We start from the raw sequence: 53,585 nt of genomic DNA, 5'->3' as shown, positions 1-53,585 counted from the left end.
GTTCCAGTACCATTCGCACAGCCCGCTCACGAACTTCCGGCGAGTACCTCGGGGACTTCTTCTTCGTGTTTTCCATAGCTCCATTTTCTCAAGAAGTGGAGTCTCCGGAAAACCCGGGGCGCTTCAGAAGCCACACCTCTCCTCGTCTGAACGTGCGCATATCTGGCAATACGCAGCGCCAAATTGAACTCGGTTTACACCTTTTCCCAAGGCGGCGTAACGCAATTCGCGATCAAAGCAGGCGCCACCTTCCAGGCGCGCGAGCACCTCCTGACGGCGCTTGAGTGGCATCATGAGATGCATCTGAGCGGGAATAGGGGTGTGTTCTTCCACGATATCGACGACGGACCCAAGCACACCGGCGGTTTCCAATGCGAGTTTTGCGAGATTACCCGTTGGGGCGCCTGCTCGAGGCCGACTAACGCCAAGCGCTTTGCGCATGAACGGAGCAGCCGCCCGCCCTAGTCTGAGCAAGGCGGTCCGCCTGACGTAGCCAGCGACCGACTCCGACTCCATGATGCTAGGTATTGTCATGGTTCGCAGCCTCCCAGAGCGTTACACATTCATTCAACTCAGCGGCACTCGGCCAAATCACTTTCAGTCATCCGATAGCATTCAGCGCCCAATACCTCACTCACCGCAGACGAACAACGGCCACATCCTAGAGTCAACGACACTCTATGAATGGTACAGGCAGCGACGGCGACATGATCCCACATGCGCCAGTGTTGGAAGCCACACCTCTCCTCGTCTGAACGTGCGCACATCTGGCAATGCGCAGCGCCAAATTGACCTCTGTTTGCACCCTCTCTCAAGGCGGCGCAACGCAATTCGCGATCAAAGCAGGCCCCACCTTCCAGACGCGCGAGCACCTCCTGACGGCGCTTGAGTGGCATCATGAGATGCATCTGAGCGGGAATAGGGGTGTGTCTTTCCACGATATCGACGACGGACCCAAGCACACAAGCGGTTTCCATTGCGAGTTCTACGAGATTACCCGTTGAGGCGCCTACCTGAGGCCAACTTACGCCAAGCGCTTTGCGCTTGAACGGAGCAGCCTCCAGCCCTGGTCTGAGCAAGGTGCTGCGCCTGACGTAGCCGGCGACCGACTCCGACTCCATGATGCTAGGTATTGTCATGCTTCGCAGTCTCCCAGCGCATTACACATCTACTCGACTCGGCGGCACCCGGCTAGATCACTTTCAGTCATCCGATAGCATTCAGCACCCAATGCCCCACCCACGGCTGACGACAGTTACCAGTACGGTATCATCCGTTGCTCGGACAATGTCAAAATTGGGACCGAGCTCAATATTGTTGGCGACAGGCACGAGCCAAGGCGGCGTAGTCCGCTGAGGAGGACGCGAGAGTCTCGCATTGGTTCGTACCGCACCTTCGATCCACGAAAATCCGCGCCGGAGCACGGATGAAATGTCGTGTGGACAACAATACTCACCGTGCCGCGATCCTTGTTGCTCGGCATTCCGCTTCTGTAGCCGGCGGAATAATCGGCTGTTGAGTTTCCTTACCCTCTTATTCCTCCGCACTGCTTTCCGCCGCGTTTCGAACATATGGATCGTGTTCTCGCGATGGGTCACGATTTAAGTAATCGATCAGTCTATGGAGTTGCGCACGCACACGCCAAATCGATGACCGATTGGTCCTTTTCTCGGCTTCGTAATTATTTAGTTGTGCGCACCATGAAGAATAAAATTCTGCAGCCGCTATTTGGCCGGCTTTGCCTATCCCGGTCTGAAATCGAAAATCTGCTTTGAAGGGGACTTCAATAGGCCATAGCAAGGGGTTTGCTGCGCGACTTACTTGGGCCCGTCGTGTCTGCCATGACAGGAGAGCGCACGCACGGTCCGCTATGGCATGCTCAGCAATGGGCAATCGAAGCTCGGTGGGCGTGCGCGACCGGCGCTCGAGACGGGCCAACCGATGCCCCGTCTGGTTCGGTGCCCTCTGCCCTGCAAGCAATTGAATTGAATCCCAGGACGGAGCAATGTCGACCTCCGTCGCCATATTACCAAGTGATCTCAACTTATTCGCGCGGCTCTCGCCCAGCCTCTCGTACGTCACATCACCTCGAACCCACTCGGCTTCCGCGTCTCTAGCTGTGACATGCTGCTCCATGCGAGTCAAACTCTTTTCTCCGCGATTTTGTGTGTCCACACGGCTGTAATTTGTATTGTGCAAGTTTTCCCTGACGTTGCTCACCGGGGCGGAGCCACTGTGCGTCGCTCCCGCGTCTTCGAGTGCCCCGTCCAACGCCTTCAACGTCAATGCTAATACTTCCGCAGATTCAGCGATGTCGACGTCGCGGACCCGCTTTAGGTTGACATACAGCTGGGCGGCGGTTGCCTCAGTCAAGAGTGACATGTCATTGCTCCTTCGTGCGCGATGAAAAGCGGTTCAACAAACGCAACTAGCTAAGTTCAATCTGATTCGATCGTGACGTGCGCCAATCTCACAAAGCACGTGCCCGCTAGCCACCCGCTCTAATGCGGGAGGCCTTCTCCTCGAGCTGAAGAGCGAGTCGGAAAAAGCTCATTCAATCTCGACTCGCATGTCGCGGGGTCATGACATACCAATGCACGGGCACCAGCTGTTATCTATTCGCCGCCCGCCAAACATGGCTGACGTCCAAAACTGCTTGTCTCAGACATTGAAAACATCGCTGCAGGTTCCTCTTTCTCGACGTGCGGCAATCCGATCGGTTTTGAAAGTTTTTTGTTGCTTCAACCTGTCAAATCCATTCGCTTACCCGCCCTGTAACGTCGTATTGCCTGTATGCGGTGACAGCTCGCTGTTATCATTGGCTCCGAGCGTGGCTGACAAAGCGCGTGCGCTGAGTCCCTCGCCGTGATTAGCCCTGAGCTTCCAGCTCGCGTATAGTGAGCTCCCCGCTTTCAAGCGATAGCCGCTTCGGCTTTCGCTCTCAAGTCCGGCCGTCGACGTCTCTGACGACGGTAAGGCAAGTAGACTCCCGTTCCACTTTGAAGGAAAGCGCGCCTCGGAGAGAATTCTTCCCGCGCCGGCCACGCTCTGTGGTTTTTCTACACGCCGGGAGCCGTCGTGTCCCTGTCATTCGGGGTCGGGATCTCAAATGACTTCTGCTCATAAATAGATACTACTGGCCATGTGATGATGACGGACTCGGCGGGGCGCGCGTGCTCCGGGGCACGTCCCCACAACGTGACTGCGGGCCGCCTCTAAAAATTTACGAAAGCTCCCGAACTCGCACATCTGAGGTGCACGTAGCCACGAAAAGAACCTGGCAGCACAAAAGTTTTGCGCGACGCCGCGGCGTCCATGGGTCGAAGAAACCCTGTCTCGATAACGCGACTATTTCACAAACATTCCCCCATAATTAAAGGGCTTTTTATTCATTTACAAATAATTTCGCGGCACAAATTTCACGCAATTTTATATAACAACGTTTGTTGCGGATTTATTTTTTGAAATTTTAGGTAAACTTTTGATTTTATAATTGACGAAAAAAAGTCAGTTAAAAAAGCTAGCTTATTGCAATACGCTGCATTCAGATTTTAGAGAATTTTCAATGCGATATCCGGTTTTCTGTTTGCAGGGCTAGCCACACACTGTCCTGTTCGGTTCACTCTGCTGCTGCTCGGGGCGACGAAATCCGACAACGGCGTCAGTCAATAAGTTACCCAGCGGTCATGCGCACCAGTTCACCTGCTCGAACGCGCAGGTTGATTTCACTAGCTTGTTGGGCTCATGGTGCAAAAAAACACCTTTTTCGCAACGGCCTTCAAAGTGCGTCTTGGCCGCGTGAACAGCACCTTCGAATAGAAAAGCCGCGTCGTTCGGTAGCGCCGAGAAGCTGTGTTTGCTAGATGAACTCGCCTCCACGCTGCCTCTGCCTCTCCAAATGAAGACGAAAGAGATAACCATCAGCAACTGCGCTGACATGAAAAAAACCATAGTCCTGACACGGAATTTCCCATCGGGCTCTCCAATAGGCCGTCTGCTGCAAGTCGCCGGCAAGTGTCGGGAGCGGGCCGGCGGCTTGTACGCGGAACATCATCCACTCTCCATGCATCCTGAAGCTCGCGCGACCGCGCAGGCCCGACAGACTGGCCGGGCGGGAAGCCGTGCTCCCTGTGTCTGAACAAGCTCAGCACTGGTATGCGAGCCCGCGTGCAGCGAGCGGTCAGGTTCCTGTTACAGGCGAGGGCTGCGGATCCCGAATCGCTCGGCTGACTGCGAACCTTAACGATGCCAGGCCATTCGGGCACGGTGGGCGAGGAGATCGAGGCGCCCCGTCGGGTTGCTGGCAATCGCGCAGCGAAACTGATCAGACGTTGTCGCTTTCGGACTGGCCAGGATCACCGTAGGGCTTGTATTTGTAGTATTGCGGTCATGGCACACGCCGACACAGTCTGAATCACTGTCTCGCACTGCAGTGACGCGACGGCGCCCTACTTCAACAAGATGGCACATTTCGAGAACATTGACCCTGGTACCACAATCAAGATCGAAGAAGTCAACTGGGACACGCTCCAACAAAAGCTCCAGACAGACATCATGGGCGGCGCGAACTCGGACCTGGCAATTGTCGCTACCCCTTGGTTGCTGGATTCGTTCAAGACGACGTCGCTGAACCGCTTGATGGCTGCTGCCTGAGCCGTTCGTTGCTTTCTATGCCACGACGGGCGACTCCGGCAACCTGATCGGCAGCCGGCGCTACAGCAACACGATCAAATATGTCTCAACCACCGTCTCAGGATTCAATGCGGAAGCGATGTATTTGTTTAGCGACGCCGCCGACAAATTCTCGCTGAACCGCCCTTCGACGACCCGATCACAGAATATGCTCGTGGTTGGCATGCGCATAAGTTCCAACCTGCCCCGAACACGTTTAATGTGTTCATATTACGCGCATACGACGACAGGCCGCGTCAGATTAGAAAGGCTGCACAGTCTGTCGCAGAATCTTTACGAATCATATGTCCGTAGCTACGTACGTCCGATAACGTGACTTCGCGTTAACACGCGCACATGGCTGCACTACCGATTGTTCAACTTTTGAGGCCCGTCAGCTCTCCTCCCGAGAGCCGCCACTCCAACAACAATCGTTTGCCCACCTCGAGCACGAGCATTATCCAGTATTCTTTGCCCCGTCAGGAATGCAGTCCGACGTAACCCATTCCATACGAAACACTGCCGATCCCAAAGCTGAATGGTCCACCGGACACCAATACGCATGCCGGCAACTTCCTGGATAATCCGGCAACCTCTTCCAGCAGGAGACAACAATTGTCCCGAGAATCAGCCCCTCTTCACTCGATGAAAGCGCTCGAGCTACGGCAGCTCCGTTATTTCTCGATCCTCGCACGCGAACTACATTTCGGCCGGGCAGCCGAGCTCGCCTATGTGACCCAGCCGGCCTTGAGCCAACAAATCGCCAAACTGGAAGAACTGGTCGGTACCCAGCTACTCGTCCGCGGGCCACGCGGCGTTACGCTCACGCCAGCCGGGGAAGCACTGCGAGACGGCATCGGCAAGGTGTTCACACAACTCGACATGGCACTGAAGGCCGCACGCGAAGCAGACAAGAGTCGCGAATTTACGCTGTCGATTGGGCTCGTCGAATACACCAACCTGCCGTTCGTACCGCCTGCGCTGATTCGACTCCAGGCCCTGTATCCCGACGTCAATATTGTGCGCCACGAAATGAATGCCAGACGGCAATTTGCGGCGCTCGCCGCGAACGAAATCGATGTGGGCTTCGGCGTCCCGATCGAGCGCTCAGACGGGAAAGCGCCGATCCACGCCGAACCCCTGCTCCAATCAGGGTGGTGCATGCTCATGCGTCGCGAGCATCGTTTCGCGCAACGCCCAGGCGTGCGGATTGACGAACTTGGCGGCGAACGACTCATCATTCCAGCTCGATCGGTCAATGAACCGCTCTACGACTCGGTTCTCGCTCGCTTTGCCGGCGCAAGTATCAAGCCCAACATCGTCTACGAGACCACACAATCCCAGGTCGGCATCACCCTAGTCGAACAGGGTCTCGGCTCGCTGCTCAGTGCGGCCTACGTCTTGGCTTCCATTCCATCATCGCTAGTCTACTGCCCCGTCGACGGCTTCGATCCACTGGTGGTCGACATCTTTTACCGCGAAGATCAGCGCAATCCGCTCGTGCTTGACTTTATTGAACTCGCCACAGAAGAAGCGCGTCGCATGCAGATCAGCAGCCGCACCGGCGATTAGCCAGACTTATCACCCATCGCACTGGATCGAATTGGCCTGATCCGTTGCTGATCGCCACACTTCTCCTTCAGGTCATCGACCTCGTCCCCAGGAGAATGTAATGAGCATCGTAACCACCCTGCATCCGTCGAATCCCTATGTTTTCGGCGAACTGCTGATCGACGGCCGCTGGCAGGCCGGCTCTGCCGGCACGCTGTACAAGGATGTCAACCCCTATACCGGCGAGACGCTGCTTGAAGTAGCCGAAGCCAGCGTCGCCGACGTTGATGCTGCCTACGCGGCAGCCAGCAGGACCCAGGCCGCCTGGGCCGCCACCCTGCCCGGCGAACGCGCCGAGGTGCTGCGCCGTGCCGCGGCCGTGCTCGACGTCCGCCACGCGGAAGTCGTCGACTGGCTTATCCGTGAATCGGGCAGCACGCGGCTGAAGGCGGAATTCGAATGGGGTGCCGTGCGCTCGATCATCCTGGAAGCGTCAACGCTGCCGACCCACGTCTGGGGCCGCATCATGCCCGGCGACATTCCCGGCAAGGAAAACCGCATCTACCGCAAACCGATTGGCGTCGTGTCGGTCATCAGCCCCTGGAACTGGCCGCTGCACCTGAGCAGCCGTGCCGTAGCGCCCGCGCTCGCGCTCGGCAATACGGTCGTGCTCAAGCCTGCGTCAGAAACTGTGGTTACGGGCGGCTTGCTGCTCGGGAAAATTCTCGAAGAAGCCGGCCTGCCGCCGGGCGTGCTCAATATCGTGACCGGCGACAACCGTGTCATCGGCGATCCGTTCGTTCTGCACCCTGCCTCGCGCGTGATTTCTTTCACCGGCTCGACGGCAGTGGGCCGACGCATCGCCGGGCTTGCGGCCACGGGCGTCACGCTCAAGAAGGCGCAACTGGAACTCGGCGGCAACAATCCGCTTGTCATCCTCGATGATGCCGATCTCGAGCAGGCTGTCGATCTCGCCGTCGTCGGCCGCTTCCTGCATCAAGGCCAGATCTGCGTGAGCGCGAACCGCATCATCGTGCAGGATGCCCTGTACGACCGCTTTATCGAAGCCTTCGTGGAACGGGTCAAGCATCTGAAGTATGGAGATCCGAACGATGCGGACACCATCGTCGGCCCGCTGGTCAGCCGGCGCCAGCTCGACAGCGTGACGCGCATGATCGCCGAAGCGCACGAAGACGGTGCCGTCCAGCTGGTGGGCGGCACGCCCGAGGGACTCGTGGTGCCGCCGCACGTGTTCACGAACATCACGGACAAGGTGAGACTCGGCCGCGATGAGATCTTCGGCCCGGTTGCGCCGGTCATCCGGGTGAGCGGCGAGCAGGACGCACTGCTCCTCGCTAACGACAGCGAATTCGGTCTGTCGAGCGCAGTTGTGACGCGGAATCTTGCGCGTGGCGAGCATTTCGCCCAGCAGGTCGAGGCCGGTATGACGCATATCAACGACCTGCCGGCCGTCGACATGGCCAACATGCCGTTTGGAGGTGAAAAGAATTCGGGCCTCGGACGTTTCGGCGCCGAAGGACTCATCGCGGAATTCACGACGGAGCACTGGATCTCGGTTCAGCATATCCGCCGCCAATTCCCGTTCTGAACGGAAGAAGCGTCATCACAGACAGTTGTTCCGGCCCGCTTCGGCGGACTGGAATACTGCGCCTCCATCATGAAACTACGCAATCCCCTCATGCAGGGCATGGCCGCCACTGCGATCGTCGTGGCGGCAGGCGTGCGAGCACAAGGTACGCCCGTCGCCTCCGACAACGGCGTTCCGACAATCGTCCCCATGCGTCAACAGGCAGTCTCCGGCAAGTTTGCCGTGGAACTGCAGGTCTGGCCCGACATGGTCCATCAATGGCAATTGTTCGCGACGCTCATGCCCAATGCGCGCCGCGCGCTAGCCAGCGACGGCGCATTTATCCACAAGCACATGGCCGCGGAAGGAGCGACGCAATGAACGTAGCCGATATCGACGCCACGCAGCGTCAGCCTCGCACCGGTTGGCATGGCATTTTATTCGGCCTGCTCGCAACGGTGATCTGGGGCGGATTTCTCGTCGTCTCCCGCTATGGTATCGGCGCAGGTCTGCAGGCAACCGACCTTGCCTTTCTACGCTACCTGACAGCCGGCCTGGTCCTGCTGCCGTGGCTACTCAAGCATAGTCCGCGCCGGCTGGCCGGCGTGGGTTGGGGCAAAGGCATCTGCCTCGCCGCGCTGGCCGGCCCGCTATTCCTGATCGTCGGCGCTAATGGCTACCACTTCGCACCGCTCGCGCACGCCGCCGTGATCCAGCTCGGCATGCTGACGCTGGTCAGTATTCTGCTTGCTGCGGTGTTTCTCGGCGAACGTCCCGGCCTGATACGGCTGGTCGGCCTTGGCATCGTCATAGCCGGGCTGGTCGTGACCGCGGGCCCCGGCCTGCTGCACGGCAGTTCGATGGCCTGGATCGGCGATCTGCTGTTTGCTCTCGCCGGCTCCATGTGGGCGCTCTTCTCCGTGCTGCAGCGTCGATGGGGCGTTGCCCCGCTGGCGGCGACAGCGGTGGTGTCGGTCCTGTCCGCCGCGATCTATGCCCCGATCTACCTGGTCTCTAATGGATGGAAGATTTTCACCATGGTCAGTCCCAGCATGCTTCTCCTGCAGATTGTGGCGCAGGGCATCCTGTCAGGCGTCGTCGCGCTGTTCGCGTTCTCGCGAGCTGTGCAGGATCTGGGGCCGAGTCGCGCAGCATTGTTTCCGGCGCTCTCGCCGGGGGTCGCTATCCTGCTCGGCATCCCCGTAACGGGCGAGCTGCCCTCGCTGATCCAGATTATCGGGTTAATTATCCTGACATCAGGGCTCGTCGTCGCTGTAAGTGCCCGTCGCGTCTGACCGTGCTGCGCCTTAGAGATGTCGTTACCGAGCCCATACGCTATCATGGTCCGTCCAATAGCCGCGCCGCGCATACCCGAGCGGAAGTCAGATTATTGAGGGACGACTACATGCAGTTTGACTACCTCGACAGTATCGCCACGTTCATCACCGTTGCAGAATAGAATGGTTTTTCGGGCCGCCGCGAACAAACTCGGCGTGTCTCCCTCCGCCGTCAGCCGGACTGTCAAGAATCTCGAGCGCCGGGTCCGTCTGGCGCTTTTCAATCGCAATATGAGAGGCGTCAGTCTGACGGAGAGAGGGGAAAACTGTTTCCTAGCGTCGATGGGTGGGCAGATGGCCGATGTAAAATCGATGGCTCAAGTCGTAACGGACATTGACGCCTTCATGACCACAACATCGGCGAGCGCGCGCTTGACGACGCAGTTATCAACACCTGCAACTCAAAGGTGCCCGCGATCAACAACGAGGGCGCGCGGGCTCACGTCCTCTATCTCCTCGGCGACGGCTGGCAGGAAGCCGAGATCCTGAAGGACGCCGGCGTCGAATAGACAACGCCGGTCTAAGCGATCAAAATAAATCCGCAAGTACAAGGCCGGTCACCCTCTTCGTGGGGATGACCGGCCATTTTTAATTCTGGCGGGTTCTTAGCCGCGACTATTAAGCGTCGAGATAGGCGAGCACTCTCCTCTTGTGGACGCGCTTCCTGGTGCCTGGCGATGGTCACGCGCTCCCACGTCTCTTTGGTCACGGCCGGCCTCACTGCAGCGGCCTGGGCAAGGCAAGGTGCACTAGACGGTCGAGCACACTCACGCATCGCTGTGCGGTTTCAGCTGTCTGCGTGCACATCGTCGCAACGCACGGCGTTCCCACTATCTCAGGCGTAGCCAGCCACTTCGCCTTACACGATCCCGCCAATGCACAGGTACTTCAGTTCGAGATAGTCGTCAATCCCGTATTTCGAGCCCTCACGACCTAGTCCGCTTTCCTTCACTCCGCCAAACGGAGCAACCTCGGTCGAAATCAACCCTTCGTTGATCCCGACGATTCCGTATTCGAGCGCTTCGGCAACACGCCAGATGCGCCCAATGTCGCGGCCGTAAAAATACGACGCCAGGCCGAATTCCGTGTCATTGGCAAGCTCGATCGCTTCCGCTTCTGTCTTGAATCGGAACACCGGCGCCACACGACCGAACGTCTCCTCGCTGAAAATCTGCATCTCCCGAGTTGTGTTCGCAAGCACGGTCGGCTCATAGAAGTTGTCACCCAACCGGTGGCGATTGCCGCCGACGACCGCACGCGCACCTTTCGCGACCGCATCGGCGACGTGTTCCTCGACCTTCGCAACAGCATGATCGTCGATCAGCGGGCCGATCGTCGTGCCGCTCTCGAGACTGTTACCGACCACTAGCTTGCGAACCGCTGCCGCCAACTTTTCTACAAACGCGTCGTACACGCTGGAGCGTTTGCTGGCAGCACGTGCTAATGCCCGGATTGGCGAACCTCCGTAATAATCTGCCCGATCACCGCGACGCCATCCGCAGCCCGCACGCCCTGGCCTTCAGGCAATATGAAGATCGGATTGATCTCCGCCTCAATCAGCCGGGAACCCAGCTCGGTCGCCATCTGGGCGAGCGCGACAATCGCAGACGCAAGTGCATCGATATCGGCGCGCGGGTGTCCACGGAACCCGTCGAGAAGGGGAAACGTCTTCAGCTCCCGGATCATCTCGAATGCCTCTTCGTGCGAGAGAGCGCACTCGGGATCGAGCATGCGCATCGATGTGTCCTTGATCAGCTCGGCCGTGACCCCGCCCATGCCCAGAAGCACGGCTGTGCCCAGTGGATCGCGGTGGAGGCCCAGAATCAGTTCGACGCCTCCCGTCACCATTTCCTGAACCAGGAAAGCCCGCGCAGGCACGCCCGTCACCGTTTCAACATCATCGCGCATACGGTTCAGACGCGCACCGACGGTACCCGCGGGCACGCCAACCGCAACACCACCGATGTCGCTCTTGTGCGTGATGGTATTCGAGAGCACCTTCAACACGACCTTTTCACCGAACGTACGCGCCGCATCTTCAGCCTGGGCGGCGTCACTGACCACCACTTCCCTCACCGACGGCACGCCAAACCGTGCGAACAGTGCTTTTGACTGCGCCTCATCGAGCGAGCCTGAGGGAAATTCGCTCTGGTCGAAACGAACACACACGGGCGATGTCGGCCCCGAACGCCGCGCATGCAGGGTCTGGCCATACCGCCACATCGCTTTGATCGCGCTCGTTGCACTTTCGGGGCTCGTAAAAGCCGGAACACCCTCACCGTTCAGCAAACGGGTAATCGTCGGCGCGTGCGGGCTCACGTATGCGAATACCGGCTTGCTCGAGCCTGGCAGGGAATCGCGAATCGCCCCTGCCATCAGATCGGGCATTGCCAATCCCGATGACCCGACAATCACGGCGACTGCGTCATAGCTGGGGCTGTCAAGCAAGGTTCGAATCGCACCTCGCAACAACCCGGGCTGAAGGCCGGCAAGCGTGACGTCGATCGGGTTGCGGTCGAGCACAGCGTGGTCACCTGTTTGCAGAGCCCGCAAACAGGCCGCTGTTGCTTCGTCGGGAGCGGGTGTTTCGAAGCCGGCGACACCCAGACTGTCGGCCACAAGCGTGCCCGCGCCGCCGGTCGAAGTCAGAATCGCAACACGCCTACCCTCAGGCCGCCGGCCGATGGAGAGCGCATTGGGAAGATCCAGCAGGTCCGCAAAAGTCGCCGCCCGGATCACGCCGGTCTGGCGAAACAACGCGTCGTACATGCGATCGGAGCCTGCAAGCGCGCCTGTGTGCGAAACGGCCGAGCGAGCCCCGGATTCCGACCGGCCAATCTTGAACGCAACCACTGGCTTGCCGGCCTGCGCGGCGCGCAGCGCAGCGGTGCGAAATTTCTCCGGATGGCGTATGGCTTCCATATACAGCGCAATGACGGAGGTCGCGTCGTCGTCAACGAGATAGTCGATGAAGTCGGCCATATCCAGATCGGCTTCGTTGCTGGTCGATACCAGTTTCGAGAGTCCAATGCCGCACGCGGCCGCGCGCGACAGCAGTGCTCCGAGAATGCCGCCGCTCTGGGACACCACACCGATAGAGCCCGCGCGAAAGCCATCCGTTTCCAGCGCGCCGCTTGCCGAGAGTGTGATGCGGTCGGTCAGGTTGACAAGGCCAATCGTATTGGGACCGAGCAACCGCATCGAGCCTGCCGCCTCCAGCAGTTTCGCTTGCCGTTGCGCCCCCTGCGCGCCCGTCTCCGCATAGCCGCTTGCGAGCACGATCGCCGCGCGTGTGCCGCGCTTCGCCAATTCAGCGACTGCGGTATGCGCACGCTCCGCGCCGAGCAGCACGATACCGACGTCGGGCGCAGCCGGCAGCGAGGCGACGTCCGCATAGCACGTCAGCCCTTCGATGGCGTCGTAGCGCGGATTGACCGGATAGACGGTTCCCGCGAAGCCGTGCTTCTTCAGGTAGGCCACGGGCCGGCTGGAGGTCTTCGAGGGATCGGACGATGCACCGATCACCGCGACACTTTCCGGACTCATCAGATGGGCGATTGCGTTCATGTCGGTTTCCATTCTCATTGCGCCTTGTTCAGAAAAGCGTGCACCGCTTCGCGATGCTCCCGGCTCGTGTAGCAAACGGCCTGCGCCTGGCTGCCCTGCGCGAACACCTGACTGGCGGACAGTTCATAGCTCTGGTTCAGGAGCGTCTTGCCAAGCGCGAGCGCCGTCGCGGAACCCTGGCCAAGCTCCCGCGCCCAGGCTTGTGCCTCCTCGAGCAACCGCTGCGGAGCACACACGCGATCGGCGATTCCGAGGTCGAGCGCTTCCTTCGCATCGACCCGGCGACCGCTGAAGATCAAGTCCTTCGCGCGCGGCAACCCCACGCGCCGCGGAAGAAAATACAGGCCGCCGCCATCCGGAATCAAACCGCGCCGGATATAGCTCCACGCGAAACTGGCGTCTTCCGAGGCGATGACGAAATCGCAGGCCAACGCCATGTCGGCGCCAAGACCCGCCGCCGCCCCGTTCACTGCTGCGATGGTCGGCTTGGGCATCGAATAGAGCAGGTTCACGCTGTGATGCACGCGCTGTTGTCGAGACCAGCCGTTGAACGCGACCTCGTCCGTCGGCGCGTTCATGCGCTGCGCCATGCCGCTCACGTCACCGCCGGCACAGAAGCCTTTGCCATTGCCAGTCAACACGACGGCTCGCACCTCCGGATCTGACGCTACTTTTTCGAGCACGTGAATGAGTTCAGTGCGCATGTCGTCGGTGATTGCGTTGCGCTTTTCCGGGCGATGTAGCGTGATGACCGCGACGCCGGACTCCACTGCAAGTTGAATCATTGGGATATTCATGATGGTGATGCCTGTTCAGTGTGGACGATCTGAGTTGAATGCCGGCGCCGCCGCACAGGCAGCGTCTTGTGTGATGGAGCATAGCGTTGGCTGTATCGATTCGAAGGGGGATTGTTCCACTAGGTGAAACAGGACCCCATTCACTCTCGACACGGCGAACCACGACTCACTCTGGCTCCCGGGCCTTGACCGGATCAAGACCGGCCTCTTTGAAGGCGCTTCTCGCTCCGGGCGTTTGCAGGTAAAGGATCAGGGCCCTGGCGGCGTCAGGCTCGGCGGCGTCGCGAGCGACGGCTGCGGAAATCACACTCATCTTTTGCAGCGGCTCCGGCAGCGGTCCGACGTACTGAATGCCATCGATTGCGCGCAGCTCACTGATCTGCTGCAGGCCCATATCCGCCTCCCCCCGTTCGAGGGCGACACCAACCAATACCTTGCCCTTGATCTGGACGATCTTGCCTTTCATGGCATCAGTAATGCCAAGCTTCGGAAACAGGGTCCCGGTCACATAGTTGCCGCTTGCCCCCTCCGAAAAGGCAACGGAGCGTGCATTGAGCAAGGCGGATCGAACCGCGTCGACAGAATGGATATCGGGCTTCGGCAGACCCGCGCGCACCGCGATGCCGACGCGCGATATCGCGACATCGGTGCGTGTGCTTTCGACGAAACGACCCTGGTGAATCTGTTCGTCGAGCGCGGCACCGATCATGAAACACACGTCCATCGGTTCGTGGTTCCTGATCCGCACCGGCAGATCATCGCTCGATGACCCGTAGGATGGCCCCCACGAAACGATCAACCTGTTGCCGGTTGACTTCCCGAACGCCGGACCGATCGTTTTGAACGCCGCTGACAAGGCTCCGGTTGCGAGAACGTGGATGTCTGCGGCCTGTGCGCTCACTGCCCCGCACAGCGCGAGCAGCACCGGTGCAACAATCCGTAGGCCGACGCGCCTGTTCGGGATATTCATGACTTTTCAATGCTCCTGTTGATGAAGACAATTCATGGCGGACCGCGATTGTCCCGGCCGCCTCGTTTGTACGACCCTCGCTGCTGGCCCGTCACCGCACCTGTTGCGCAACACCTGATCTCGATACGATGAACGCTTTCGAAAAGATGCCTCGCAGTGCCCCTGAAACCGTGTTGAACCGCTCCCTCGAACGAGGGCTGCTATTGCTGCGGGCTTTCGGGCCGGGTGCCGACGCGCTCGGCAACGGCGATTTCGTCGAGCGCACCGGATTGCCGAAAGCCACAGTGAGCCGCCTTGCTCGCACGTTGGTGGAGTGCGGCTTTCTCCAGCACGATGCGGTGCGCCAGATATACCGGCTTGGCGTTCCGGTACTGAGCGTGGCCCATGCGATGCGCACGGGTTCCAGAATCCTGCAGGCCAGCACGCCACTCATGCGCGAAGTCGCCCAGAAGCGCCAGATCAATGTGGGACTTGCAGCGGCTGACGGCGACGACATGGTTTACCTCGAATCCTTTCGCTACAACCAGCGAGCTTCGCTGCGCACGGTCGTCTCCGGCCAGCGGGTACCGATGGAGCTGACCGCTCTGGGACGCGCACACTTGTCGACCCTGGACGATAACGAACGCGCGCAGCGGCTTGCATCGCTGGAGCGTCGCGCCAGCCGGCACTGGAAGCGAATCCGGCGGCAGATCCTCGAGGCAATCGATCACGTTCGTCGTCTTGGCTACTGTGTGGCGAGTTGGCAACCCGAAGTTGTCGCACTTGCAACGCCGTTGACGATACCCGGACATCCGCCGGTCATGCTGAATTTCAGCGTGCGCACGACCGACACACCATCAGATGTCTCGACCGCGCTCGCAGCTCCGCTCCTGCAGTTGCGCGACGCCATTGTTCATGCGATGGCGGTGCTGGAAGACGATTGAGTCATCGCTTGCTGACCGAACGCTTCGGTACGCCGAGCACGACGGCCAGGCCACCGAGCAGGGAAACGAGCGCGACGGCGTAAAGCCCCATCGCGGTGCTGCCCAACAGCGAGGACGCAAGACCGATGACCGTCGGCGCAAAGATGCCGCCAAACTGGCCAAGACTGCTGATCAGGCCAATCCCGCTCGCTGCCACGGCCGGTTTCAAATAGGCCGGCGGCAAGGTCCAGAAGAGCGAAAGCATGCCGAGATAGCCAGCCGTAGCGACGCACAGCAGCACCATCAATGCGCCAACGTCATGCGCAAACAACGGCAGCAACACGCCCCCCCCCGCGGCAAGCGTTGCACTGACCATGAAATGCCAGCGCCGTTCGAGCCTGCGATCTGAACTGCGTCCCATCAGATACATGGCGGCCGCTCCCACCACGTAGGGAATCGCCGAGAGCGCGCCGATATGCCAGAAGTTCGTCACGCCGCTGTTCTTGATGACGCTGGGCGCCCAGATATGGACGACGATGCTGGCCCAAGGCACGCTGAAATAGGCAAACGTCAGGAAGTAGAACCTAGGTTCACGCAGTGCGACCCAGATGGAGTTCGGTGCCCGCGTCTCTTTCAGCGCGGCCTCGCGGTGCAGCGCATCGAGCACGATCTGCTTTTCTTCAGCATTGAGCCACTTCGCCTGTTCGGGCCGGTCGGTCAGGCAACGCCAGGCAGCGATACCGGCCAGGATGGAGGGCGCTCCCTCGAGGATGAACATCCATTGCCAGCCGGTTAGCCCCAGTGAGCCGGTGAGCCGCTCAAGGATCAGCCCGGACATCGGTCCGCTGACGATGCCCGACACGCAAATCGCGCTCATGAAGAGGGACGTGACGCGTGCACGTCGAGCAGCGGGAAACCAGTAGGTAAAGTAAAGAATGACGCCAGGGAAGAAACCTGCTTCGGCCACGCCGAGCAGCACGCGTGCGAAATAGAACTGCATGGGGGTACGGACGAATGCGGTCGAAACCGACACCAGGCCCCAGAAGGTCATGATGCGCAACAGGGTCAGGCGTATGCCAATACGCTGCAGCCAGAGATTGCTGGGCACCTCCAGCAGCATGTAACCGAGGTAGAAGAGGCCCACGCCAAAGCCGAATGCCGCTTCGGACAAGCCGACATCGCGCCGGAACTGAAGGTGGGCAAACCCGATGTTTGCCCTATCGATATAAGCGAAGACATAACAGACGAAGAGCAGCGGCATGAGCTTCCAGGTTACCTTGCGGTAGACCGCTTCGGTCATTGAATGCTGCGCGGCCGTCGCCTCGGGCGAGGGACTTGTCACTGCTTGCATGGCGTCTCCGGTCATTTATTGGCTGCGGAATGTGTATTCCCGCCCGGACCGCCCGGTCGGATCCCGCATGAACACGATTATGGTTGTCACACGTAGAACGCCAAGGCACCGGTTCCACTGTATGGAACGACAAAGCTGGCTAGACCACCCTATGTGTGAGGGCTTCTGCTCCTGCGTCAGCCACCGCCAGCGCCCGCCACCCGCCGATGCGTTCTCGCCGCGGAGGCGCCTTTGCGCACCGGCATTGATAACCGTCGAACATCAATACTTCCAAACATTGCAGTTTTCGCTGGAACGTCCTGAGCAAACCTCGATCCTCAAGACGTTCATAAACGCATCGACAGAGAACGCATCGGAGACAGGTGCGAGAGGCGCAACCGCGTTTCGCCGCAGACCAGTGCCAGCCCGGTCACGGGAGCCGCCTGCGGTCGCCGACGCGCATCTCGCCTGACCCGCCTTGCCAGGAGAATCCTGCAGCAGCGTTCCAGCGCGCCCACGGCAGCGGTGTATCTCGCGCCTGTCAAAGCAAGCTGACTCAACGCCCAGTATCCGCTTCATTCGTCATTGCCTTGAAACTCAGGAGACACTCACATGCAAACCACCGGTACCCGCGGGCACTTTACTGGCAACATTTGAGGTCAAGTCAATATTGGACTCAGTTCAGCACGCGCCCCACAAGGAATATCTGCCATCGTTGTATAGACCGTAAGGTATGACATCACCGTCTCCGTGTCGGTGAACGCCGATTACTACCAGCTTTCGCGCTTCTTCGACTGAAGCTTCTTTCGGACTTACGGGTCGAGCACGGTGGAATGACGATTTTTGCGCCGGTGGTGGGGATGATCTGCAAATGGCATCGGCATCGTGGCCGTGGTCGGTGATGACGTCATTGACACTCGTATGCTCGGCAAGCACCTTCCTATACCAGATATTGTGAGATGTCCCATTGGCGCCGATTAGTCTCAATGTCGTGTCCGCCGCATGCACCGCCACGGACGCAAATGCACTTCAGCGGATGCAAGCAAAACCTGATTCACAAACCCACCATCCTGCTATCCGGGCGGCGGCGGTGAACTATCGCCCGAAGGGGTACCCAAATCCTGTCTCGTCTCATGAAGTATCTGATTTCAAACAAGAATGAAATCCGCCCGCCCCTTTCAGGGATTGCCTCGCCCATCGGTGCTGTTAGCAGCTGGATGGCGGTCAACGGGTGCACGTCGTCTTTTGACTCGCATCGTTGCACGCTGTGACCAACTATCTGTGGGATTCGGGACCAGCATTCAGGTTTCCATCCACCTGTTCGCAGAACGAGCATGAAGGCAGGTGCGCAGGACGATGCATACACATCTGCTTCAACCAATGTCGCCTGATCGCTTGGTGAGCTTGCTTACTGCCCCGCTCTTCAAGCACTGCGGCACCGTCCGCTGCAATCGACGCTCTCCGCCTCAAGTACAAACACGGGACTAATGTCAGCTTCGACAAGCGCATTGCCGGACTCGGAAACGTCGCCTCATCGAGCGTCGGCGTTTCAAAGCGGAGCCGAACAGTACGTCATACATCCGATCCGAACCTGCGAGAGCCAAGGGTTGCGACGAGCAGGAATTCACTGAAGCTTACGAGTTCGCCAGCCCCCCTGTACATCAGCGAATGTCTGCCCAACTCTGCGTTGCAGCATTAATCCGCAAACCGCGCTGATTGAACTTACCTCGATCGCAACGTGTGGACTAATGCGATGCCGCGCGCAGTATTCGTCGATGTAACGACGCGTCGCGAACGCCTTGTTCAGCAGAACGAGCGGTTCCTTCGCAAAATCTTGCGCGGAGAGCGGTTTGTGGCGCGTCGTGCGCGCATGGTCGGCGCTAACCACGACGCCCAGGGTTTCCTGAAACAAAGGCTGGCTCTCTATTTCAGCGGCATGAACGGGTTCGAAGGCGATGCCGACGTCGAGCTTGTCGTCGGTAAGCGGGGCTTCGATCTGATCTTGAGGGATCTCCTGAATGTCGATCGTGATGCCCGGGTGCAAGCCATGGAAGCGATCGATTACAGGGCCGACCAGGTAGGCGGCGAATGTCGGCGTCACGGCCAGACGCATATTGCCACGACTGAGTTCGCTGACATCGTGGATCGCCCTGGTGCCGGCATCGAGGTCCTGTAGTGCGAGTCTTGCGTAGCGTGCCCATGCCGCGCCGGCATCCGTCAGCTGCACGGTTCTGCCTGAACGGTCGAGCAACTGTGTTCGCAATGTGTCTTCCAGTTGCCTGATCTGCTGGGAGAGCGTCGGCTGCGAAACGTGCAGCGCCTCGGCAGCGCGCGTGAAATTCTGATGTTCAGCGACCGCGAGAAAGTAGCGGATATGTCTTAGCAGCATGAAGGGCCTGTGTCCTATTTGTTTTTCCTATTGAAATAATCATAAACCGGACTTGCACACTATTGCTGATCGCGTCCATTCTTTACCCATCGCATCGCATTGCGCCATAGAACGGAGCAGATCATGCACGAGATCATCGATGGTTTTCTGAAATTTCAACGAGACGTGTTCCCCGCGCGCAAGGACTTGTTCCGGAAACTTGCGACCTAGTCAGCACGCACGCGAGGCTATGACCGACGCAATCATCGACGCAAAATCTCGCAAGAACCTGACCTTCGAAGCCATCAACGAAGGCACGGGCCTGAGCGTCGCCTACACGACCGCTGCGCTGCTCGGCCAGCATGCGCTGCCTGAGCAAGCGGCGAAACTCGTTGCGGAGCGTCTCGGCCTTGACGATGACGCGGTTCGCCTGCTGCAGGCGATTCCCGTTCGCGGCAGCGTTCCCGGCGGCGTGCCGACTGAGCCGACCATCTATCGCTTCTACGAGATGGTGCAGGTGTACGGTTCGACGTTAAAAGCACTCGTTCACGAGAAATTCGGCGACGGCATTATCAGTGCGATCAACTTCAAGCTCGATATTCAGAAGGTGCAGGACCCCGAAGGCGGCGAGCAGGCGGTCATTACGCTCAACGGCAAATATCTGCCGACGAAGCCCGTTCTGAATTGTCGGCTTCCGCATCGAAAACCAGAGCGCATCAAGGAAGCGCGAAGCGGAGAATTGAAACGTCATCGCAATAAGAGGCGTTAACAAAATGATTCCTTCAGCCTTCGCCAACAGATGATGCAGCAGGCGAGTTTCATGAAGGCTTCGTGGATGAAGGCAAGGCGTTCAAAGCGGATGCGCAGTCGCCGGAAGTTATGAAGCCACGAAATGGTGCGCTCGACCACCCAGCGTGTCTTGCCCAGTCCGCTGCCGTGGCGCTCGCCGCGTCGGGCGATTTCGGTAGCGATGCCGGCTGCGTGCAGCGGACGGCGGTATTTGTCGTGATCGTAGCCCCGATCGCCCTGAACGCGATGCGGGGCTTCGAAAGCGGCCGGCCGCGCTTGCCGGCAATGGGTGAGATCGCATCAACCAGCGCGTGAAGCCGGGTGACATCGTGACGGTTGGCGCCGGTGAGGATTACCGCGAGCGGGATGCCCTGCGCTTCGGTAACGAGGTGATGCTTTGAACCAGGTCGCGCGCGGTCGGTGGGAATCAGTCCCGTTTTTGACCTGCACCCACCGCGCGGATCGAGGAGGAGTCGACGACGACACGGGACCAGCCAATCGGGTCGGACTCGCGTGCCTTCGCGAGCAGCACTTCGTGTAGCCGGTCCCAGACGCCGGCAGCCTGCCAGTCTCGTAGACGGCGCCAGCAACTCATGCCACTGCCGCAGCCCATCTCGCGTGGCAGCAGGTCCCAGCGCAGGCCCGTCTGCAAGATGAACAGGATGCCGGTAAGCATGGCCCGGTCATCCAGTGGTTTGCGTCCGGGATACCGTGAGCGGCGGGGTTTGGGTGGGGGCAGCAAGGGTTCAATGAGTGCCCACAACGCATCATCGAGTAGTTTGGCCATGGCCTCCTCGTCACCGAAACAATGACGAGGGTAACAGCAATCGTTGGAAGTTAACAGATCAAAGCAATCATTTTGTTACGGGCTTTAAGACAAAATCCGCTCACCGCATCCTCCGTTTGCGCTCGAAACGGGCAAAGGAGAAGTGCGACTTGCGGAAGGCGGTTCGAACAACCGCGATGCGGCAAAGTTGCGCTCGTGTATTCGCTCGACACAAAATGCCGTAATCGTGCGGCGTTCGCGAACAACTGGGCGTAGGGGCTGCTTGAGCGCAAGTGGCGTAAAAAACTAGACTACCGTCTGTTCAAGGAGCGCACACTCGCTCAGAAATTGGGCCGAGAGCTTTCGCGTTGCTCATCAACGTTTGCTTGGCGATGCCATGCACGTCTTCATTCGACACGAACCACACAGGGCTTTTGATGCGCGGTGGCTGTCGGCTCTTTTATTCGTTGTCTATCAAGGCTAATGTGATTGCGCGCGATTCTTTGCGCCGTTGCGTGCGGCGCCCAACGAGCCGCTGCGGTTTTTCCCCCACGACGCGACATAGGACAACCTGTTTGACCTGCAAGCGAGTTTCGAAGAGGAGACCCCGGCAGTGAGTCGCCGGGGTCTTACTTGCCGCGCGCTGGTGGGCGCCGCAAGCTCTGCACTTCGGGGGGCTTAATCCCGGGGATCATGCAGGGTGCCCGACGCGGTCCGGTCGTTGAAGTCGAACAATGGAGATTCCGGCCGACGCTGATTCCATTGTTGATCCCGAGGTGACGAAAACAAAGCAGCAGATGGCGTCAATTGAAGCACAGCAGTGGATGTCTTCTCGCGCGAGAGCCGCGCTTTCCAGTGACCAATCGTGGTGCGCATGCGCGCCCGGCAATATCGTGGACGAACGTTGCCGCCGCTCTGCGCGATATCGGTCGCTCTCAGATGGCCGCGGTCCTCGCAGAAAAAACGTTCCGAAGACGCATTTCGATCAAACGATTGTTTCGCCATTTCATTGCCGGTCCAACGAGTGCAATTCAGTCGATCGATCGCCGTCCAAGTGCCGGATGAAGCATCCATGCACTTGCGATAAATAGTCCTTGGTCTTATCGCCATAATCGCCGTCGCGTCCCGGTGGTAGTTCGACATCAGGTCCGAATGTCGTTCAGGTGTTCGAGGCTCAAGCGTCGGCGACCGTCGATCTCCCGTGTCGACGACGTGCCCGAACTATGCGAGAGAAAGTAGATTCCTCACCACAGCAGAGGTCTCTCCCCGCCTCGACGCGATTGCCAGCCTTGCGTGTAATGCACTTCCCACGATTGGGCGATATATGACGCCGGCCACTTGCGCTTGTGTGATCGCCTTCGGCACAACGGAAACTCCAAGCCCTGCGGCGACGAGCGTTACTGCTGACGCAATTTGAGGAGCAGGTTGTGCCATCCGCGGTTCAAATCCGGCCGCATTGCAAGCCGCTACAATGTCATCGAAGAGCGCGCTGCCCGCTTCGCGCGGGACCTGGACGAAGGCTTCGTCGGCGAGTTCTGCGAGTGCAATCCGTTTCCTGGCTGTCAGACGATGACCCACTGGCATGGCGACCATCATGGGTTCTTCGTCCCAGTCTTTCAACAGCAGCGTAGTGGAATGGCGTCGTTCCGGGCGCACCACGGCCACATCGAGTCGACCGGCTTGCAACGCCTCTAACAACACGCCGGAGGTGGCCTCATGCAACGTAAGCTCCGCGTCCGGGAAGCCTTCTCTGAAACGGCGGACTAGATCAGAGACCCTTGGATTGAAAGCGGCCGTTCCAGTGAACCCCATCCGCAGATGACCGATCTCCCCTCTGGCGGCGCGTTTCGCGGCCCTCGATGCTCGTTCGGCACTTTCGAGTACCAGTCGCGCTTCCTGCGCGAACACTTCGCCAACAAACGTGAGTTCCGCCCCGCGAGCAGTACGCTTGAAAAGATCGGCGCCGAGTTCTTCTTCGAGGGATTTGATCTGCTGGCTAAGCGGCGGCTGCCCTATTCCCAGCGCCTCTGCCGCCTTGGTGAAATTCGAGGCCTCCGCCACGGCCAGAAAGTATCGAAGGTGTCTGAGTTCCATTTTCCTGATCAGTCAGTTGAGCGCGCGACGAGCCAGTGGCAAAACATATCGCTACCGTCTGTTTCATATATTGGACAGATAAACAAGAAAATACAAGAATACGGAGCAACAAGACTTGCCGGTACAAAATGTCTACTCAAACCTGCTCCGCTATTCCTGGCAAGCTATCGCACCCGACGGTCGACAACTTGCCGGACGGCGTATCGCCCCGCTCGGCTGCCTACAAGCAAATTGCCTTTGCGCTCTTTCTTGCCGGATTCGCAACCTTCTCGTTGCTGTACTGCGTACAGCCCCTGCTTCCGGCTTTTACCCGAGAGTTTCGGATAGGCGCTGCGTCCAGTTCTCTTTCGTTATCGCTTTCGACCGGTTTTCTCGCAGTCTCGAGTTTCTGTGCGGGTGCGCTTTCGGAACGCGTCGGGCGCCGAGGGTTGATGTTCGTGTCCATGACATGTGCCGCGATTTTCAATCTGCTAACAGGGGTAGCGCCTGGCTGGACCATGCTGCTCATCTGCCGCGCATTGGAGGGATTAGCCCTTGGCGGCGTGCCAGCCGTCGCGATGGCTTACCTGTCAGAAGAAATGGCCGCCAATGGATTGGGGCTTGCAATGGGTCTCTATATCGGCGGTTCCGCATTCGGAGGCATGATCGGCCGGATCGGCATGAGCGTGCTCGAAGAATACTTTTCCTGGCGCACTGCGATGGAAACAATCGGCGCACTAGATCTGGCCGCGGCCGTCGTATTTGTCGTGTTGCTTCCGCCCTCCCGCCGTTTCGTGAAACGTACCGACTTGACTGTCCGGCATCATCTTGACCTCTGGAAGGCGCAGCTCACAAACAGCCGCCTTCCGTACGTTTTTGCCATCGGGTTCCTCGTCATGGGCGGCTTCGTGACCGTATATAACTATGCGGGATTTCGGCTCATCGCGCCGCCCTTCAACCTGAGTTCAACCGCGTGCGGCTTGATTTTTGGAGCCTATTTGTTCGGAATGGTGTCCTCATCGACCGCAGGAGCTCTGGCTGACAATCTTGGACGCGCGCCGGTTCTGATCAGCGGCCTCATTGTGTTCATTGCCGGCCTCATATTGACGCTCTCGCATTCTTTGGCATGGGTCATTGTTGGAATCGTATTTGTCACGATTGGATTCTTCGTATCCCATTCGGTTGCAAGCGGATGGGTTGGGCATTTGGCCGGGCCTGCCAAGGGTCACGCCGCATCGCTGTATTTGCTTGCCTACTACGCGGGCTCAAGCGTGCTCGGTTCCTTGGGAGGAAGTTTTTGGCAACATGGTGCGTGGCCGGCGGTGGCGGCATACGTCGCCGCCCTGCTGATCGTTTGCCTGGTCATGGCTTTCCGTCTCATCCGGAACGGCGACGCTAGATAAAGCGCTCCCGGCCGCAGCCCGAAGGAGAAGGACCGTCTCAGTCCAAAGCCTTCCCTTTGGTCTCCGGGATGTATAAGTACACGACAGAGCCGATTAGCGCCGCAGCCGCCAGGTACAGCCAAACGAAGTCATCGAATCCCGTCTTGATCATCCAGGTGACGATATAAGGCGCTGTCCCACCAAAGATCGCGACCGACGCCGCATACGGAAGCGCGATGCCTGTCACGCGGACGTCTGCTGGGAATTGCTCGGCCATCACTGCGGCACAGTTCGCGCAATATCCGATCAGCAATACCATTCCAATCGCCTGCGTCAGAAACAAACTCAGGAAGCTCGCCGACACGAAGTGAAGAGCCGGCCAGACATAAATCAGCGAACCAAGCGAGAACGCCAGCAGCGTCGGCTTACGGCCATACCGGTCCGATAGTTTCCCGCCGAACGGCAGCAGTATAAGGAAAACAACCAGTGCGCATGCGTTCGCCAGCAACGCCGTCTTCAGATCGACACCCGTGCGCAAGTGCGCATAGGTCGGGAAGTTCACCATCCACAGGTAGTTGAAGAGCGTGCCGGCGATCGAGATCCCTGCTACACGCAGCGCCGCTGCCGGATGCTCGAGCAGCATCGTCTTGAGCGGACTCTTGTTGCGCTTGCCAGACGAACTGATGTGTTGGAATGAGCCTGTTTCTCTGGCGTTCTTGCGCACCCAAAGCGTCACGATTCCCAAAGCGCCCGCGAATGCAAACCCCGCACGCCAGCCCCAATCTTTAAGATCGCCATCTTGAAGGAACGAGGTGGTTACGAACCCGATCAACGATGCCAGCAATATCCCTCCATTGAGTGCGAAGTGCTGCCACGAGCCCACGAAGGCGCGTTGGTTCGGTTCGGCCGATTCAACCAGAAATGCAGAGGCTGAGCCAAACTCGCCGCCAGCGGAGAAACCCTGAACCAGCCGCGCAAGCACGAGTACGACAGGAGCCGCGATACCGATGGTTCCATACGTCGGGCACGCTGCAATGATCAGCGACGATCCTGCCATCAGAAGCACCGACAAGGTGAGTGCTCTTTTTCTGCCGTAGCGGTCCGCATATGAGCCCAGCACCGCTCCTCCGATTGGGCGCATAAGAAAACCCACAGCAAAGACCGCGAACGTAGAAAGCAGGTTAGCGAGAGGTTCGCCCGCGGCGAAGAATTGACCGGCGAAGATTGGCGCAAAGGTGGCATAGATCAACCAGTCGACCCACTCGACCATGTTGCCGAGGGACGCGGCCACGATTGCAGTCTTCGATCTTCCAAGCCCGCCGGCTGGCGCGGGTGAGCTATCCAGCAAAGGAACGCGGACATTCCCCGCCATTTCGTTTTGACTCATGCTCGTCTCCATATTTTGGCCAGGAGTTTCCCGGCACAGTTCTTTTGAAATTGACCTGCAGCAGCAGCTCTGGTGTCGCCGGGCAACACCGAAGCCTGACGGACAATAGTGAAGGGGCGTTCCGCCCACAACCGAAATTATTTGCAGCGTCGCTTTAGTTTTTTTAGCTACGGCGGATCAGCCCGGCGTACGAACGGTCTTGCGATGCGGGGCCCAAAAAAACTGAATTGAACAAGCAAAAAAATCCGTTTGAGTCCATGGCAACGGGAAAATAGTATCGATGGTGGAACCACTCTTAACGCGCATCGAACTGCTCGTTAAAGAACTACATCGGAGACACCATGAATACTGTTGCCAGCGCCACTGTCGAATCGAGGTCGCAGTCGCTCACGCGGGCCCAACGTCGTGCCATCTTTGCGGCGACTCTTGGAACGATCGTCGAGTTCACGGACTGGATCATCTACGCTACGTTCGCGCCGCTCTTTTCACATCATTTCTTTCCCGCCAACGACACTCGTGTTTCTCTTCTCTCAACCTTTGCCGTGTTTGCAGTTGGCTTTGTGATGCGACCAGTCGGCGGAGCTTTGCTTGGCGCCTATGCGGACCGGCACGGCAGAAAGAAAGGACTAGTGGTGTCCGTTGCACTGATGGCAGGTAGCTCGATCGTTATTGCAATTTGCCCTGGATACGCCACGATCGGATTCGCAGCACCGTTGATCCTTGTCGTGGCTCGCCTCATGCAGGGGTTCGCGGCGGGCGGGGAGTTCGGCTCAGCGTCAACGTTCCTGATCGAAACGGCATCCCCCGCTCGACGAGGGCTTGCCGGCTCATGGCAGCATTTGGCCGTCAACGCAGGCGTTCTCCTCGCGGCCGTAATCGGTGCGATCCTGACATCGACCTTCGACAAAGCGACGATGGGCGACTGGGGTTGGCGAGTCGCCTTCGCCATCGCCGGGGTAATGGGATTCGCCGTGCTGGTCGTGCGCGCCGCGACTGTCGAAACCGCTGCGTTCACGCGCGTTGCAGCCTCCGGCGAAAAGGCAGTGAATCCCTTGATGGCCCTCGTTCGCGATCATCGCAAGGCCGCGTTGAGGGTGATCGGCATTGCGATGGCTGGAAACCTGTGCATCTATCTTTGGCTGGTCATGTTTCCGACGTTGGTCCATCTGCGTACCGGAATGCCACTCAACACGGCATTTATCGCCAGCGTTATCTCAATCGTCATTTCTCTGGTCACCATTCCTTTCATCGGAATGCTCTCGGACCGAATCGGACGACGCCCCATTCTGCTGGTGTTTGCCGGTGGCTCTGCTCTGTATACGTGGCCGGCACTTCACTTTCTGACCAACGGCTTCGTGAGCGCCACCGTCATCGCCACGATCGGCATGCTGTTGTGTTCGGGCTTTGCCGCGATGGCCGCAACCGTGATGGCCGAACAGTTTCCAGCTCGCGTCCGCGCCACCGGAGTCGCGCTTCCGTACGCAATCTCGGTCGCATTGTTTGGTGGCACGCTGCCATACATCGTTACCGCAACGGCGAAATCCGGCATGCCGGAGCTTCTTTGGATGTATGTGACAGTCATTTGCGTACTGGGCTTCATCGTCTACGCGAAGATGCCGGAGACGCGCGGAAAGGTTCTCGACTAATAGTCTCGAGTGTCGTTTCAAAGCCCGAATGGGATTCGTCCCGATCGGAGCCAACAACAAAGAGGGATAGCATGCTTGCTAGTGCGTTGACGGGAATCACCGTCGCAGACTTCACCCAGATCGGTGCCGGACCCACCTGTACGATGCTATTGGCGGACATGGGTGCCAGGGTAATCAAGGTCGAAAGCCCGAGTGGTGATTTGGCACGCGGACTCGGTCCTGCGTGGATTGGAGAAGACAGCGCCCTGTATCACAGTTTCAACCGCAATAAACTGAGCATCTGCCTCGACCTCAAGTCCCCCGAAGGTTTGGCGGCAGCGTGGCGGCTTATCAAGCAGGCTGACGTTGTCGTCGAAAGCATGCGACCGGGCGTGATGGAAAAATTGGGAATCGGGCCAGACAAGGTGCGACAGGAATGTCCTTCCATTGTCTATTGTTCGATCTCGGCCTATGGACAAGAGGGACCCTGTTCTCATCAAGCCGGCGTAGACGGAATTCTGCAGGCGGAATCCGGCTTGATGAGTCTTATCGGCATGCAAGGAAGTGGACCTTGCAAAGTGCAGGCGCCGATCGTCGACGTGACCACCGGTTACATTGCCTGCGTCGGCATCCTTGGAAAGCTGTTCAGCAGGATTCGCGACGGACAAGGCGGGCATCTTGACGTCAGCCTCATGGCGTCAGCACTCGCGCTGCAGCAATCTTCGATCGCCAGTTACCTGGCGGATGGCCGGCTTCCCGAGCTGATCGGCAGCGCCGCGCCCTATTCGGCGCCCAACCAGGCGTTCAAAACGTCGAACGGCTGGGTAATGGTCGCAGCGTACATGCCGCAGCGATGGGAGCGGTTCTGTGCAGTTATCGGCGAACCCGGGCTCGCCACCGATGAGCGTTTTGCGACCTCTCCGTTGAGAGTTGAGCATCGGGCCGAACTCGAGATTCGTGTCAATGCCGCGATGTCAAAGCACACGACCGAGCATTGGCTGGCTCAGTTTCAAAGTTCGGACATTCTGTGCGCCCGCGTTGCCACATATGACCAGCTTGACGATCATCCGCAAGTGCGCGCGAACCGCCTGATCAAGCAGGTCGAGCATCCCATCCACGGCAGTATCAGGATGCCTGGCTTTCCAATCAATAGCCGCATCGAGAATGCGCAGCCGGCACGTCCCGCGCCGTCGCTCGGCCAACATACGCGACAGGTGCTGTTCTCGCTCGGCTTCGATGATGCACAAGTTGACGCAATGCTCCAAAACGGCGCCGCAATAGCGGAAGCGCACGAGTGCGATGCGCCGGTTGCGGCCGAGAACATCACGTGACGATTATGAAAACACTCAACGTCATCGATGCGCTACGCAGCCGACGGGGTGTGAGAGGTCTCCTCGATATTCGTCGAAAACCCTGCGGACAGGACGAGAGGCGGCGGCGGATAAGTTCACCTCTTTCGTAGGTCCATAACGGCCTTCAGCAACAAATGCGGTCGAGCATCATTTATCGCGAGTCTTTAGTAACCCCTTCAATTTAAGCTGGAATGGACATCATGAACTCTTCAGAAAAGACATCTAGCTCCGACGTTGCAATTGTCACCGGAGGCGCAAAAGGCATCGGGTTCGGAATCGCCAATGCCTTGGCCAGGGAAGGTGTCCGGGTCGCACTGTTCGATCTGGACCCCGATGCGCTGGAGACCGCAGTCCAAGCACTGCGGAAAGTGCAACCCGACTGCACTGGCATCAAGGTGGACGTCACGAGCGCCGAGTCCGTCGACACAGCGATCGACAATGTGGTCGAGAAATTTGGTCGTATCGACATTCTTGTCAACAACGCGGGAATCGTTAAAGACAAGCGCATCACGAAGATGTCTGACGAAGATTGGGATTCGGTTATCTCGGTCAATCTGAAATCGCAATTCCTCTGCTGTCGCGCAGCGATTCGGCACATGAGCACCGCCAGTTATGGCCGGATCGTCAATATCTCCTCTCGGGCGTGGTTAGGTGGCGTTGGACAAGCGAACTATTCGGCCGCCAAAGGAGGAGTCGTGAGTCTCACCCGAAGCCTCGCACTCGAATGGGCCAAAGCAGGTATTACTGTGAATGCCATCGCACCTGGCATCGTCGACACGCCGTTGTTCCAGAAATTTGACGCCGATTTGCAGGAGAAGCTGAAAAAGACCGTTCCTGTGCAACGTATTGGTACCCCCGAAGATATCGCCGAAGCCGTCAAGTTCTTTGCCAAACGCGAAGCTTCCTATATCACCGGTCAAACGCTTTACGTTTGCGGTGGCCGCTCCCTCTCTTCCCCTAGCTTCTGAGGAACGATCATGGGTATCTCCTATAAAGTAGACAATTACATCGCAACCGTCCTGCTCGATAGACCGGCAGCGCTGAACGCATTGGACCTCGAAAGTCTGCGAGAACTTCGTCAAGTTCTGGCGGCTGCGCGCGACGACGATCAGGTTCGGGTCATCATTGTCTCGGCTACCGGCGAGAAGTCGTTTTGCGTGGGCGCGGACCTCAAGTCGACGATGCCCCCTTCCGTCAACTTCGGGGCATCGTTCATCAAATCCACTGAGCGTGCCGCCACAGAAGGCATTTACACTCGGCTGATCGATTTGAGTTCGCTTCGCATTTTCAAACCTCTGATTGCTGCAATCAACGGCTACTGCCTCGGGGGAGGCCTAGAGTTGGCGCTTCAGTGCGACTTGCGCATCGCATCGACCAACGCGGTTTTCGGCCTGCCCGAGCCGGTTGTGGGCAGCATCCCCGGCGTCTGCGGTATCCAGGCGATCCAGAAGGCCGTGCCTTCCGCGGTAGCCATGAAGATGCTGCTGACCGGAGCAAAGATCGACGCAATCTACGCGGAAAACGTGGGCCTGATTTCGGATTTGACCGATCCGGCCAGCTTGATGGATAAGGCGCGTGAACTGGCTTCGACGATCGCCAGAAATGGTCCCGTCGCTGTACAGATGATCAAGAAGGTCGCGGAAACGAGTAGCAACGTACCACTCGCCCAGGCGATCGAATTCACTGAGTTGGCCTGGGGTGCAATGCGCGATTCGGAGGATAGAATCGAAGGACGTACGGCATTCGCCGAGAAGCGCCCGCCTAACTTCAAGGGCAGGTGAAAGGCGTCCGGCCAAAGCATGTGCCGGACCTTCAGTCCGCCTGCGGTTCGTCCTTGAGTGCGGCGTCTGACAGCAACCAATTTCTGAATGCAGCGAGTTCGGGATTCGTCAGACGCCCCTTCGGATACACAAGGTAGTACGTGTAGGAGCCTTCGTCGAGCGCGAACGAAAACGGCATAACCAGTTTTCCATTGTCGATATCGTCCGACACAAGCACCTTTTGCGCAATCGCTATACCGTGGCCTCGCGCCGCGGCATCGTATGCCAGGATGGAGCTCTCATAGCTGAGTCCTGCGAGTGGGTTCACGCCTCTTACTCCTGCCGCATCGAGCCATTTCGCCCAGTCTTCCCGGCGCGCGAGGGAGTGCAGAAGGGGTACGTTGCTCAGACTCTCGGGCGTTTTGTCGTTGAGCTCGGGGTGCTCCGCTCGGAACTCCGGACTACAAACGGGAACCAGTTCGTTCGGAGCGAGACGATCGAAACCCATGTCGGTCGATGGCTCGAATGACAGGCGAATCGCAGCGTCTACGTCCTCGTTCGCGAAGTCTACCGCCTGCAGGGAAGTCGTTAAGCTAACCTCGATGTCCGGGTAGTGAGCGTGAAAGGTGGACAGCCGGGGTAGCAGCCACTTCATCGAAAAGGTCGTGTACGCACGAATTTTCAGCGTTCTATGCTGCTTCATCTCCGTCAGATTCATCGTGGCAATCTTCATTGCCTCGAACGAACGCGAGATCTCCGTGAGATACGTCTTTCCGAGCGGAGTGAGGGTAATCGATCTATGCCCTCTTTCGAAGAGCGCGACTCCCAACTGCTCTTCGAGAACCTTGATGTGATGACTAACGGCTGCCGGAGTGACATTGAGTTCCTCCGCTGCCAATTGGACGCTCAACAGCCGACCTACTACCTCGAAGGCCCGGAGCGCATTAAGTGATGGGAGGATTCGCATTTACCCAATATATCACGGTTGGCCGAGCCTATCAGACAGGTGATTACCCGGGCACGGAACGCCGGATTCGAGTTAATAAAACTTAATCAAGCACGCATGAAATGTAGGTTGTGACTCAACGTAACTCGCAATATCTTTGATGTCGAGCGAAGCTCAGATCATCAAATAACGGCTTGAGAAATGTCGGTCCTGCACTTCTGTGTAGCGTGATGACATCTCCTGGCTTCCTGTCTCATGGAGGGACACATGCGTAAAGTAGTGATTGGCGGCATCGGTATGACGCCGTTTGGTAAGTTTCTGGAGCGCAACCTGAAGTCTCTCTCCGAAGAGGCGGTGTCGCTCGCGCTGAAGGACGCGCGCGTGACCGTCAACGACGTCGACCGCATCTTCTTCGGCAACGCAGCTGCGGGCGTGGTGACTGGTCAAGAAATGATCAGGGCGCAGTCATCGCTTCGGAACACCGGTCTCGACGGCAAGCCGATGTATAACGTCGAAAACGCGTGCGCGTCAGGTAGCTCCGCGCTCAATCTGGCATGGCTTTCTGTTGCGTCCGGTCAATCCGAGACGGCGCTTGTCGTGGGTGCAGAGAAGCTCAGCCACGAAGATAAAGCCGTCTCGTTCGGTGCTTTCGCGAAAGCCGTCGATCTCGAAGAGCCTCTACCCGAAGGCTATACCAAGGGAAGCGGATCGCTCTTCATGGATCTGTACGCGCGCAAGGCTCGTATGTGGATGGAAAAAAGCGGCGCAGAAGCTAGCGACTTTGCCCGCGTCGTCGTGAAGAGCCGGCGTGCTGGCTCACTCAATCCCGTCGCGCAATTTCGCAAGGAAACCAGCATCGCGGAAGTCCTTGGAAGTCGCATGGTGAGTGATCCGTTGACGCTGTTCATGTGCTCCTCCATCGGCGACGGAGCAGCGGCGCTGTTCATCTGCTCTGAAGAATATGCCAGGAACCACGATATTCGGCCCGTCTACATTCGCGCTAGTTCGATCGTTTCCGCAAAGGCAGACGGCTCAGGTGACCTGGTCGCGGTTCGGGCTGCGCAAGCCGCCTATGAAGAAGCCGGAATCGGCCCGGAAGACGTCCACGTCGTCGAGCTTCACGACGCGTCGGCCCCTGCCGAACTCATTCACTATGAAAACCTCGGTCTGTGCGCGCCGGGAGATGCCGCTGGTCTGATCCGCTCCGGGGCGACCGACATTGGCGGGCGGATTTCCGTGAATCCGAGCGGCGGCCTTCTTTCGCGCGGACATCCAGTTGGCGCGACAGGCGTCGCGCAGATCGTCGAATTGACGCAGCAACTGCGCGGCACCGCGGGACCGCGCCAACGTCCTCATGCAAAGGTTGCCCTCGCAGAGAACAACGGTGGCCAGCTTGCCGGCGATTCCGCGGTCGCCCTGGTCACGATTCTATCGACGTAAGACACGGCGTCGGTGTCGCGCGATCCACGAGAAGGCGGATCGCGTGGCGGTCGTTGCGCTGGTTCTGCCGCTGTCCGAGCCGGCAGAACCCATCCGTAGCAAGACCTATCAGAGACCTAAGCGCTCTTCCTTGCGTCCGTCCACAACGATATCCACGCTTAGCGCAGTCCCGCACTCAGCGCAGAACACTTCTTCCAGAAGAATCGAGTTCTCGCCGTTGCTCGCCCGTACATCGACGCCTCTTCGGCTCAAACTTTCGGCAGCGTTTGTATGTCTGATCACTGCCTGTTTTCGCCAACTGGATGCAGCACCCAATTTTGCTTCGCATGCACGGCAACAGACCTGATCGTTGACGAACGAAAGGTAATTCCCGGTCAGATGCGCTTCGTCTGATGCGGTTGAACTGGCGAGGCTAGCGTTACGACCCGGCTCAGCGCCGAGCCGCTTTGCCCGAAGCACGTGACGCCGCGCTCGAGATGCGTCGAGGTCAGGCGCCCCCGCGTCATCGACGACAATTCCGTAGACATCGAAAGCGACTTCCGACGAGACGTACCCGTCTCGCAGATCCTTCGCGACATCTTCGGGCTTTCGAAGCAACGGGTCTCCGAAACCGCCTCCACCGGCGATTGTTTGATGAAACACATCGTTCGAGTGAAGAGGCCGTCCTTCATCGTTCAGCTCCAGCAAACTCACTAGTGGGGTCGCACCTTCCCTCGTTTGCAACGTACCAGTGCCGAAAAATTTCGCAAGGTCGACACCAGCGTAAATCCTTTGCGCCGAGCCACCACCCGGGTAGCCGCCGCCATACCCGCTGGCAGGAACGCGTGCAACGGGAGCAAACACCGTTTGCTGTGTCTGCTCCGCCCCGTGTGGGAGCCATGCATAGTCCAGGCCCATTCCGCCGCGATAGGTTCCAGCGCCTGCCGTTTTGGGTTCAACCCGCTTCCAGAGGTACAGAACAGGGTAAAAGAGCTCGTTCATCTCGACGTCAGGCAGGATATTGCCAATCTGAGTCATCAGCCCTGCGCCGTCCAGTCCATCGCAAGTGGACTGGGCGCCGGACCCCATGCCCCCGCCGTCCATGTTGAAAAAAACGAAGAAATTGCCCTTTTTGTCGTTTCCTGAAGTGATTCCGCCAGTCCAACTGTCGGCCCAAATGCCCTGCGCACGTCCGCGCAGGACGTCATTGGAACTGCGCTCGCAAGCCATATTGAGGAGCCGGGTTACGAGTCGAACAACGCGGCTTCCAACTTCGAGATGCCCATTACTGACAGGTGCCGGCGGCACCGGGTTCACGATCGTACCGCTGGGCGCGAAGATGTCTACGGGCGCGAGAACGCCAGCGTTCAGCGGAATGTCCCACGCGAGTGTTGGGATCACTGCCGAGTAGACACTTCCGATCAGAGCCCCATAAGAGCAGTTAACAAAGCCGTCCGTCTGGGGCGAGGAGCCCGAAAAATCGAACGATAAGCGGCCTGCGCTAACGGTGAGTTTGCCTGCGATCTTGAACAGGTCATCCTTGTGACCGTTATGCTCCTGCCACTCCACCGCCTCGTACACGCCATCTGGGAGCGCCGAGATCCTGTCGCACATAACGGACTCAGTGACGGTCAGACTGTGTTCGATTACTGCGCGATACTGCTCGAATCCGACTTCGTCGATTGTTTCGATCATTCGGCGAACGCCCACGTTGTTGGACGCAATCAGGCTTCGAACATCGTTCCACAAGACCACCGGCAAACGCACGTTGTTGACGAGGATTCGCCGCACCGCTTCAACTACGTGCCCCTTGTCAAGAATCTTCACACCTGGCGGCAGCCGAAGCGCTTCCGAAAAGCAATCGCGGGCCGATGGTGCGAACCCGCCCGCGGTCATCCCGCCCACGTCCATGAAGTGAGCCTGTGACTGCGCGAACCCCACGAGTTCGGCGCCGTGAAAGATGGGCGTTACGACGGAAATGTCGGGCGGATGCGTCGAGCCTGCCGTGTGAGGGTCATTGCTGATAAAAGCATCGCCTGGCAAGAGCTCCTCTGGTCGAACCACTTTCAGCAGGTTTCGCACGGCGGTTTGTCCCGAGCCCAGATGCAACTGCACGAATTCGGAGTATGCCAGTACGCGTCCGTCAGCCGTGAAGAGTGCCGTGTTGAAGTCTCCCGCCTCCGTGATTACGGGCGAGCCGGACGATCGCATCATCGATATGCCCATCTCCTTCACGACATTTTCGAGCCGCATACGCACCACTTCCGTCGTGATGGGATCGATGCTTGCAGCGTCTTGCACGTTGCTCTCGATGTAATTGCCTTTCATCTCACGCCTCCTGTTCACTTTCTTCCACCACCGGCGCGAAGGAAACCGGCTGTTCGAACACCTCGATGACGTAGTTATCGAAGGAATCCTTGTTCAATGTCATTCCCGCCGGAACGTAGATCGTTGTGTCCGGCTCCTCGACGATGAGAGGACCAGTTAGCTGTTGCCCTTGCCCGACCGCTCGGAACACCGGAACTTCAAAGCGCTTCCCGAGCATGGGATCGAAGATGGAACGCGGCCGGTCTTGAACCGTCTGCGTGCCGTGAACATCGTCGCGCCGCTCCGATTGCAATGCATACGATCCAATGCCTCGAACGCGAAGGTTGGTTACCAGGATTTCAGCTTCCGCCCAGGCGGTACCCGCCCCGAACTCCCGCTCATAGTCGGCGATGAATCTCTTTTCGATCTGCTCCTCCATATCGGAAGTCAGATTGCTCGGAAGGCGAGTTGAAATATCGAAGATTTGCCCCGCGAACTTCATGTCCGCTTCACGGACGGTAGTGCGCCGCGCGGCAGGAATGTCATCGCTTTGAAACCACGCATCGATCCGCGCTTCGAGGGCGCGGAACTCCTGCTCGATTTCGTTCAATCTTCCGGTGACGACGCCGGGCGAAGTCTTGACGGTCGTCAGCATCGAGTCCGAATTGAGCAGTCCGTATGACGAAAATACAGAGGCAGTCGATGGAACCACCACTTTCTGGACGTTGCAAAGCTTTGCGATTTGTGCGGAGAACAAGCCAGCGGCACCTCCGAACGATACAAGTACAAACTCTCGCGGGTCGTGCCCTCGATTCACTGTCAGGGTTCGCACAGCGTTCGCCATCTGGTGGATAGCCAGTTCATGTATCCCCGCGGCAGCCTTTTCCGTGCTGAGACCGAGTGGCTTTGCGAGTTTCTCCTGGATCGCTGCCACTGCGGCTGACATGGACAATTTGATGGTCCCGCCAAGAAAGTAATCCGGGTCAATCAGACCGAGTGCAACAGATGCGTCCGTCACGCTAGGCTCGGTACCTCCGCGGCCATAGCAAGCTGGTCCAGGGGTCGAGCCCACACTTTGTGGCCCCACTCGCAATAGGCCCCGAGCGTCGATCCATGCAAGGCTGCCTCCACCCGCCCCGATCGAAGCGATATCAACCGCTGTCAACGCGGTAGGGAACGGCCCAATCTCTGCCCGTGGCAGCACCCGGCACTCGCCATTCACGATCACCGCAGCGTCGTAACTCGTCCCGCCCATGTCGCCTGTTATGACGCGATTCGTACCGAGCGCGGCACCTAGCCTTCGCGCTCCTTCTACGCCGCCAGCGGGTCCGGAGTTGAACATCTTGATCGGAGCCCGCATCGCCTCGCCAAGCGAGACGAAGCCTCCGTCCACCTGCATGATCTTGATATCGGTCGCCAGCCCTCGCGACTTCAGCGTTGCGGCTAGTGATTCGAAGTGGTTTGCGACGATCGGCTTCACACCCGCGTCCAGAACAGTCGTGACAGTCCGCTCGTACTCGCGGAACACCGGCGCCAGGTCGCTCGAGAGCGTGTAGGGAACGCCCGGGAAATCTCGTTCGATAATCGATCCAACAGCATTCTCATTCTGTGGATTTCGGAACGACCAGAGAAACGACACAGCCACTGCCTGTACGCCACGCTGCATGAGGCGGTCCATTGCGGCCCTCACATCATCCTCTGCGACTGCGCTCAGCACGGTTCCGTGAGCATCCACTCGTTCAAGAAGTTCCTCGATGCAAGCGCGCTCAACGATTTCCGGACGTGGCCTGTATTGGTGCGGATCGCGGCCGGGCCCACGAGCACACCGGCCGATGCGCAGCGAGTCGCGAAACCCGTAAGTGGTCAGCAGCCCGACTTTCGCCCATCGTTCCTCGTCGATCGCATTGGTGACGATCGTGTTTCCAAGCACGAACTTGTCGACCCGGGATAGCAAGTCGCTTTCGTCGATTTTCGCCGCGTTGCACAGCTTCGCGATGACGTCGACAATGCCGGTGGTAACGTCCTTCGTTGAATATGCTTTTGCACGGAATAGCTGCCCATTAATCAACGCGGATATGTCCGTGAACGTACCACCAACGTCAACTCCAATTTGTACCGGCATCGAATGTCTCCTTTTATCAATGTAACAATATCAACTCGATTCTCGCTAATCTGACTTTTTTCGTCTTACATCAGTACACCAAACTAATATTGTGATGTGACTTTGCGCCAGAATTGACATGGCGAACGATCGCAGCTCTGCTGCGTACTTATCGATGGAAGAGCGAGGCGGCTGGCTTCTTTGAAATCCGCCCTGCACGCTTATTTTTCAAGCGATGTCGCAACTTCCAGGTACACGGGCAGCCGTGCGACCCGGAAGCACTCTTTATGGACCCGGCCGGCGGCATCCGAAGCGCGAGGCAACGAATGGCTCCACTACAACTTGATGATCACCGACTTCAGTTGTGTGTAGTGTGCGAGCGCCTCGACGCCCTGCTCTCTTCCATACCCGCTGTACTTGAAACCGCCACAAGGCGTTTGGACGAAACCGCCGGAGTACTCATTCACCAAGATGCGGCCTGCGTCAAGGCGACGAGCAACGCGGTGTACACGGCTGACATCGCGCGTCCAGATACCAGCTGCCAGCCCATAGTCCGAATCGTTCGCGATCGCGATCGCTTCCTGTTCGTCCCGAAACTTGATGACGCTCAGGACGGGGCCGAATATCTCCTCGCGGGCAATTCTCATCTGGTTTGTTACCCCAACGTAGACCGTTGGCTTGATGAACCACCCATCGCCGCCATTTGTCTCCACGCCTGCTTCGCCGCCTACCACAGGCGTTAGCCCGTCCTGTCTCGCTATGTCGAAGTAAGCTTTGATCCGTTCGTACTGTGCATGGGTGGTGATCGCACCATACGATGCGTCGTCCTGCGGCCCCACAGTAAGAGCCGATACGTGCTCAGTGAGTTTAGCGACGAACTCATCGTGGATATCTTCCTGAACAAGCAGGCGCGTACCGGCCGCGCACCACTGCCCGGCGTTCCATGTAAATCCGGTTACGCAACCTTTAGCCGCGGCAGCGATGTCGGAGTCGCTGAACACAATGTTCGCGGATTTGCCACCCAGTTCCAAAGTCAGAGGCAAAATCCTCTCTGCCGCAAGTCGCCCCAGTTCTTTACCGACGCGTAGGCTGCCCGTGAACGAAACCTTGCCAATTGCGGTATTTCTGATCATCGCCGGACCGATGCTCGGGCCATTGCCGACGACAACGTTGAGTATTCCGGGCGGAAGCCCGCACTCAACGGCGAGCTTCGCGAATTCCACCAATGAGCCGGAAGTGAACTCGGACGGTTTGGCGACAACGGCGTTCCCTGTCGCTAGGGCCGGCGCGATCGCACGAGCCGCCTGATGCAACGGAGCGTTCCATGGCAAGACCACGCCGACTACGCCAAAAGGATCACGCCGGGTATAGACATGGTAGTCCGCGCCGGCGTTGATGATTTCGCCATCCATGGAATTGACGATCCCGCCGTAATATTCGAAATACTGGGCAGTGAGATCCATCAATTGCGCCATCTGGTTACCCGGCTTTCCAGTCTCGGCGCGCTCGAGCGACCCAAGTCGCTCCACGCTATCCCGCACGCGCCTCGCGATCTCAACAAGAATCCGGCCGCGCGCGGAAGGACGCATGTCTCCCCACCGAGGCTGTGCCGCGACGGCAGACGCGACCGCGACGTCAACGTCTGCGGAACCACTAGCCGCCACCTCTTTCTGTTTCTGGCCGGTCCGAGGATCTAGCTTGTCGAGATACTCGTTCGTTGAGGGAGGTACCAACTGTCCAGATACGAAGTTCAGAACTTTATCCATTTCGAAGCCCAAGCGAGATAGTCTCAGAAAAATTGATGCGGAGATTGATGAGCCAGGAGAAGCTTATTTATCGCTAATCTCGGTGTGCGCGAGTTTTTCCAGCTGTATAACGACCTTCGTCATGTCTTCGGAATCGTAGCCATCAGCAATCGCCGAGTCGAAGATCTGTTTTACCACTGAACAAGCAAGCATCGGAGAATTGACTGCCTCGGCTTCGCTCAGTGCAAGGCGCATGTCCTTGCGCATTAAGTCCATGCGGAAGCCAAAATCGAAATTGCGTGATAGGACCTTCTCTCCGAGCAGCGTTTCAATGGCGAAGCCCCGGGCGGTTGTACTCTTCGAGAGCAGCTCAAGAATCGTTTTGGCAGGGATTCCCGCTTTCACTCCAAACAAAACTGCCTCTGCTGCCGTGACGAGCGCGGCGCCGGCAATCATGTTGTTCACCAACTTCAAGGTCTGCCCCAAGCCCGGCTGCTCGCCGAGATGCGCGACATTGCGTCCAAACGCGTCAAATGCAGGCTTCGCTAGTTCGAACCCGGAACTCGGTCCCGAGACAAGAACGCTCAGCGTGCCGGCCTTGGCACCAGCCACCCCGCCCGCAAGCGGCGCGTCCAGTGAAACGATTTCTCGCTTTGCGAAAGCGTCCGCCAATTTCCGTGCAACAGTCGGACCTGTCGTTGAATGGTCGACAAAGACCTTGATGCTGGACCCGCCGATGAGCCCGTCTTGCCCGATTGCGACTGCCTCGACGATGTCTGGAGTGGGCAGGCAAATCATGACGACTTGCGCCCGGTTTGCAAGATCTCGGGTGTTTTGTGCGGGTTGGGCGCCACCAGCAACGAGCTCGGACATCGCGTGCTCGTTGTTGTCGAAAACGACTACGTCAAGGCCTTTACTAAGCATATGGGAAACCATATGCCGTCCCATCGCCCCAAGCCCTACGAAACCAAATGTTGTCATATCGCGTCTCCTAAATGTATGTGAAGTCTGGCTCCGCGAAATTCCCTGATAGCCCTGAGGGTGGACCTCGCGCCGTGACGTGGTGAATGTAAACGCCGCGCGGCCCACACTCAAATGAGTTTTTCTGGCCGCACGATTTACTTTTTTTTCTCAATCGCGTCGGTCGAGATTTGCCTCGACAGGAAAACCCCGTCGGGCTGGTAAGCAACGCCAAGACTTCGATCCGTTCCCGGCGGACATGATTCGCGAACACCCTCCTACTCCCGGTAGGGTCGATGCTATTCATCAGACGAATACCTGGATCCGTGTTGCCCATGTAAGGACGGACATTTTTCGACGCCACCAGTGCGTTGCAGCTCAGGTTAGAGCTGCAGGCGGGTCCATAACACGAACAGCTGCCCGACCCCACGATCTAGCGTCAGAGGTTAGATCCGGCGAGTCACGAACCTCAGAGATTTGCGCTGACAATCAGCAATATTCTGTCGCTCCACACATCGTCGAACGATGGCCGTCAGTTTCTACTGAGCTCTGTCCTTTTCGCTGCTCGATCAGGTCCCAGTGCTACATGATTGCCTAGAAAGCAGCGTCGTATTTCGGCTAAAGAAAGTTGTACGCGCAACTATGGAGGCTACTACAATGAATGACGTCGTGGCAAAGCGCATATATACTCACGAGCCACGCTGGTTAAGTCTGATATTCCCGTGCATCGTGCGCTATAAAGCTCATGTGCAACGGCAAGAAAAGCCATCAAACAGTAGACTAGGAAATTGGATCGGAGGAGCGACGATTTTCTCGGCACCATGAACAGATTTGTGCCGTGGGCCGAACTGACGGGATCGAACCGTAAGTACAAACAGTGGCATTCCAGCGTGGGGTTGCACGCCGGAGTCCGCAGCCAGAGCGGCCCGGACCGCCGAATATCCGAATGAGATTCGCTTTACGGCGAAATGGCGGCGTAGCCCTGAAGGATACTTGCATCAACAGGAGCGGTCTGCTCACAGCATCGATGGATATAAAAGAAAATATTTTATGGAGCGATGGTGATCGGGTCCTGTTGCGAGAACAGTCTTCGGCGGCGGCCGGGAAGAACACATTGCTTGCGCGGCTTGCTGCCGAGAAACCCACGTCCGCGGACCTCTATCGCCTGGCGCATGAGTTCACGCTGAAGGACGAGCTTGACAGTGCGTGGGCCGTGCGTCCGCTGAGACTCAAGCGCGAGGGCGGACAGGCCTCGTTGGCATTCGAGGATCCAGGTGGCGAACCGCTCGCGCGTCTGCTCAGCACGCCACTGGCGATCGGGCATTTCCTCGAAGTTGCTTGCGGTATTGCGGCCGCGCTAGGCAAGCTTCATCAACGCGGCCTGGTCCACAAGGATCTGAAGCCCGCGCATATCCTCGTGCATTGCGCCGATGGACAGCCGCGGCTCACCGGCTTCGGCCTTGCCTCGCGCCTGCCCCGCGAGCGCCAGGCACCGGAGCCTCCCGAGACCATCGCCGGAACGCTCGCCTACATGGCGCCTGAGCAGACCGGCCGCATGAATCGCTCGATCGATTCGCGCAGCGATCTGTATGCGCTTGGCGTTACGTTCTACCAGATGCTGACGGGTGTCCTGCCGTTTAGCGCTACGGACGCGATGGAATGGGTGCACTGCCATATCGCCAGAACACCGTTGCCACCCAGCGCGCGGGTGACAGCCGTACCGGCAATGATCTCCCGCATCGTCATGAAGCTGCTCGCCAAGACAGCCGAGGAGCGCTATCAGACTGCCGCGGGCGTCGAGCATGATCTGCGACGTTGCCTCGCCGGCTGGCAGCGTCAGCGCCGTATCGACGATTTCCCGCTGGACCAACACGGCAGCTCCGACCGGCTGATGATCCCCGAGAAGCTTTATGGACGTGAGCGCGAAGTCGATACCCTGGTCACTACGTTCAACCGCATTCTCGGGAATGGCGTGCCCCAGCTCGTGCTGGTTTCCGGTTATTCGGGCATCGGCAAATCATCGGTGGTCAATGAGTTGCACAAGATCCTGGTGCCGCCACGTGGACTGTTTGCGTCCGGCAAGTTCGACCAGTACAAGCGCGATATCCCCTATTCCACGCTGATCCAGGCATTCCAGGGCCTAGTGCGCATGCTTCTGGGCAAGTCAGAGACCGAGCTGGCAGGCTGGCGCGCGGCATTGCTCGATGCACTGGCGCCCAACGCAGGGCTCGTCAGCGACCTGATCCCTGAGCTGAAGCTGATCATCGGCGAGCCGCCCCCCGTCGCGGAACTCGATCCGCAGCAGGCGAAACAGCGCTTCCTGCAGGTGTTCCGGCGCTTCATCGGCGTATTTGCTCAGGCCGACCATCCGCTGGCCCTGTTTCTCGACGACCTACAGTGGCTCGATGCAGCGACCCAGGACCTGCTCGTGGATCTGCTGAGCCACCCGGACCTGCGCTACCTGATGCTCATCGGTGCCTATCGAGACAACGAGGTCGATGCGGCCCATCCGCTGACCGCGAGGCTCGAGGCGATCCGCAGCGCGGGCGCGACGATAGAGGAAGTCCGGCTCGCGCCACTTACCGGTGCGCACATCGGGAGTCTGATTGCCGACGCCCTCCACTGTGAGCCTGAATCGATCGAGCCGCTGGCGCGCCTAGTGCGCGACAGGACGGGCGGCAATCCGTTCTTCGTGATCCAGTTCCTGCATGCGCTGGCCGAAGGAAATCTTCTGACGTTCGATCATGATGCGCGGCAGTGGCGCTGGGATACCGAACGCATCCATGCCAGCGGTTGCACCGACAACGTCGTCGATCTGATGGCTGGCAAGCTGACCCGACTACCGGCAGAAGCACAGCACGCGCTGCAGCAGCTTGCCTGCCTCGGGAACACCACGGACATCGCGACCCTGTCGGCCGTGCTCGGCAAGCCGGAGGCGCAGGTTCACTCTGTGCTTTGGGAAGCGGTTCACCATGAACTGGCCGCGCGCCATGAGGGCGCTTACACGTTCGTTCACGACCGGATCCGCGAAGCCGCCTATTCGCTGATCCCTGAAGCATCACGCGCCGATGCCCATCTGCGCATCGGCCGGCTGCTGGCCGCGCAGACACCCGCAGAAAAGCGCGAGGAAGCGATCTTCGAAATCGTCGGGCAGCTCAATCGCGGTGCCGTGCTGATCATCGAACGCGACGAGCGCGAGCAACTGGCCGAACTCAATCTGCTCGCTGGCCAGCGCGCCAAGGCGTCGACGGCCTACACCTCGGCGCTCGCGTATTTCGTCACGGGCGCGGAGCTTTTGAGCGACGATTACTGGCAGCGTCGGCATGACCTGCTCTTTGCACTGGAGCTGAACCGGGCCGAATGCGAATTCCTGACGGGACAACTGCCGGTCGCCGAAGCAAGACTCGCGGCGCTCTCAAAGCGTTCCACGACCACGCTCGACCGTGCCCAGGTCGCATGCAGGCAGATGGATGTCCACCTGGTTCTCGACCAGAGAGACCATGCGATCGCTATTGGCCTCGCCTTCCTTCGCCATGTGGGCATCGACTGGACACCTGATCCGGACGAGGTGACGGTGCGGCGCGAATACGAGCGCATCTGGTCACTGCTCGGCGACCGGACCATCGGGGAACTCATCGATCTGCCTCCGATGGCGAATCCAATCGCCCTGGCAACCGTCGAGGTTCTAACCAAGCTCTTCGCACCTGTTCTGTTCACGAATGGAGACCTCACGTGCCTGACGATCTGCAAGGCGGTCAGTCTCAGCCTCGAGCAAGGTAATTGCGATGCCTCATGCCTGGCCTACGTCCGGTTCCCCAGCTTCGCCGGACGGCTTTTCGGCGACTACCAGGCTGGGCTCCTATTCGGCCAACTCGGCTGCAAACTCGTCGAGCGCCGCAGCCTCGTACGCTACCAAGCCAGCACGTATCTGTCCTTTTCCCTTTATGTTGCACGCTGGGTGCAACCCGCGCGGGCTTGTATTGGTCAGCTGCGCCGCGTTTCAGACATGGCGAACCGGACCGGCGACCTTCCGTTCGGCGCGCTCGCGCGCTGCCACCTCGTCTCGAACCTGCTATTGATCGGCGAGCCGCTAGCCAAGGTGCACCGAGAGGCCGAATTCGCGCTCAAGTCCGCCAAGAAAATGCGTTTCGGCCTGGTCATTGACGTTATTAAACACCAGCTTGCGCTGATCCGGACGCTCAGGGGCTTGACTCCGGTGTTCGGCAGCCTCGATGACGCGCAGTTCGATGAGCTACACACTGAACACCATCTGCCCCAAACCTCGGTAGCGTACGGTTGCTGGTACTGGGTCCGGAAACTACAGGCGCGCTATCTGGCCGGCGACCATGAGGTAGCCTTGCATGCCGCTTCGAAGGTGGATGGGCTACGCTGGATCTTGGACTCGTCATTTGAACAGGCGGAATATTATCTCTATGCCGCGCTGGCCCGGGCTGCCCGGTGCGACTCCGTCCCGGCTGGCGAGCGGTCGCCGCACCTGGACGCACTGAGCGCCCATCACAGGCAAATGCGCACTTGGGCAGATCTCTGCCCGGAGAACTTCGCAGGCCATACCGCGCTGGTCGGCGCCGAGATCGCCCGAATCGAAGGCCGCGTGGTCGACGCCGAGATGCTCTACGAACAGGCTATCCTCTCGGCGCAGGAAAGCGGCTTCGCGCACGTCGAGGCACTGGCCAGCGAACTTGCGTCCCGCTTTTATGCCGCACGCGGTCTTCGAAAGTTTGCGCGTCTTTGCATGCAGGATGCCCACAATGGGTATCTGCGTTGGGGCGCCAACGGCAAGGTGCGGCAACTCGAGGAACAGTATCCGTACCTGAGGACCGAGGAGGCGGCGCCCGGACCGACGAATACGATGGCGGCGCCGATCGAGCACCTCGAGTTGGCGACAGTGATCAAGGTTTTGAAGGCGGCTTCAGGCGAGATCCATCTGGAAAAGCTGATAGAGATGGTCATGCGCACAGCCATCGAACAGGCTGGCGCCCAGAGGGGTCTGCTTATACTGTCGGATGCGAACGGCCATCGGATTGCAGCGGAAGCCACCACCGTCGGCGACGCGGTCCAAGTGCAGTTGTCCACCGCTCCGGTCACCGGAGCGGTGTTGCCGGAGTCGGTCCTCAACCAGGTCTTGCGTACACGTGAGACTACCTTTCTGGATGATGCTGCAGCGGACCCCATGGCTGTCGCGGATCCCTACGTCCGTCTGCATCGCGCGCGTTCCCTTCTTTGCCTGCCCCTGGTGAACGGCGCGAAGCTGGTGGGTGCGCTCTACCTCGAGAACAATCTCACTACCCGCGTGTTCAGCCCCGCCCGGCTCACAGTGCTGAAGATGGTCGCCTCGCAGGCAGCGATTTCGCTTGAAAATGCCCGCCTGTACCGCGATGTCGCGGAACGCGAAGCAAAAATCCGACGCCTGGTCGATGCCAATCTGATTGGGATTGTCATCTGGGGCCTGGACGGACGACTTATCGACGCCAACGATTCATTTCTCCACATGCTTCAGTACGAGCGTGAGGATTTGAAGGCAGGGCTTCGATGGTACGACATGACGCCTGCTGAATGGCAAGAACGCGTCCCTCGAGAGTTCGAAGAGCTTGACGCGACCGGCGCGATGCAACCCTGCGAAAAGGAGTTCTTCAGGAAAGACGGCAGCCGGGTGCCTGTCCTCATCGGCGGCGCGGCATTCGAAGATCAGCCGAATCAGGGTGTGGCTTACATTCTCGACCTGACCGAACAGAAGCAGGCGGAAAGGAAAATCCGCGAGAGCGAAGAGCGCTATCGCGAGGTGCAGACCGAACTGGCGCATGCGAACCGCGTCGCGACCATGGGGCAGCTCACGGCTTCGATTGCTCATGAAGTTAATCAGCCCATTACCGCTATTGTGGCGAATGCCGAGGCCGCATTGCGATGGCTGGACCGCGAGCCCGCCAACATCACCGAGGCCAGCCTTGCGCTCGAGGGTATCGTCAAGGATGGCAGACGCGCCGGAGACGTGCTCAGCGGGATCCGGCAGCTGGTCAGGAAAGCGCCGCCGAGAAAAGAGCCGATGGACATCAACGAGATGATCCAGGAGATCGTCGAACTCGTCCAGGGAGAAGCAAGGAAGTGCGACGCCCGGCTGGAGATGCAACTCGCCAAGGGTTTGCCGTTCGTTGAAGGCGACCGAGTGCAACTGCAGCAGGTGCTGCTCAACCTGATCATCAATGCATTGGAGGCGATGGGCAGTTTCGAGGGAGCTCGATACGTGCAGGTCAGCACGGGCGAGGCGGACGGTGCCGGCGTGATCGTGACCGTGCGCGACTCAGGACCGGGCTTTGGCCCGGATGGTGCCGAGCGCGCGTTCAACGCGTTCTATACCACGAAGGCGACCGGCCTGGGCATGGGACTTTCGATCTGCCGTTCGATTATCGACGCCCATGGCGGACGTTTGTGGGTGGATGAATTTTCGCCGCGCGGCGCGGCCGTTCAGTTTGCGGTACCCCTGCAACCTGCCGTTTCGTCGTGATTTCACGCGCTGCACGGTGAGAGTCGTGCATAGTCGTCAAGCGTGATGGTCTTCGCCGGCTGGCCCTAATGTTTAAGGGCTTCCTGATAAAGGCTTGTGTCGGCTAACGTCACGCGTTTCATTTGATGTGTATGAACTGGGACCTGACCTAACAGCTAGCCGAGGGACTGAACCGAAGAAGGTCCGCATAGGCGTCTTGCCGCGCACGTTCACCTTTGATGTTCACTCTCCTAGTTGTATTGGTCAGGCCATACTATATTGGTCAGGCCATACGTCGCAATCGGTCTGCCGGATCCGAAATCATGATTAACGCGACGGCTACACCATTTCACTCTTTTTCACTTTGGAGAGCTCGCGGAAAGCGATATCTTTGATGGAGCCACTGACTGCGCTGTGCGTTGGCTCTCCCCGAAGCGTTTGAGTCGGTCAGTGCGGTTTTGCTCGATCAACCGCCAACATCTCGCCTGAGCGAGGAGCAAGGAGACCACAATGCCGTCCAGTGTCAATGCCGCAAACAGTGGGAAGTTCAAGATCGGAGGCGAACTCGAAATCAACCGTCTCGGATTCGGTGCGATGCGCATCACGGGCTCCGGAATTTGGGGCGATCCTTCTGACGTTCCCGAGGCGTTACGGACGCTAAGGCGGTTGCCAGAGCTTGGCGTCAATTTCATCGATACGGCAGATTCCTATGGGCCCGATAGCTCAGAGCGACTGATCGCAGAGGCATTACGTCCATACGACGGAATGGTGGTCGCAACCAAAGCGGGCCTGGCGCGCGTTGGTCCGAACGAATGGCGGCCTTTGGGTCGGCCGGAATATCTGATTCAGCAGGCTTACAAGAGTCTGAGACAGCTTGGCGTCGACAAGATCGACCTGTGGCAACTGCATCGGATCGATCCGAAAGTGCCCCGCGACGAGCAGTTCGACGCGGTCAAGTCTCTCATTGACTCGGGTGTCGTCCGCCACGCAGGTTTGAGCGAGGTATCAGTCGAGGAGATCGAAGCTGCCAGCAAGGTGTTCAAAGTGGCGACCGTCCAGAACCGCTTCAATCTCGTGGATCGCAGCCACGAATCCGTTCTGGACTACGCGACCAAGCATGGCATCGGGTTCATTCCATGGTTTCCGTTGGCCGCCGGAGACTTGACACGCCCAGGTTCGGTGCTGGACACAATCGCCACAAAGCATTGCGCCACCCCTTCTCAGATCGCCCTCGCCTGGGTCCTCCGGTCCAGCCCGGTCACGCTTCCCATACCGGGGACATCGAAGGTTATACATCTGGAAGATAACGTGGCGGCGGCGAACATCCAACTGAGCGAAGATGATTTCGACAGCCTGGATAAGGAGGGTCGCGCAGTCTTCGCCAAGAATGGGCCGCGTTTGCCGGCTGCTTAATATCGCCGTTCTGTCCGTGCGTGACAATGCAACGCATTGACCCTTCATGGCGTGTGCGGGGTTTCAGACTGTCCGCTGCCGGACGCGGCGATCGTAGTCATTACCCGTTTTTCCCTGCTGCGAGTCCGTCATGAGTCGGGGTCCTCGGGCGACATACGGTCGCACCGCTGTGATGCGGCCGGAGCTGTCTCCCACTTTCGGACGCAAAGCTTGGAAATCATCTGAGAGCTCAAGTTAGGTTATGGATGCAGTTGACGTTGCGGTGATCTTGAACGCGGCGAGTTGGCTTGAAAAGGGCCACCGGGTATCGCTGGTGACTGTCGTCAGCACGTGGGGATCGGCGCCGCGACCGGTCGGATCAATGCTAGCGATCCGAGAAGATGGTCGTCTTGTGGGTTCCGTCTCGGGCGGCTGCATCGAAGATGACCTGCTTGACCGCTTGCGCCGCGAAGGGATGCATTCGACCTTGCCGCAGGTCGTGACCTACGGTATCAGCGCGGATGAAGCACATCGTTTTGGCCTGCCTTGCGGTGGCACGCTTCGTCTTATCATCGAATACCTGTCAGAGAACAGCCGGCTTCGAGAAGTCCTGACCGCGATCCGCAAGGGCAAGGTGATCGTACGCGCGCTAGATGTCGAGTCGGGGCAGGTCTCGATCAGCGAAATTTTGCATTTGTCGGAGTGCAAGTTTGACGGTCGCCGTCTCTACACGGTCCTCGGTCCACAATATCGAATGCTGCTGATTGGGGCGGGCGATCTCTCGCGCTACGTCGCGCAAATCTCGATTGGGCTTGGATACAACGTCACGATATGCGATCCCCGTGAGGAATACGGGGTCGACTGGAACGAGCCAAATGTGCGCGTTGTCCGGACAATGCCGGATGACACTGTCCTAGATATGCGTCCCGATGCACGAACCGCGGTGATCGCGCTGACTCACGATCCGAAGCTCGACGATCTCGCGTTGATGGAGGCGCTCAAGACGCCCGCCTTTTACGTTGGCGTCATCGGATCGAGGCGCAACGTTGCGGCCCGGCGGGAACGGCTGATGATGTTCGACGTGACGGAAGATGAACTCGGCAGGCTGCGAGGACCAGTCGGGTTGTTCATCGGTAGCCGAACGCCGGCTGAAATCGCCATATCCATACTCGCTGAGGTTACGGCGTGCAAAAATTCCGTTTCCGTAGTTCGTGCGATTGACGTTGAAGCAGGAAAGCACTCATGCGAACGGCGGGCGAACACTGATAGCGGAACTTCGAGCCTGATTCAACCTCCCGTCGAGCATGAGGCTATGCGCTGACGGTTGTGAGGTTCAACGCGAAACGGACACCCCTGAGTCGCCCAAATAAGAGCAACCAATCTCGATTCGGCCGCTTAGAAGCCCTGAGCGGTTATCGCAGGGTGCGCGACAAGCAATACGACACCCAGAATGCAGCCGCCGATGAGTGCGGCGAGCCCAACTGCCACGAACGGCAGCCAGCTAAAGTTCACATTGGCGAAGTCGGCTTCGTGGGCGGCTCGTTTGCGCACTCCGAAGAAACTCCACAGAACGATGCGTACCATCCGGATGAGTTCCATCAATTCCTCCAGTTCGTTGGTTCACGTCGGCTAATGTTCATGCTTCTCGGGGAAGCAGGACAGCAGCAGTTGCGAACAATTTGAGGAATGCAGCCGGAGCCGGGGGGGCGCTGCAAAAGTTTTCGCCAGTTCGACGATCGCCTGGAAAGGCTCCTCCAACAGGTGCCGCGGGTTACGGATGTTCCTGAATGTCCCGCCAGCTAATGTCTGTTCTACGATTTTTGAAGACTTCTGTGCATCGACATAGCCGAACAGTAGAGCCGACAATACGCCGACCACAAAGCCAATGGCTCTACCATGACCAATTACCCAATGTTTCGGGCTGCGGCCTGTCACATCGCACCGTATTACTTCGATACTCCCCGCACTATCGACAAGGCTTGCGCCATCATCGCCGAGGCGGCCTCCAACGGTGCGGAGCTTATCGCGTTCCCCGAAGCCTTTGTGTCGGCTTTCCCGGTGTGGTCGGGCGTCTACGCGCCGGTTGACGTGCATGAATTCTTTCATCGGCTCGCCTCCAGCGCGATCGAGGTTCCCGGACCAGAAGTGCAGCAGTTGCAAGAGGCAGCGCGCCGTCACAGCGTCGTCGTGTCAATCGGCATCAACGAAGGGACTCCTGTCAGCCCAGCGTGCGTTTGGGACAGCAACCTACTGATCGGCGACGACGGTCGCATACTCAATCGCCATCGCAAACTCGTACCGACGTACTGGGAAAAACTCACGTGGGCCAATGGCGATGGCAGCGGATTACGCGTCGTCGAAACGCCGGTAGGCCGCGTCGGTGTACTCGTATGTGGCGAGAACACCAATTCGCTCGCCCGTTTCGCGCTGCTCGCCCAGGGCGAAAACGTCCACATCTCGTCCTTTTCGCCGCGCTGGCCGACACACCCGCCCGGCGAATCGGGTTACGACCTTGAACACGCCATCCGGTTGCGCGCGGGTGCGCACGCGTTTGAAGGCAAGCTCTTCAACATCGTCGCTTCCGGATTCTTGCCTCCCGAGGCGATCGACATGATCGCGCGCGACAATCGCCGCGCGCGCCAGTTGCTGGAAGAGTCGCCCAAGAGCGTTTCGATGATTTTCGGCCCTGACGGTAGCGTGATTAGTGACACGCTGCGCGACGACGAGGGCATCGTGTACGCGGACATCGACCTGGCTCGATGCGTTGTCCCCAAGCAGTTCCAGGATGTTGTGGGTTCTTACAACCGGTTCGATGTTTTCGACCTGCGAGTCAACCGCCGGTCGCTCGCCGCAGCGACATTTGCCGATGACCCCACCACTGAACTCGCCAACGATTCGCGGTCCCGCCGAAACATGCTCGATGCCGATGTCCAAGGACTGCACACTGACCTCGCGCGCGGCACCCGCTGATAGAGTGTCCAATTGATCGACCTGTACAGCGACACGAAGTCGAAGCCAACGGCAGGCATGCGCGCCGCGATGGCTTCAGCGGTGGTGGGCGATGAGCAAGCCGATGAAGACCCGACCACGCTCGCCCTGTGCTCGCGCGTAGCGTCGTTGCTCGGCTATGAGGCCGCGATCTTCATGCCGTCCGGCACGATGTGTAACCTCGTTGCTACGTTGGTACATACCCGCCCCGGCGACGAGTTGATCGCCGATGCAGCCGCACACATCTGTGCGACAGAAGGTGCCGGTGCGTCGGCCATCGCGGGCGTAGCCGTTGCACCTCTCGCCACTCGCGACGGCGTTTTCTCGCCCGCGCAATGTCGCGCTGCGATCCGCGCTCCGTCGCGCACGGCACCCCGTTCCGCGATGGTATCGATCGAGCAAACGACAAATTTCAGCGGAGGCGCCGTTTGGCCGCTCGATACGTTGCGCGGCGTACGCGATGTTGCCCTCGAAGCCAGACTCAAATGCCACATCGACGGTGCGCGGCTACTCAATGCATCGGCAACGACGGGTATCGCCCCTGACGAATACGCATCGGGCTGGCATAGCGCGTGGATCGATTTCAGCAAGGGATTGGGGTGCCCAGTCGGCGCGGTGCTGTGCGGCAACGGCGACTTCATTCGGCAGGCATGGACGTGGAAGTACCGGCTTGGCGGAGCCATGCGCCAGTCCGGGGTTCTCGCCGCGGCGGCACTCTATGCGCTCGACAACCATGTCTCACGGCTTGTCGAGGACCACGCCAATGCGGTGTTGATTGCGGACATCCTGGCCCACAGTCCGCACTTCGGCGTCGATACGAATCCGCCCCGGTCGAATATTCTGCTTTTCCGCACGCAGAATATGAGGATCGACGCGCGCGCCTTCTCCGACCAGGTGCTCGCACGTGGCGTACGGGTCCGCGTCCTCGACGATGGACGGATTCGTGTGACCACACATCTCGACGTCACGCGAGAATCAAGCCAATACGCGGCCGACACTCTCGTTTCAGTCGCGAACGAATGGTCGCTTTAGTACCGAACCCGAATGGGCGGCACTTTGCCGCAGCGATGTTTTCGATTGCAATTCGGCCGCACGATCAAATCCGCAGACGCGACTGCTGCAATGCGATATAGACCATCCTGACGCGCAGGCATAAACGCGTTAAGCTCCTGAATCGCTGCTCTATTGCGCTTGAACTATCTCGGCACTCGCTCGAGGGCTCCGCGAATTCACGAAACGGTCGACACTATGAGAAGTCCGTCACGCACCTTGCATGCCGCGCTGGCCGCGCGTTTATCCGACGAGATCGAGCAGGGTCTCTGGGCTCCCGGCCAACGCTTGCCATCGGTGCGGGATTTCAGCCGAAGTCGCGGTGTCAGCGTGACGACCGTTCTGGCTGCCTATCGAAGCCTCGAAGACCGGCGACTCATTGAAAGTCGTCCATTGAAGGGGTTCTTCGTGCGCCAGACGGCAGATCAGCGGAAGAACGTCGACGGCCCTGCGATATCGCCCGAATTGGCGGACGGGCCCATAACGCACGATGCGTTAAATAGCATGGAAAGCCTCCCCGGCGTAGTGTCGTTCGGCACGGCACTGTGCAACGAAGCACTCTTTCCCGCGGACGCGCTCGCCCGATGCATTGCCACCACAGCGCGGCGTGATAGTGCACTGCTCGCCACGGTATCCTTTTCGCCAGGCGCTCAACGTCTTCGCGAAAGCCTCGCTTCGCATGCCGCAAACTGGAACTGCCAGATCGACCCCGACGAGATCCTGATTACGAACGGTTGTGTGGAGGCGTTTAGCCTATGTCTTCAGACTGTGGGGAAACCGGGGGACGCAGTGATTGTCGAATCGCCGACCTTCTACGGGTATCTCTCCGCCATCTTCCAACTCGGCATGCGACCGTTGCCGGTACAGTTCCACGGCCGCGAGAGCGATGCACTCGATGACGTGGCGCGGCTCGCAGGTGCTAACCGCGTAGCAGCCTGTCTGCTCGCAACGGCGGTGAGCAATCCAACCGGCGCCAATATGACTGACCGAACCCGTCAGCAACTGGTGGCGCTTCTCGACACGCTTGCGATCCCGTTCATCGAGGATGTGACTTTTCTGGACCTGAATTTCGATGCCGTTCAGCGTGCGGCGAAATCATATGATCGAACCGGCAACGTGCTTCTATGCAGTTCGCTATCGAAAACGCTGGCACCCGGACTGCGGGTAGGCTGGGTCGCGGGTGGTCGACGTCACCCGTCTATCGTGGCGTTGAAGCGTGCGATGAGCATCGGTCAACCGCTGATCATCCAGGAGGCAATCGGGGAGTTCCTGCAGGGTGGAGGCTACCGGCACCACCTGAGGCGATTGAGAAAGCACTGCCTCGTTCAGGTCAGGGAAACCATTGAATACCTTCGTGAGCATGCTCCCCAAGGCACATTTGTACGGGAACCGGAGGGAGGCTATGTCTTATGGGTCCGCTTACCGGCGGGACTATCGTCTGTGATGCTTGCAAAGCGCGCCTATAGCGGCGGCATCACCATTGCGCCTGGCACGCTCTTCTCGCCGGATGTTGCATTCGACGACCATGTTCGCCTGAATTGTGGACATCCGCTCGATGAACGCCGGCGTTCGGCACTGGCACACCTCACCAGATTGATGAGCGAGGCAGCAGGTTGATCCTGCGACACGAGGCCGACGTACGGCGCCTTTAGCACGCCTCTTCGATCAGCGCCCTCGCCGCCCTGAGGTCTGCCGAATCGAATCCTTCTTCGAAACGCCCGTAGGTTTGCTTCAGCGACCCGATCGCTTCATCGCCTTGCCCCTGCCGCAGGCGTAGCCGCGCCAGACTGGTGACCGCTCGCAGTCGCCAGCCCAGGGCCGCCTGACTGTCGGCGAACGTGATCGCCTGCTCGAACAGGCGCGCGGCGCCGCTCTCGTCTGCCGCCGCCGCATGAACCTCGCCCCGCACACGCAGCAGTTCCGGCATGCTGTACGCGCCACCATGCCGCTGCACCCGCTCGAA

34 protein-coding genes and 6 pseudogenes are annotated in these 53,585 nt (G+C 58.9%); 21 read left to right on the top strand and 19 right to left on the bottom strand.

Features of this window, described 5'->3' with window-relative positions; all coding sequences use genetic code 11:
• Positions 1-123: 123 nt before the first annotated feature.
• Positions 124-372 (bottom strand): hypothetical protein, encoded by a 249-nt coding sequence (locus VSR82_RS36215; RefSeq protein ID WP_498858573.1) that lies wholly within the window; start codon positions 370-372, stop codon positions 124-126.
• 1,161 nt (positions 373-1,533) lie between these two features.
• Entirely contained in the window at positions 1,534-2,382 is an 849-nt protein-coding gene (locus VSR82_RS36210; RefSeq protein WP_498858572.1) for a hypothetical protein, read from the bottom strand.
• Positions 2,383-4,345: 1,963 nt separating this feature from the next.
• Here VSR82_RS36210 and VSR82_RS36205 point away from each other — a divergent pair.
• From VSR82_RS36205 to VSR82_RS36180, 6 genes and pseudogenes are all read left to right on the top strand, one after another.
• Positions 4,346-4,643: pseudogene (locus tag VSR82_RS36205) on the top strand (extracellular solute-binding protein); the annotation flags it as partial.
• Between the two features lie 673 nt (positions 4,644-5,316).
• Positions 5,317-6,243 carry a LysR substrate-binding domain-containing protein gene (locus VSR82_RS36200; protein ID WP_498858571.1) on the top strand — a complete coding sequence of 309 codons (927 nt, stop codon included), beginning with the start codon at positions 5,317-5,319 and terminating at the stop codon, positions 6,241-6,243.
• A 100-nt stretch (positions 6,244-6,343) separates the two neighbouring features.
• Positions 6,344-7,831 (top strand): aldehyde dehydrogenase family protein, encoded by a 1,488-nt coding sequence (locus VSR82_RS36195; protein ID WP_498858570.1) that lies wholly within the window; start codon positions 6,344-6,346, stop codon positions 7,829-7,831.
• Positions 7,832-7,900: 69 nt separating this feature from the next.
• A complete protein-coding gene (locus tag VSR82_RS36190; RefSeq protein WP_498858569.1) occupies positions 7,901-8,191 on the top strand; it encodes a hypothetical protein in 291 nt (96 codons plus the stop codon).
• Positions 8,188-9,105, top strand: coding sequence for a DMT family transporter (locus VSR82_RS36185; RefSeq protein WP_498858568.1), 918 nt, complete (start codon positions 8,188-8,190; stop codon positions 9,103-9,105). Before VSR82_RS36190 ends, VSR82_RS36185 begins: the two co-directional genes overlap by 4 nt.
• Before the next feature lie 165 nt (positions 9,106-9,270).
• Positions 9,271-9,351 (top strand): annotated as a pseudogene (locus VSR82_RS36180) (helix-turn-helix domain-containing protein); the annotation flags it as partial.
• Between the two features lie 655 nt (positions 9,352-10,006).
• On the opposite strand, the pseudogene VSR82_RS36175 reads toward VSR82_RS36180, so the two are convergent.
• The 4 genes and pseudogenes from VSR82_RS36175 to VSR82_RS36160 form a co-directional block, all read right to left on the bottom strand.
• Positions 10,007-10,570: pseudogene (locus VSR82_RS36175) on the bottom strand (aldehyde dehydrogenase family protein); the annotation flags it as partial.
• 17 nt (positions 10,571-10,587) lie between these two features.
• The gene (locus VSR82_RS36170; protein ID WP_498858574.1) at positions 10,588-12,714 is read right to left on the bottom strand and encodes an acetate--CoA ligase family protein; all 2,127 of its coding nucleotides are present in this window, start codon (positions 12,712-12,714) and stop codon (positions 10,588-10,590) included.
• Positions 12,715-12,728: 14 nt separating this feature from the next.
• A complete protein-coding gene (locus tag VSR82_RS36165) occupies positions 12,729-13,499 on the bottom strand; it encodes an enoyl-CoA hydratase/isomerase family protein (protein ID WP_498858567.1) in 771 nt (256 codons plus the stop codon).
• 178 nt (positions 13,500-13,677) lie between these two features.
• Entirely contained in the window at positions 13,678-14,481 is an 804-nt protein-coding gene (locus VSR82_RS36160; protein ID WP_498858566.1) for a molybdate ABC transporter substrate-binding protein, read from the bottom strand.
• Positions 14,482-14,609: 128 nt separating this feature from the next.
• On the opposite strand from VSR82_RS36160, the gene VSR82_RS36155 reads away from it, so the two are divergent.
• Positions 14,610-15,404 (top strand): IclR family transcriptional regulator, encoded by a 795-nt coding sequence (locus VSR82_RS36155; protein ID WP_498858565.1) that lies wholly within the window; start codon positions 14,610-14,612, stop codon positions 15,402-15,404.
• 1 nt (position 15,405) lies between these two features.
• On the opposite strand, the gene VSR82_RS36150 is transcribed toward VSR82_RS36155, so the two are convergent.
• Positions 15,406-16,734 (bottom strand): MFS transporter, encoded by a 1,329-nt coding sequence (locus tag VSR82_RS36150; RefSeq protein WP_498858564.1) that lies wholly within the window; start codon positions 16,732-16,734, stop codon positions 15,406-15,408.
• Positions 16,735-18,337: 1,603 nt separating this feature from the next.
• Complete coding sequence (cynR, locus tag VSR82_RS36145) at positions 18,338-19,102, bottom strand: transcriptional regulator CynR (protein WP_498858563.1); 765 nt, start codon at positions 19,100-19,102, stop codon at positions 18,338-18,340.
• Between the two features lie 123 nt (positions 19,103-19,225).
• On the opposite strand from cynR, the pseudogene VSR82_RS36140 reads away from it, so the two are divergent.
• Both VSR82_RS36140 and cynS read left to right on the top strand, forming a co-directional pair.
• Positions 19,226-19,309, top strand: a pseudogene (locus VSR82_RS36140) (carbonic anhydrase); the annotation flags it as partial.
• A gap of 22 nt (positions 19,310-19,331) precedes the next feature.
• Positions 19,332-19,757 (top strand): annotated as a pseudogene (gene cynS, locus VSR82_RS36135) (cyanase); the annotation flags it as partial.
• A gap of 89 nt (positions 19,758-19,846) precedes the next feature.
• On the opposite strand, the pseudogene VSR82_RS36130 reads toward cynS, so the two are convergent.
• From VSR82_RS36130 to VSR82_RS36120, 3 genes and pseudogenes are all read right to left on the bottom strand, one after another.
• Positions 19,847-20,657: pseudogene (locus VSR82_RS36130) on the bottom strand (IS5 family transposase).
• Positions 20,658-21,314: 657 nt separating this feature from the next.
• Positions 21,315-21,779: a hypothetical protein gene (locus tag VSR82_RS36125; RefSeq protein WP_498858562.1), complete on the bottom strand. Its 465-nt coding sequence runs from the start codon at positions 21,777-21,779 to the stop codon at positions 21,315-21,317.
• A 78-nt stretch (positions 21,780-21,857) separates the two neighbouring features.
• Positions 21,858-22,730, bottom strand: coding sequence for a LysR family transcriptional regulator (locus tag VSR82_RS36120; RefSeq protein WP_498858561.1), 873 nt, complete (start codon positions 22,728-22,730; stop codon positions 21,858-21,860).
• A 128-nt stretch (positions 22,731-22,858) separates the two neighbouring features.
• Between VSR82_RS36120 and VSR82_RS36115 the strand changes: the two genes are divergently transcribed.
• Complete coding sequence (locus VSR82_RS36115; protein ID WP_498858560.1) at positions 22,859-24,112, top strand: MFS transporter; 1,254 nt, start codon at positions 22,859-22,861, stop codon at positions 24,110-24,112.
• A 37-nt stretch (positions 24,113-24,149) separates the two neighbouring features.
• On the opposite strand, the gene VSR82_RS36110 is transcribed toward VSR82_RS36115, so the two are convergent.
• Complete coding sequence (locus VSR82_RS36110) at positions 24,150-25,478, bottom strand: MFS transporter (protein WP_498858559.1); 1,329 nt, start codon at positions 25,476-25,478, stop codon at positions 24,150-24,152.
• Positions 25,479-25,819: 341 nt separating this feature from the next.
• On the opposite strand from VSR82_RS36110, the gene VSR82_RS36105 reads away from it, so the two are divergent.
• The 4 genes from VSR82_RS36105 to VSR82_RS36090 all read left to right on the top strand — a co-directional run bounded on the left by VSR82_RS36105 (position 25,820) and on the right by VSR82_RS36090 (position 30,236).
• Positions 25,820-27,124: an MFS transporter gene (locus VSR82_RS36105; RefSeq protein ID WP_498858558.1), complete on the top strand. Its 1,305-nt coding sequence runs from the start codon at positions 25,820-25,822 to the stop codon at positions 27,122-27,124.
• Between the two features lie 71 nt (positions 27,125-27,195).
• Positions 27,196-28,434, top strand: coding sequence for a CaiB/BaiF CoA transferase family protein (locus VSR82_RS36100; RefSeq protein WP_498858557.1), 1,239 nt, complete (start codon positions 27,196-27,198; stop codon positions 28,432-28,434).
• A 221-nt stretch (positions 28,435-28,655) separates the two neighbouring features.
• Positions 28,656-29,423 carry an SDR family NAD(P)-dependent oxidoreductase gene (locus tag VSR82_RS36095; protein WP_498858556.1) on the top strand — a complete coding sequence of 256 codons (768 nt, stop codon included), beginning with the start codon at positions 28,656-28,658 and terminating at the stop codon, positions 29,421-29,423.
• Between the two features lie 9 nt (positions 29,424-29,432).
• Positions 29,433-30,236, top strand: coding sequence for an enoyl-CoA hydratase/isomerase family protein (locus VSR82_RS36090; protein WP_498858555.1), 804 nt, complete (start codon positions 29,433-29,435; stop codon positions 30,234-30,236).
• A 31-nt stretch (positions 30,237-30,267) separates the two neighbouring features.
• Here VSR82_RS36090 and gcvA read toward each other — a convergent pair whose 3' ends face one another.
• Positions 30,268-31,182 (bottom strand): transcriptional regulator GcvA, encoded by a 915-nt coding sequence (gcvA, locus tag VSR82_RS36085; RefSeq protein ID WP_498858554.1) that lies wholly within the window; start codon positions 31,180-31,182, stop codon positions 30,268-30,270.
• Positions 31,183-31,428: 246 nt separating this feature from the next.
• On the opposite strand from gcvA, the gene VSR82_RS36080 reads away from it, so the two are divergent.
• Positions 31,429-32,601, top strand: coding sequence for a thiolase family protein (locus VSR82_RS36080; RefSeq protein ID WP_498858553.1), 1,173 nt, complete (start codon positions 31,429-31,431; stop codon positions 32,599-32,601).
• A 108-nt stretch (positions 32,602-32,709) separates the two neighbouring features.
• On the opposite strand, the gene VSR82_RS36075 is transcribed toward VSR82_RS36080, so the two are convergent.
• From VSR82_RS36075 to VSR82_RS36060, 4 genes are all read right to left on the bottom strand, one after another.
• Positions 32,710-34,908: a hydantoinase B/oxoprolinase family protein gene (locus VSR82_RS36075; protein ID WP_498858552.1), complete on the bottom strand. Its 2,199-nt coding sequence runs from the start codon at positions 34,906-34,908 to the stop codon at positions 32,710-32,712.
• 1 nt (position 34,909) lies between these two features.
• The gene (locus tag VSR82_RS36070) at positions 34,910-37,009 is read right to left on the bottom strand and encodes a hydantoinase/oxoprolinase family protein (RefSeq protein ID WP_498858551.1); all 2,100 of its coding nucleotides are present in this window, start codon (positions 37,007-37,009) and stop codon (positions 34,910-34,912) included.
• A 314-nt stretch (positions 37,010-37,323) separates the two neighbouring features.
• The gene (locus tag VSR82_RS36065) at positions 37,324-38,754 is read right to left on the bottom strand and encodes an aldehyde dehydrogenase family protein (RefSeq protein ID WP_498858550.1); all 1,431 of its coding nucleotides are present in this window, start codon (positions 38,752-38,754) and stop codon (positions 37,324-37,326) included.
• Between the two features lie 63 nt (positions 38,755-38,817).
• On the bottom strand, positions 38,818-39,714 hold the full coding sequence (locus VSR82_RS36060; protein WP_498858549.1) for an NAD(P)-dependent oxidoreductase: 897 nt from the start codon (positions 39,712-39,714) through the stop codon (positions 38,818-38,820).
• A 1,006-nt stretch (positions 39,715-40,720) separates the two neighbouring features.
• Between VSR82_RS36060 and VSR82_RS36055 the strand changes: the two genes are divergently transcribed.
• From VSR82_RS36055 to VSR82_RS36045, 3 genes are all read left to right on the top strand, one after another.
• Positions 40,721-46,213, top strand: a complete 5,493-nt coding sequence (locus VSR82_RS36055) for a trifunctional serine/threonine-protein kinase/ATP-binding protein/sensor histidine kinase (RefSeq protein ID WP_498858548.1) — start codon at positions 40,721-40,723, stop codon at positions 46,211-46,213.
• 489 nt (positions 46,214-46,702) lie between these two features.
• On the top strand, positions 46,703-47,605 hold the full coding sequence (locus tag VSR82_RS36050) for an aldo/keto reductase (RefSeq protein ID WP_498858547.1): 903 nt from the start codon (positions 46,703-46,705) through the stop codon (positions 47,603-47,605).
• Positions 47,606-47,846: 241 nt separating this feature from the next.
• Positions 47,847-48,905 (top strand): XdhC family protein, encoded by a 1,059-nt coding sequence (locus tag VSR82_RS36045; RefSeq protein WP_498858546.1) that lies wholly within the window; start codon positions 47,847-47,849, stop codon positions 48,903-48,905.
• A 74-nt stretch (positions 48,906-48,979) separates the two neighbouring features.
• Here the strand turns inward: VSR82_RS36045 and VSR82_RS36040 are convergent, their stop codons facing one another.
• Positions 48,980-49,183: a DUF2970 domain-containing protein gene (locus VSR82_RS36040; RefSeq protein ID WP_498858545.1), complete on the bottom strand. Its 204-nt coding sequence runs from the start codon at positions 49,181-49,183 to the stop codon at positions 48,980-48,982.
• A 297-nt stretch (positions 49,184-49,480) separates the two neighbouring features.
• Here VSR82_RS36040 and VSR82_RS36035 point away from each other — a divergent pair, with 297 nt between their 5' ends.
• The 3 genes from VSR82_RS36035 (at position 49,481) to VSR82_RS36025 (ending at position 53,239) form a co-directional block, all read left to right on the top strand.
• Positions 49,481-50,554: a carbon-nitrogen hydrolase family protein gene (locus VSR82_RS36035; RefSeq protein ID WP_498858544.1), complete on the top strand. Its 1,074-nt coding sequence runs from the start codon at positions 49,481-49,483 to the stop codon at positions 50,552-50,554.
• 12 nt (positions 50,555-50,566) lie between these two features.
• Positions 50,567-51,604, top strand: coding sequence for a threonine aldolase family protein (locus VSR82_RS36030; RefSeq protein ID WP_498858543.1), 1,038 nt, complete (start codon positions 50,567-50,569; stop codon positions 51,602-51,604).
• Positions 51,605-51,820: 216 nt separating this feature from the next.
• Positions 51,821-53,239, top strand: coding sequence for an aminotransferase-like domain-containing protein (locus VSR82_RS36025; RefSeq protein WP_498858542.1), 1,419 nt, complete (start codon positions 51,821-51,823; stop codon positions 53,237-53,239).
• Between the two features lie 31 nt (positions 53,240-53,270).
• On the opposite strand, the gene VSR82_RS36020 is transcribed toward VSR82_RS36025, so the two are convergent.
• Positions 53,271-53,585: hypothetical protein (locus VSR82_RS36020; RefSeq protein ID WP_498858541.1), on the bottom strand; the 315-nt coding region annotated here is incomplete at its 5' end.

This window comes from Burkholderia sp. JPY481, from assembly GCF_038900515.1.
Taxonomy (GTDB): domain Bacteria; phylum Pseudomonadota; class Gammaproteobacteria; order Burkholderiales; family Burkholderiaceae; genus Paraburkholderia; species Paraburkholderia youngii.
This window is presented reverse-complemented; position numbering and strand designations above follow the sequence as displayed.

What these genes read in the sequence shown, in the direction of transcription:
- VSR82_RS36195 (WP_498858570.1), top strand. Translation starts at nt 6,344, where the DNA reads ATGAGCATCGTAACCACCCTGCATCCGTCGAATCCCTATGTTTTCGGC.
- VSR82_RS36095 (WP_498858556.1), top strand. Translation starts at nt 28,656, where the DNA reads ATGAACTCTTCAGAAAAGACATCTAGCTCCGACGTTGCAATTGTCACC.
- VSR82_RS36025 (WP_498858542.1), top strand. Translation starts at nt 51,821, where the DNA reads ATGAGAAGTCCGTCACGCACCTTGCATGCCGCGCTGGCCGCGCGTTTA.
- VSR82_RS36065 (WP_498858550.1), bottom strand. Translation starts at nt 38,754, where the DNA reads ATGGATAAAGTTCTGAACTTCGTATCTGGACAGTTGGTACCTCCCTCA.
- VSR82_RS36185 (WP_498858568.1), top strand. Translation starts at nt 8,188, where the DNA reads ATGAACGTAGCCGATATCGACGCCACGCAGCGTCAGCCTCGCACCGGT.
- VSR82_RS36075 (WP_498858552.1), bottom strand. Translation starts at nt 34,908, where the DNA reads ATGAAAGGCAATTACATCGAGAGCAACGTGCAAGACGCTGCAAGCATC.
- VSR82_RS36105 (WP_498858558.1), top strand. Translation starts at nt 25,820, where the DNA reads ATGAATACTGTTGCCAGCGCCACTGTCGAATCGAGGTCGCAGTCGCTC.
- VSR82_RS36035 (WP_498858544.1), top strand. Translation starts at nt 49,481, where the DNA reads ATGACCAATTACCCAATGTTTCGGGCTGCGGCCTGTCACATCGCACCG.
- VSR82_RS36090 (WP_498858555.1), top strand. Translation starts at nt 29,433, where the DNA reads ATGGGTATCTCCTATAAAGTAGACAATTACATCGCAACCGTCCTGCTC.
- VSR82_RS36070 (WP_498858551.1), bottom strand. Translation starts at nt 37,009, where the DNA reads ATGCCGGTACAAATTGGAGTTGACGTTGGTGGTACGTTCACGGACATA.
- VSR82_RS36055 (WP_498858548.1), top strand. Translation starts at nt 40,721, where the DNA reads ATGGATATAAAAGAAAATATTTTATGGAGCGATGGTGATCGGGTCCTG.
- VSR82_RS36200 (WP_498858571.1), top strand. Translation starts at nt 5,317, where the DNA reads ATGAAAGCGCTCGAGCTACGGCAGCTCCGTTATTTCTCGATCCTCGCA.
- VSR82_RS36050 (WP_498858547.1), top strand. Translation starts at nt 46,703, where the DNA reads ATGCCGTCCAGTGTCAATGCCGCAAACAGTGGGAAGTTCAAGATCGGA.
- VSR82_RS36080 (WP_498858553.1), top strand. Translation starts at nt 31,429, where the DNA reads ATGCGTAAAGTAGTGATTGGCGGCATCGGTATGACGCCGTTTGGTAAG.
- VSR82_RS36160 (WP_498858566.1), bottom strand. Translation starts at nt 14,481, where the DNA reads ATGAATATCCCGAACAGGCGCGTCGGCCTACGGATTGTTGCACCGGTG.
- gcvA (WP_498858554.1), bottom strand. Translation starts at nt 31,182, where the DNA reads ATGCGAATCCTCCCATCACTTAATGCGCTCCGGGCCTTCGAGGTAGTA.
- VSR82_RS36165 (WP_498858567.1), bottom strand. Translation starts at nt 13,499, where the DNA reads ATGATTCAACTTGCAGTGGAGTCCGGCGTCGCGGTCATCACGCTACAT.
- VSR82_RS36100 (WP_498858557.1), top strand. Translation starts at nt 27,196, where the DNA reads ATGCTTGCTAGTGCGTTGACGGGAATCACCGTCGCAGACTTCACCCAG.
- VSR82_RS36120 (WP_498858561.1), bottom strand. Translation starts at nt 22,730, where the DNA reads ATGGAACTCAGACACCTTCGATACTTTCTGGCCGTGGCGGAGGCCTCG.
- VSR82_RS36155 (WP_498858565.1), top strand. Translation starts at nt 14,610, where the DNA reads ATGAACGCTTTCGAAAAGATGCCTCGCAGTGCCCCTGAAACCGTGTTG.
- VSR82_RS36210 (WP_498858572.1), bottom strand. Translation starts at nt 2,382, where the DNA reads ATGTCACTCTTGACTGAGGCAACCGCCGCCCAGCTGTATGTCAACCTA.
- VSR82_RS36110 (WP_498858559.1), bottom strand. Translation starts at nt 25,478, where the DNA reads ATGAGTCAAAACGAAATGGCGGGGAATGTCCGCGTTCCTTTGCTGGAT.
- VSR82_RS36115 (WP_498858560.1), top strand. Translation starts at nt 22,859, where the DNA reads ATGTCTACTCAAACCTGCTCCGCTATTCCTGGCAAGCTATCGCACCCG.
- VSR82_RS36150 (WP_498858564.1), bottom strand. Translation starts at nt 16,734, where the DNA reads ATGCAAGCAGTGACAAGTCCCTCGCCCGAGGCGACGGCCGCGCAGCAT.
- VSR82_RS36060 (WP_498858549.1), bottom strand. Translation starts at nt 39,714, where the DNA reads ATGACAACATTTGGTTTCGTAGGGCTTGGGGCGATGGGACGGCATATG.
- VSR82_RS36125 (WP_498858562.1), bottom strand. Translation starts at nt 21,779, where the DNA reads ATGTCGAACTACCACCGGGACGCGACGGCGATTATGGCGATAAGACCA.
- VSR82_RS36040 (WP_498858545.1), bottom strand. Translation starts at nt 49,183, where the DNA reads ATGGAACTCATCCGGATGGTACGCATCGTTCTGTGGAGTTTCTTCGGA.
- VSR82_RS36190 (WP_498858569.1), top strand. Translation starts at nt 7,901, where the DNA reads ATGAAACTACGCAATCCCCTCATGCAGGGCATGGCCGCCACTGCGATC.
- cynR (WP_498858563.1), bottom strand. Translation starts at nt 19,102, where the DNA reads ATGCTGCTAAGACATATCCGCTACTTTCTCGCGGTCGCTGAACATCAG.
- VSR82_RS36170 (WP_498858574.1), bottom strand. Translation starts at nt 12,714, where the DNA reads ATGAACGCAATCGCCCATCTGATGAGTCCGGAAAGTGTCGCGGTGATC.
- VSR82_RS36045 (WP_498858546.1), top strand. Translation starts at nt 47,847, where the DNA reads ATGGATGCAGTTGACGTTGCGGTGATCTTGAACGCGGCGAGTTGGCTT.